This is a genomic window from Planktotalea sp. (genome assembly GCF_050633725.1).
Taxonomy (GTDB): Bacteria; Pseudomonadota; Alphaproteobacteria; order Rhodobacterales; family Rhodobacteraceae; genus Planktotalea.
The window spans coordinates 1-57671 of sequence record NZ_JBOEHB010000009.1; the positions used below are offsets into that span (position 1 = coordinate 1).

Sequence of the window (57671 nt, forward strand, 5' to 3'; positions counted from 1 at the left end):
AACAACTTTATCCCCGATTATGGCCGCATCACCGCTTATCGTTCGGCCACGGGCATGGGTATTCGTCTCGATGGTGGCACGGCCTATTCGGGCGGTGTGATCACGCGTTATTATGACAGTTTGTTGGTAAAAGTGACGGCACACGCGCAAACACCAGAAGCGGCGATTGCCCGTATGGACCGCGCCCTACGCGAGTTCCGTATTCGCGGTGTGTCGACCAACATCGCCTTTGTCGAGAACCTGCTAAAGCACCCGACGTTTCTGTCAAATGAATACACAACGACCTTTATCGACAAAACGCCGGGCCTGTTTGAGTTCAAGAAACGGCGTGATAGAGCAACTAAAATCCTGACATATATTGCGGATATCACCGTTAATGGGCATCCAGAGACAACAGGCCGCGCTGCACCTTCCGCCGAACTGAAAGCGCCGCGCCCACCAGCGGTGCGTGCAGACCACGCACCCTACGGCACCAAGACCATTCTGGACGAAAAAGGCCCCCAAGGCCTTGCCGATTGGATGGCCGCTCAGAAGCAGCTTTTGATAACCGATACAACAATGCGGGACGGGCATCAGTCATTGCTGGCAACCCGGATGCGCTCGATTGATATGATCAAAGTCGCGCCCGCCTATGCCAGCAACCTCTCTCAGCTTTTCTCGGTCGAATGCTGGGGCGGCGCTACTTTTGATGTTGCCTATCGTTTTTTGCAGGAATGCCCTTGGCAACGTTTGCGCGATCTGCGCGCAGCGATGCCAAATGTGATGACGCAAATGCTGCTGCGTGCGTCTAATGGTGTTGGTTACACGAATTACCCCGATAACGTTGTGCAAGAGTTTGTGCGCCAAGCTGCGAACACCGGCGTTGATGTTTTCCGTGTCTTTGATTCACTGAACTGGGTCGAAAACATGCGCGTCGCGATGGATGCCGTGATAGACGCAGATAAGGTTTGCGAAGGCACCATTTGCTACACGGGCGACATTCTGGACCCCTCGCGCGCGAAATATGATCTGAAATATTATGTCTCAATGGGCCAAGACTTGAAAGCTGCTGGCGCGCATGTTCTTGGGCTCAAGGATATGGCTGGGTTGCTCAAACCCGCAGCTGCGCGTGTCTTGGTGAAGGCGCTGAAGGAAGAGGTCGGTTTACCGATCCATTTCCACACCCATGACACCTCTGGCATAGCGGGCGCGACTATTTTGGCCGCTGCTGACGCAGGCGTTGATGCGGTTGATGCGGCGATGGACGCGTTCTCGGGCGGCACATCGCAAGCTTGTCTTGGCTCTGTCGTTGAGGCGCTACGCCATACCGAGCGCGATACTGGCCTTGATATCGAGGCTGTGCGCGAGATTTCTGACTATTGGGAACATGTGCGCGCGCAATATGTGGCGTTCGAGAGCGGCCTAGCGGCGCCTGCTTCAGAGGTGTATTTGCACGAGATGCCTGGCGGTCAGTTCACCAACTTGAAGGCGCAGGCACGCTCGCTTGGGCTTGAAGAGCGTTGGCCAGAGGTTGCGCGCACCTATGCGGACGTGAACCAGATGTTTGGCGACATTGTTAAAGTGACACCATCGTCCAAAGTTGTCGGAGACATGGCTTTGATGATGGTTTCCCAAGGACTTAGCCGCAGTGAGGTCGAGGACCCTGAAACCGATGTTGCCTTTCCTGATAGCGTTGTCGATATGATGCGCGGAAATCTGGGCCAACCCCCCGGCGGCTTTCCCGAGGGCATTGTTGGCAAAGTGCTAAAGGGCGATGCGCCAAACGTGGAGCGCCCCGGAAAATCTTTACCACCCGTCGATTTGGAAGCGGAACGCGCCAAGGTGGCCGAGCTTTTAGAGGGCCGCGCTGTCGATGATGAAGATCTGAATGGCTATCTGATGTATCCCAAGGTGTTCTTGGACTACATGGGGCGTCATCGCAGCTATGGCCCTGTGCGCACATTGCCAACACGTACTTTCTTTTACGGAATGGAATCGGGCGAAGAGATCACCGCAGAGATCGATCCAGGAAAAACCTTAGAAATCCGACTTCAAGCCGTTGGTGAAACGCTGGAAGATGGCGACGTTAAGGTCTTTTTTGAGCTGAATGGCCAGCCACGCGTCATCCGTGTGCCCAACAGATCGGTGAAAGCGGCAACCGCTGCGCGGCCAAAGGCCGATGCAGGCAATGAGACCCACATCGGCGCGCCGATGCCAGGTGTTGTGGCCTCGGTTGCGGCGGTTGCAGGCAGCAGCGTAAAAGAAGGCGATTTGCTTTTGACCATCGAAGCCATGAAGATGGAAACGGGCATTCACGCTGAACGCGATGGCGTGGTGAAGGCGGTGCATGTCACTGCTGGCGCGCAGATTGACGCTAAGGATCTGCTGGTGGAATTGGACTAGGATAAGCTTGCCCTACAATCAGTACGTGTTAACCTTCGTTAAGAGGGTACGATGCGACGTTTGGTTTCTGGTCTTGGTTATGTGTTTTTCGGGCTTTTCCTTGTGGGCTGGCTTGTCTCGGATGATGAGCCAACGAGCAAGGAATTTTCGAAAGCAAAGATTGATCAACCGCTTCTAGCCCTAAGCAATGACAAGGCTGGCCTGCTGACGGATGTTGCGCGGCCAGTTGCGCTAGGGCGCGCAGAGGACGACACGCTTCAACGCAGCGGCGCGCTGAAAGTGCCACAGTATCTTTATGTGACAGCCACTCGATTAAACGTACGCCGCGGGCCAGCGCAATCAAACGCGCGGATTGGCGTGTTGTCCCACGGCGCTAAGGTTGCGGTGATCGAACAACGCGGTGGCTGGACACGGATCAACGGCGCGAGAGATGGGACACAGCTATCTGGTTGGGTGTCGAGCAAATACGTTTCTGCGACAGCACCGCGCGCAGCCCCCAAAACCGAAAAGACGCGCGTGCGGGCTGTTGCTACGCCAAGCAACCGAGACATCACGCAAGCGCGCAAAGCAATCATTCGTCAGAGCATTGCCGCCTACCCCGGCAACTGCCCCTGCGATTACAACCGCGATCGCGCCGGGCATCGATGCGGCAAACGAAGCGCATGGTCGCGGCGAGGCGGTTATGCGCCGCTGTGCTACGAGAGCGATGTCACGCAGGCCCACTTACAGAGCTATTTTGCGCGTCAACGATGAGCAAACAGAACCGCCATTCTGAGCGCGCCAAGACAAACGCTTGATTTAGATTTTCGAACAGCTTTGCGCTCTCCTTCTTACCGCGAGGTTTGTCTGGAAAGATGCAAAGCGCCCTGTCATGCTCGGCAGCGCATTTGTGAATTGGAGGTCTTATGCTGAACGTGACGTCAATCTACGCGGCCCTTATCGCGCTTTTCTTTATGTGGCTGAGTGGCCGCGTCATTTTTTACAGGCGCAAGAATCGAATCTCGCTTGGGGATGCGGGTGACAAAAGTTTGCTTAAACGAATGCGCGCCCAAGCCAATTGCGCTGAATATGCGCCTATCGGCTTGATTTTGCTGGCCTTGATCGAAATGTCAGGTGCGCCAGCCTTTGCCGTCCACTTGCTTGGCCTAATGTTGCTGGCAGGTCGTGTATCCCATGGGGTTGGATTTTCTGCGTCTCCCCCGCGTATGGGCGCGCGGGTCTTTGGCACCGCGATAACGCTGACAATGATCCTTTTGAGTGCGCTGGGACTGCTCGTACATAGCTTGTTTTAAGGGAGTTTATGCCTTCTCAAAAAAAATCTCGAAATGAGTGAATTTTCCTCTTGCGGGCGCGACGCCACAAGCCTAAATACGCCCTACCAAACGGTGCGGGCGTAGCTCAGGGGTAGNNCGCCTCGCCCGCTCCAATTGGTTCTGCTAACCCAAGCAGAAATGACAAGGCCACCTTCGGGTGGCCTTTCGTCGTTTTAGGGCCTCTGTCTTGCGCATGATTTTGAGCACTCAAAGCGATTGCTTTCGAGCAAGGGGTTTTGAACATGCCTTTAGGCGCAGTGCCTTTCAGCACAACGCCATTTCAAAATTTAGATGTTCACTGTCAGTGGGTTAGTGCGTCCAAGGACCACGACGGTCTGTGGCGAAGTTGTCGGCGTACCCGCCGCTTCGAATATTCGCCTTACGCTTGTTCGGCTCGCGCACGATTGCGTCGATGCCATGGGCCTCTGCATAAGCAACGGCCGCTTCTTTGCTTTCAAAGCGCAGCTTCACTTGCGAATCCATGTCATCGCTCGAAGTCCAGCCCATCAGCGGATCAACCGCGCGCGCGGATGCGGGTGCATGTTCCAAAATCCAGATGTGGGTTTTTGCCGTGCCAGAGGACATTGCTGTTTTGGAAGGTTGGTAAATCCGTGCGCGCATGTCAGTCCTCAGTCTCAGATTCCAGTGTTCTTTGGGTTATGGGCAATTTGCGCCTGCCTCGCAAGCGGGCAATTTGACCATGTTTACTCATAGCATTTTATCAATTTCGTAAAGCTCGCAGCAGAGCTGGCCAATACCTCTGGCTCTAACCTTGGCGGTTCAAAACCAGCGAGCGCCGGTCGTACGTTGTTTTGGAACAAGAAAAGCTTGGCTATTTCTGCCCGTATCGCAAAGTTGACGTTTTGCGGTATGTCCAGCGCGCCATCATCCAAAACTCGCGCTTTGAGACGAGAGACAACAACGCCAACAACCGCCCCTGTTTTGTCAAGCACTGGACCGCCCGAATTACCCGGCTGCACGGGCGCAGATATCTGCATGCGTGTGCCATCGCCCCCTACTCCGATTTGTCCCGACACCGCCCCACGTGCCACGTTTAACCCGCCCAACACCGAATTGAGCGGATAGCCAACGACGGTAATGTCTGCGTTCAACCCTGCCGGCCCATTTGCAAAGCGCGCGACCTTGTCGTTTTCCCCCGCCTCAAACGATAGAAGCGCGAGATCAAATGCCGCGTTTTCAGCAACGCGCTCAGCGCGCTTGCCGTCGATTTCGATAATGCGGCATCCTTGCGTGACATGTTCATTGGTGAGAACCGCGCCGCTCGAAGACACCAAAAATCCAGAACCTGTCCCAACCAGTTTGGGCGCTTGGCTTACCCTTGCAGGCAGCGCGTTCGGGGTCACTTGCGCCCGCTCGAAATCTTTGGCGACGTCATTTTTTTTCTGCTCTTCAAGGACCGCAACCGTGGTCTCGATATTTGCCATCAGGTAGCCGTTGGTTTCAAAACTCAAATCCGCTGAATGACCCTTGGCAATGCTCGCAGTGACCGCGCGAAAGATATTGAGATCATACGAATTTGCCGACACGGTCACAGACGACCAGTATCCGTTGATAAAATGCGAGCGCACATAAAGCTGGCTCTTGTCGGATTTGGTAATCGCCGTGACCGCGTAGTTGGTTTTACGCACCGTATAAGCGGGTTCATACCCGCGATGGGCATCCAAAGCATACCGATGCAGCGTCGTGACTTTGGCGTCGCTCCCTCTGGACAATGACAATTTGAGCGAGCTTCTGGAATGCTCGAAGTTGGCAAAATCTTTAGATGGTGCGCCTTGGCGATAGGCCTCGTGCGGGAACAGGTAGGACATGCCTAACGCATCATTATAGGTCATCGCCCATCCGTCGCGCTCAAGCTGCGCATAAACTCGGGCTGCGAGGGTCGTCATGTGCAAATTAAGTGCGCGAGATTTGAATTCACGCGCCGCATAGGACGCCATCGCGCGATCGCTGAATTTGCCCCATGAGCCATCCAAGAGACCGACATAGTCCCCTTCAAAGGCCAGTGCGAGTTGTAAGAACCTCTTTTCCGCGCGGGTCAAAAGACCTGCATCAAGCGGTGACAACAGGCTTGCTTCGACATCAAAGGGCGCTTGCGGGGCGGCGCTGCGAGCGGCGGCAATGTGTATGGCTTTGCGGATGTAGGATTTTCCCTGAGAACATAGCGCATCTTTGGGGATTTGCCCCTGCGCTTTGAACCTATCCAATTTTTGGCGCGCTTTAGATGTGGACACGGCAATCCACGTTACAGCGTACCAGCCGTTGCGCGCCTCATAGATGGTTACACTTTTGTCGGAAAACCTTGTGCGCGCCTCTTGAATTGCGAGGCGTTCGTTGGGCTTAGAGGATAAAACAATTGCGCAAGTATTAGGCCCAAACAGAGACTGGGCGACCACCAAGCTTGGCATAAGAAAGGTAATTAGAAGAACAAAAATTCGAAATGTCATCACGTATCCAAACTGTGATTTGCGCTAACTAAAACACGCTGGCTTAGTGTTGCCTAGCTCCCCCTCTTGAACAAGAACAAAAAGCGATCAAATGTAGGGTTAACCTAGCAAAATCGAGTCGCGCATGTCTTTTGTTCACAATGATGGGTCTGATGCCCTGCTTAACGCCCCGAAACAGGCGGTGAAGGATCGCCTGAAACTTGAGGGTGGAATCGCGTTCGACCTTAAGTCAGAGTTTGAACCGGCAGGCGATCAACCGACGGCTATACAAGAGCTTTGCGAGGGCATTGATGCTGGCGAGCGCGATCAAGTCCTGCTTGGTGCGACGGGCACAGGCAAGACCTTTACCATGGCAAAGATGATCCAGCAGACGCAACGTCCTGCAATTATTCTTGCGCCCAACAAAACTTTGGCCGCGCAGCTGTTTGGTGAATTCAAAGGGTTCTTCCCTGACAACGCGGTCGAATATTTCGTCAGCTTTTATGATTACTACCAGCCCGAAGCCTATGTGGCCCGTTCGGATACGTTCATCGAGAAAGAAAGCCAGATCAACGAGCAGATTGACCGCATGCGTCACTCAGCAACCCGCGCGCTTTTGGAGCGGGACGATGTTATCATCATCGCGTCGGTGTCTTGCATTTACGGTATTGGCTCGGTTGAAACCTATGGCGCTATGACGCTCGATCTGGAGGTGGGGAAAAACTACGATCAGCGCAGCGTCATGGCCGATCTGGTTGCCCAGCAGTATAAACGCAACGATCAGGCTTTTGTGCGCGGATCGTTTCGTGTGCGCGGCGATAGCTTGGAAATTTTCCCTGCCCACTTAGAGGATCGCGCTTGGAAGCTGTCATTCTTTGGCGAAGAGTTAGAAAGCATTACAGAGTTCGATCCGCTCACGGGCGAGAAGAAAGACACGATGGAGCGGATACGTGTTTACGCGAATTCGCACTATGTGACCCCCAAGCCGACGATGCAGCAGGCGATTCAAAAGATCAAAGTCGAGCTTCGCACACGGCTCGATCAATTGGTTGCGGATGGCAAACTGCTAGAAGCGCAGCGCCTGGAGCAGCGCACGAATTTCGACCTCGAAATGCTGGAAGCCACAGGTGTGTGCAATGGGATTGAGAACTATTCACGCTATCTCACCGGCCGCGCGCCGGGCGAGCCGCCCCCCACCCTGTTCGAGTTCATCCCCGACAATGCGATTGTGTTTGCCGATGAGAGCCATGTTTCCGTGCCGCAGATTGGCGCGATGTATAAGGGCGATTTCCGCAGGAAAATGACGCTTGCCGAGCATGGATTCCGCTTACCGTCTTGCATGGACAACCGTCCTTTGAAATTTGAGGAATGGGATGCAATGCGTCCGCAATCGGTCTTTGTTTCCGCGACCCCGTCCAAATGGGAAATGGAGCAAACAGGCGGTGTTTTCACCGAGCAAATCATTCGACCAACGGGGCTTTTGGATCCCAAAGTGGAAATCCGTCCTGTCGACATGCAGGTTGATGATCTGTTGGATGAAGTGCGCCGGGTAACGGCGGACGGTTTCCGAACGCTGGTTACAACCTTGACCAAACGTATGTCGGAAGACTTGACCGAATATATGCACGAACAAGGCATAAAGGTGCGCTACATGCACAGCGATATTGATACGCTCGAGCGCATCGAAATCCTGCGCGATCTGCGTCTTGGCGCCTTTGATGTGCTGATTGGCATTAACCTTTTGCGCGAGGGCTTAGATATTCCTGAATGCGGATTGGTCGCCATTTTGGACGCCGACAAAGAGGGCTTCCTGCGCTCGGAGACCTCATTGATCCAAACGATTGGCCGCGCTGCACGAAATGCGGACGGGCGCGTGATCATGTATGCAGATCGCATAACAGGTTCGATGGAGCGCGCATTGAAAGAAACCGATCGGCGCCGAGACAAGCAAATTGCTTATAACGCTGAACACGGGATCACCCCTGCGACGGTTAAGAAAAACGTCGAGGATGTTTTGGCCGGCCTTTACAAAGGCGATGTGGATATGAACCGCGTCACCGCGAAAGTCGACAAGCCTTTGGCGGGCGCAAATCTGCAAGCGGTCTTGGATGGGCTTAGAACGGATATGCGCAAAGCAGCCGAGAACCTTGAGTTTGAAGAAGCCGCGCGACTTCGCGATGAAGTGAAGCGTTTGGAAGCGGTTGATCTAGCAGTGTCAGATGATCCGATGGCGCGGCAATCGGTGATTGAAGAGGCTGTGAGCGATGCGCAGCAAAAAGCGGGTCGCAGTACCGCTGGACGGCCGGGGCAACGTGGCGGCGTCAAGCCAAGGCGGAAACGAAGCTAGGGGGTGTGGGAACCACGCACCCTAGCTTGTTCGTCCCGCGTAAAGGTCGGCTAGATGGGTCTACCCACAGCGCAGGCCAGAAACGATACCATTGTCATCAACATCAATATTTAATCGCTCGGGTGCGTGATCCATGGTCACAACGTCCCCTGGATAAATAACGCGGTACGTCAGAGTTAAGGGCAATACCGCTGCATTCACGTCCGTTCCAATTATCCCGCTGAACTGAGATTTTGGGCACGTGTCCGGCGTGCTCGCCTCTTTTGCAGGCACACAAGCTGCCAACAACGCCACAGCGCTAAGGCTGGAAATCAATTTAAACATTTGGCTCTCCTTGTAGGCCAAGAACTTTTCGAAAACCCGTCCAATATGCGGGGAGTTTTGGCGGGGCCTTCATTTCTGGTATCGCCTCTTCCGCCCAACGCGGCATTGCGCGACGTGCAAAACCTTGCCCCCACTCCAAGAAAGCATCGCTGTCATTCGGGCGCAAGCGGCAGGCGCTACCCACAAGGCCGATCAACGTTTCAGGAGCAGAGTACCATTCATCTTGAATGCCCGTTACCTTCTTTTGCAATAATGGACCGACCCAACGCATCAAACGCTTGTCCGAAAACGTGAGCAACATCTTTCCCATCTCATCGCGCGAATAGTGAATGAGCGGCGGAAATGTATCAAAAAACAACGCTTTCCCGTCCAGATACGCGAAATTGCGGATTGAAGGGTGAAAGCCGACGCGCGCATCGACTCTGTCTGCATTGTTCCAGAACGTTGCGATCACTTGGCCAGCCGCTTCCATCATTTCAACGGCATTTTCGAGATCAGCCGCGATAATTTGAGGACGCATCATGCTATCCGCAGGCAGTGCTTCTTGCACGATGACAGGAATACGCGTTCCGTCGATGTCGAGCAGGTGAAATTCGGTTTGAGGCAGCTCCACCCCCGTCAAAGCAAGCGCATCGACATAGTCATCATGACATTTCGCGAGGCGTTCCAGCTCGGCCAGATTACGCAGACCGCGATATACTTTAATGATTTTGTCCGAAAGCGGACCATTCTTAGGGCGAAATGGCGCACAGAAATAGCCAAGGTTGCTAACGGCCTGCCCACGCTCTGCACTATCAGCTTTGATAAGCCGTTCAAGTTCTTGCAAATCTGTCATGTTACGCCCTTCTTTGGCCTCCCCAATATCGCGCAAGGCGGCTTAACACCAGAACTAGGCGACACATGCATTAACCAATTGTTCAAGAATTGCCGCATATCGTCTCTGCTGTGGAGTTGCTTATGCATTGGAGGACATTTTTTTCATTACTGAGCGCGTTGTTAATCGCGTGTCAGTCGTTACACGCAGGTGCCTGGCCACGCGGAAAGGGAAAGGTCTTTGCCTCTGCCTCTGGGATTTTTTCGTGGCCTCAAGGGCGCGCTATCGAGCTACCAGACATTTACGGGAGCGGATATGCCGAGTTTGGCCTTGGACAGCGCCTTACATTAGGGCTTGATCTTGGTAGCTCAGATGCAACGTTGGTCAGCAAACTCAAAGCCGTTGCTTTTGTGAGGTACTCCCTTAGCGACGCTGATGCGCGTCACCAATTCGCGCTTGATATTGGCGGCGGCCAATATCTTGGCAATCCAGTCCTGCGAATGGGGGGCTCTTATGGAACGGGCCTTCAGTTTGGGAAACTCTCAGGCTGGTATTCAATGGATGTGCATTCGTTGATCAATCCGAACACTCGCGCATCCACCCAAAATCTAGATGCCTCGCTCGGCGTAAACTTGAGCAAGAGCAAACTCATCGGATCATTCTCCGCGCATCGTTCGGACACAGGCAAGCGAACTTTTACGCTAACACCCTCTTATGCCTACCAAATCAACAAGAGCCAAACCATAGAAATGGGGATCGTGTTTGACTTGAAGCGCACGTCAGACCCCAAGTTAAAGCTTGGGGTCTGGCAAGAATTCTAGGTCTAATCGTCCATGCGCGCGGTAAGTGTGACAGTACCTGCCACCTCTTTTTCCCAAGCGAGTTCAACTACATCGCCATTGTTGCCCTGTTCCGGTGTGATCCAAGGAACCGTATATTGGTTTACGTTCGCAACAGACTTGATCTTGCTGCGATTGATCAATGACGTGACACGCAAAGCGCGCGCCGCGAACGGCAATCGCCCCGCGAAGGAAACAAACCAATTCTTCGAATGATTGCCCTGAGAGTAGTCCAAGGTCAGCGGGTTTTCTGTTCCCGTCACAACGTTCAAAAACATATTCCCTGACACGCTCACGTCGCGCACAGCTGAGAGGTTAAGCGTCGCAAACGTCGTGTTTATCCGCTCTACACGATCAATAGTACCTTTGGTCGAACGAAACATATTACCCGTCATTGTAAAGCCGCGCAGCGTGTGACCGGTCCCATAGGGTTTGATCACAACGAACGAAAACCAAGGCGCAACATCACTACACAGGAAAACATTATTCGTGATCGAAAGTGCGCTGAAGGAAAATCCACCTGAGTTATCAGGTGACGACGTCGATTCATTCGTCCACTCAACGTGACAATTGTCTACATAATTTGCGGTAAACGTATGGTTTACATTTGTACGGGTAAAGACAAATCCCGCCAAACGCGCACCATCTTTTTTACTGTCGCCTTGAAACACATGGTTGCCAGACATGACAAAATTCTGTCCGCCCAAAACTGCAAAATGTCGAAACTGACTTGCGCGGTTATCGCGAATTTTGAGATCGTTGCCGTTCGCGTTCATGCCAATAGAAGTGCGGTTTTGCGCGTCTTCACCGCCCTCGTTCGTAATGAACTGGCAGCCCTCAACAAACATACCTTGGCAACCACTACCGATCGAAGTGATGCCGCGATCCTTCGGTCGGGTAATAAAGCAATTCTTTATCGTATTCGCGACGCCAGAACGGGGGAGCATGATGCCCGATGCATATCCACGACACAGTATCTCCAGATCAAGCAGTACAAGCTGGCTAACCAAAGCAAATCCGCTGAAATCAAGAACATACTTAAAGCGTTGAAATCCGAACGTCTGACGACCCACAGCGTCATAAAGCGGACCAGACAAACGCAGCTCTTTTGCGGCGACATTTACTTCACGGACATAGACTTCGCGTCCGACGCCCGTCCCTTGTACGAGTGAGCCGACCTTAATGTTCGCAACATTTGTAACGTTGTACAGCCTGTCGTCATTCGAAGTGCTGTAACTTGCAGCGGATGTCGTCACATCGACGTTCCACTCGGGTCCGTCCGAAACATATAGCTGACCATTTCGAATGACGCGACGCTGAGCGAAACTATCGCGCGAGCCTTCAATAGCATGCATGTCCAATGGCTCGGTTATCGTGACCCGCCGCCCGCCAAGATCAAGCGTTTCATGATCTGCATTGTTGAAAAGCGCTTGAAAGGCTTTTCGAAACGCCAGTTCTTCATCGCCGCCAAAGGCCTCAATGTATTTTGGCAGATCGTAGTCTTTGACCAAGGACAGGATGTCGCCAGCATCCATCGTGATTTGGCCTTCAAATTCGATCTTTTCGTTTAAGGTCAGCGATGACCCAATGAAATAGGTGCCCGACGGCACGAAAATCTTGCGACCATCCGCAGCCTGATCCGCCGCGACAAACGCCGCGTGATCATCTGTTGTCCCATCACCAATCGCCCCAAAGTCTCTGACATCCACGATGTTCATCATATCGCGGTGGAACGCGCTGGTTATGTCTTCGACAATAATGTCATCAATGCGCACGACCCCACCATTCGGCCCCGTCAAATCGAGACCGAAATGTCCAAAGAGTGGCTCCCGACCCCAAACCATATCAACACCGGTTCGCTGGCCTGAACCAACAATCGCACTGATCTCTATGATTTCACCATAGCTCGTCAAGCTGACGGAGTTACCCGTCTCGTTCAGACCGCTGACGTGGGAGCCGCCAGAGCTTCCAGCCCACCCCGCAATTCTCACGGTGGGAAGTGGTCCGCTCATCGCCTTTATTCGGGCAGTAATTCTAAGATAACAGCCCGGCAACAACGGGGTTTCCCCCATATAACGCAACTTTTGAGTTGCATCCGTTTTTTGGATTTCCAAACACCCACTAAAGTCCAAATCCGAAGGAACATAGGCTGCTGTCGCAGTTCCAGCATAGGTATCCGACCCTGGTGTTCCGTCGCCGCGCGCCCAGACATTAAGACCCTGCGCAAATGCGGTAGGCATAAGAACCACGCCATCGGTGATCGCTTTGTTCATGGAATTTCCTCTTCCGCCGAGGGCCGCAAAGCGCGCCCGTTTCCAAAACGCCTGCAACGGCAAATGCCGCCAAACGTGGGCGTAAGAGTGCGAAAGAAGAGTTAAAACAATTTGAGAGCACCGTAACGGTGCTCTGCAAGGTCGCTCAAATCATGACGTTACGCAGAGAAATCAGAGGTCCCAAGAAATTGCACGCCATTGATTTTCCATCCATTTTCGCTCTTCATCATTTGATAGTCCAGAAAATGAATACGACCATTCAAGTCTTGAACCTGCACCTTTTGATAGAGCGCCCCGGCTATTTCGCGCAGATCAAGAAACCGGACATCTGCTGGCCGGTGAACCATGGGATATCCTTTGGCCACCATCTTGCCGAAGTTCTGTGGCGTGCCAAAAAGTTGCTTTATCGTTGGGCTGGCGTAATTGAAGGCCCGCTCGAAATCATCGAGCTTTAGTGCATCAAGTTGGTTTTGGATTGTATCCACGATGGCGGGCTTAGCGCTTTGCTCAGCTTTCACCCCGCTCGTAAAGCATAGCGAAACAACCAGTGTTAGTATTGTGAAAAATCGAATTGGCATTGCAGCTTTCCTCCCAATAACTGGAAGGAAAGCTATCCTAGATTGCGATTAAGTCAAATTAGACCAATTCACCCGCAAGCGCGCTGTCAATTAGTGCAATAGTTTCCTCAACGCCAAAAAGCGCAATAAACCCACCAAAACGCGGTCCCTGGCTTGCACCAAGCAGCACTTCATAAAGTGCCGTGAACCAGCCACGTAGCGGATCAAAACGTTCGCGCCCACAGGCGAAAACGAGGCTTTGCAACTCTTCCGCATCAAGCCCCTTGTCCCATGCCTTCAGGCCATCGCGAAGCTCAATCAAAGCATCTTTCTCCAGCTCGGTTGGTGCGCGGAACACTTTGGCAGGCTTCACAAAATCATTGTAATAGCGAACAGCAAAGCCGGCAGCTTGATCCATGTCCGGATTGGTTTGAGCGCTTGCTTCAGGCGCATAGCGTTGAATAAAGCCCCATAGTTGATCCTTATCCTCAGCTCCGGACACCGATGCGAGATTCAAAAGCATAGAGAACGGCACAACCATTTTGCTTTGCGGAACATCCCCACCATGAATATGCCAAACTGGATTGTTCAATCGCGCTTTCGCGTCTTGCCCCTCATAAGCGCGCAACTGCTGATGGTACTCATCTACGGCCTTCGGGATCACATCAAAGTGCATCCGCTTAGCAGTCTTTGGCTTTTGATACATAAAGTATGAAAGGCTCTCTGACGACGCATAGGTGAGCCACTGATCAATAGACACGCCGTTGCCAGAGGTTTTGGAAATTTTCTGTCCGTTTTCGTCCAAGAACAACTCATAAGTGAAGTGTTCGGGCGCGGGCATGCCTAGGATTCGACAAATCTTGTCGTAGATCGGCGTATTTGTTGAATGGTCCTTGCCATACATCTCAAAGTCTACGCCCAAAGCAGCCCAACGTGCGCCAAAATCTGGCTTCCACTGCAACTTCACGTTCCCGCCTGTAACAGGAACGGTCCATTCCCGTCCCTCTTCATCATCAAACGTAACCGTGTAGTCCGAGCGATTTACCGACTTCATCGGCACATATAAAACGCGCCCCGTCTCTGGATGAAACGGTAAGAAAATTGAGTATGTTTGGCGACGCTCTTCGCGCAAAGACGCCAGCATGACCTCCATAATAGCGTCATATTTATCGACCGCACGCTTCAGAACCTCATCAAACTGACCGGAGCCGTAAAATTCTGTCGCGCTGTAAAAATCATATTCGAAGCCAAAAGTATCGAGGAAACGGCGCAACATCGCGTTGTTATGGTGCCCAAAACTCTCGTATTCACCAAACGGGTCCGGCACAGAGGTCAACGGCTTTTGCAAATGCTCGGTCAAGCTCTCGGCGTTTGGCACGTTGCTCGGTACTTTGCGCATCCCATCCAGATCATCTGAAAAGCAAACGAGTTTCGTTGGCAGATCACTTATCTCCTGAAACGCTCGCATAATCATAGTGGTTCGCGAAACTTCCCCAAACGTGCCAATGTGTGGAAGACCAGACGGACCATAGCCAGTCTCAAACAACACATATCCCTTCTCTGGTGCGCCCTTTTTATAGCGTTTGAGCACGCGGCGCGCTTCTTCAAACGGCCAGGCTTTTGAGCTCATCGCAACTTCGCGCAGATCAGACATATCGGGTCTCCAAAAAAGAAACCTGCCCGAATGGGCAGGCGTATGCGCGCTACCTATTGAATGCAGGGGTTTTCGTCAATATTCTGCATATGCATCCTCAGGTGCCAATTAAGGAAAGCAGATCACACCGTGACCCAAGCCGCGCCCCACCCTCTCAGCCCGCAAGATTGCCTCGTAGCATTGATGATCGCCGTCTCTGCCTCTGATGAAGACATTCGAACTGTTGAACTCGTCAAAATTCAGTCGGCGGTGAACAATCTGCCGGTTTTCGCAGACTATGACATCGACCGTATGAACGTTATGGCGCAAACAGTTTTCGATCTGTTTGAACAGGAAGATGGCCTTGATGCGCTATTTGGTTTGATCAAAGATAACTTGCCCGAACGTTTGCACGAAACAGCATATGCGCTGGCCTGCGATGTTGCTGCAGCTGATGGCACCCTACAAGAAAGCGAATTGCGGATCTTGGAAGAAATCCGTTACGAGCTGAATATCGACCGCTTGCACGCTGCTGCGATCGAGCGCGGTGCCCGTGCGCGACATATAACATAAAGCGCCACTTCAAACGAAAATACGCAGCGCCTTTTGGCACTGCGTATTTCCGTGAGTGAGGCTAGCACTAAATAAACGCTACATTGCCTAAATTCAGCATATCAACATTTCCAATTTCCAGAAAGCCTTTATCTCATTTCTTTTGAGAGGAAACGGATATCTAGAATACCCATTCGTATAGGTTTTGTCGTTTTGCCTTAAAGAACCGTTACAGTTGTCCCAATTGGAACACGATCGTAAAGGTCAGTTACATGGCTGTTTATCATTCGGATACAACCATTCGACACGGAACGGCCGATTGACTTTGGCTGTGTCGTACCGTGAATACGGAAATAGGTGTCTTTACCGTTCTGGAATAGATACAGCGCACGTGCTCCCAATGGATTGCTGGGACCACCCGGCATCGCGTCCAGGTTCCCTTTGTACTTGCCATAGGCCTTTGGCTCGCGCTCGATCATTTCATCAGTCGGGCGCCAAGTAGGCCATTCTTTCTTAACGTCGATCGTTGCCGTGCCTGTGAACTCCAGTCCCGCTTTGCCAACGCCGACACCATAACGAACCGCTTTGTTCTTAGCCTCGACCCAATACAAGAAATGCGAGCGCGGCAGAATAAGCAGTTGTCCCGGAGCAATGTCACCCTTGATTCGGACGTATTGCGGCTTGAACTGCTCAGGCACTTGATACTCTTGCGCATGCGCGAACTGCGGAAGAAGCACGCCAGCCGCACTCGTTTGAATAAATGCCCGTCGCGAAAAGTTGTTCGAAATCATCAACACTCGTCCTTCAGTTTCCCAATTGGCAACAATCTGCCAGAAATCGAGCAGAAATCAATGCTTCGCTGATCACAGCCACGTAAGGTCATGCGAACTGCCCCCTCGACAGATCCGAGTTCGTTTCCTATCCAGCTCAAAAACCGCCAATGGTAAGATTGTCGATGTATCCGAGCCAAACCCTTTCCCACCGCCGCGCAGACATGGCTGTTCACGCCTTTGCACTGTTGTTCACTCTGATCGCTGGCGCAATTTTGCTCCGCACGTCTTTCCAAAGCCTTGCTCCACCTCTCATCGCATCCGTCTTCGTTTATGTTCTCTGCGCAGTGATATCGAACCAAGCCTCTTGTTTTTACCATTTCGCACCATGGCACGAGCGCCGCAAACTGCTGCGCCGCATTGATCACGCTGCGATCTACCTTAGCATCACTGGCACCTTTACACCGCTCTTGGTTCTAGCAGGAACAAGCCGCGCCCTGATCATCCTAACACTATGTTGGGCACTGAGCTTCCTTGCGATGTGGAACAAAATCACCAATCCCGAAGTCAAATCTAAATGGTCAACCGCCTCCTATCTCGCGCTTGGCGCAATTGGTCTGCTTGCCCTGCCCGATCTGCAAGACATCTCCGCCACCACAGCGTCGTGCATCCTTGCCGGCAGTGCATGCTATGCCATCGGCACGATCTTCTATGCGCGCAAAACATTGCCATTTCGTTACTCGATTTGGCACACATGGGTTACGTTCGGCGGCATGTTCATGTTCGCAGGCATCTGGATCGCGCTTTTCCCGTCTTGAAACCGCACACAACGTACATATCTAATTTTCAGAATATGTCTTAGGAGATCAAAATGGCTGGCAAAAAACTCACCTGCCTGAAATGCGCGCAGCTCAACCGCGTGCCGTATGACAAGCTGGGCGATGGCCCGAAATGCGGCTCTTGCGGCACTGCGCTGATGCCCGCCAAAGCCATAGAGATCACCCCCGCGATTTTCACCAAAGCCAGCGCGAGCGATGACGTGCCGTTGGTCGTGGATTTCTGGGCCCCGTGGTGCGGGCCGTGCAAAATGATGGGACCAGAGTTCGACAAAGCCGCCAAAGCCCTCACCGGCAAAGCGCGCCTTGTGAAGCTGAACACGGAAAGCCACCCTGCCCCGTCCCAGCGCCTCGGCATCCGCGGCATCCCAACGATGATCGCATGGCAGAACGGCCGCGAAGTCAAACGCCAGTCAGGTGCGATGAAGATGGGTCAGATTGTTGGATGGGTGCCGAAAGGGTAGAACTACAATTCTTTTAGCATTTTCGAAAGTACACTTAGATCAGCTTCCAAAATTAGGCTAGTGTTAGCCGTAATTTGCTTTTCAGAGTACGTCTTACCTTTGATTGTATCGTGATAAAAGAAGTTGGAGTTGGCCAGAGGCGAGTCTTTATAAGCCTCCCTCATCAGGTAACACGCAACAGCAGCATAACGTTGAGTGAGCTCCGGTTTTTGCGCAAGCCAAAAAGACAATGTTTGAATTGATCCACTTTTTTCAAATGACAGAAGTGGATCAACGGAAATTTCGACATCAAATTTTGGAAATTTCAGACTCGTTTTTGCTTCTAATGTCTCAATATTTTTTTGCTTCCCAAATTTGCTTTTTACTTTTTCAAAGGCAGCACGGTTATAATCCCGCTCTACCTTTTTAACTGGCGCATCAAGTACTTCGTTTATCTCTTCAATGTGTTCACCCGAAAAGCTAAGCTTCGTAGCCCGTTGAAAGCTATGGTAGAAATCGTACCCACTGCCCGGTTCCAACTTCTTTTGGATCTCGGAAATGCGTCCGCCAGTATCTAAAAGGCAAACTTTGATAAAGGTATTAAGGGAAAAGGTAATCATATTTACTCCAAACCGACGCTTACATCCTCCGACAACATCAACAGTTAAATCAAGAAATGCAAGCGTCGGTTGAGAAATCTATCTCGCGAACTTCTTATGCTTGATCCGCTTCGGCTCCAACGCATCCGCACCCAAACGGCGCTTTTTGTCTTCTTCGTAGTCCTCGAAGTTGCCCTCGAACCATTCCACATGCGCATCGCCCTCAAAGGCGAGCATGTGCGTGCAGATACGGTCGAGGAAGAAACGGTCGTGCGAAATCACCACGGCGCAGCCTGCAAAATCGACCAAAGCGTCTTCAAGCGCGCGCAGGGTTTCAACGTCCAGATCGTTGGTAGGCTCGTCGAGCAGCAGCACGTTGCCGCCCTCTTTGAGCAAACGCGCCATGTGGACACGGTTGCGCTCACCACCTGACAGCAGGTTCACCTTCTTTTGTTGATCGCCGCCCTTGAAGTTGAAAGACGAGCAATAGGCGCGGCTGTTCACTTCCGCATCGCCCAGCGCGATGATCTCGGAGCCGCCGGAAATCGCTTCCCACACGGTCTCATCATCGCTCAGATCGTCGCGGGATTGATCGACGTAAGAGAGCTGCACGGTATCGCCGTATTCAACCGTGCCTTCGTCAGGTTTTTCCTGCCCTGTCAGCATCTTAAAGAGCGTGGATTTACCCGCGCCGTTTGGGCCGATCACGCCGACAATGCCACCGGGGGGCAGATCAAAGGAGAGGTTCTCGATCAACAGCTTGTCGCCCATCGCTTTTTTCAGACCAGCGACCTCGATCACCTTGTTCCCAAGGCGTGGACCGTTCGGAATGACGATCTGCGCACGGCCGACCTTGTCACGCTCTGACTGGTTCGCGAGTTCGTTATAGGCGGTGATACGCGCCTTGGACTTCGCCTGACGTGCCTTCGCGCCCTGACGCATCCATTCGAGTTCGCGCTCAAGCGTCTTTTGCTTGGACTTGTCTTCGCGCGCTTCCTGCGCGAGGCGTTTCGCCTTTTGCTCAAGCCATGAGGAATAGTTGCCCTCGTATGGGATGCCCTTGCCGCGATCCAGCTCGAGGATCCAGCTGGTGATGTCATCGAGGAAATAACGGTCGTGCGTGACGCAGAGGATCGTGCCTTTGTAGTCGATCAGGTGCTTTTGCAGCCAAGCGATGGTTTCCGCGTCAAGGTGGTTGGTCGGCTCGTCGAGCAGCAGCATGTCGGGCTGTTCCAGCAGCAATTTGCAGAGCGCAACGCGGCGCGCCTCACCACCAGAGAGCGTCGTGACGTCGGCGTCATCTGGCGGGCAGCGCAGGGCCTCCATCGAGACGTCGATCTGGCTGTCCAAGTCCCAGAGGTTTTCCGCGTCGATCTTGTCCTGAAGCTCCGCCATCTCGTCGGCGGTCTCGTCAGAATAGTTCATCGCGAGTTCGTTATAGCGATCCAAAGTCGCCTTTTTATCGGCAACGCCCAGCATCACATTGCCGCGCACATCGAGCGTTTCATCGAGCTTTGGCTCTTGTGGCAAGTAGCCTACATGCGCGCCTTCGGCCTTCCATGCTTCGCCCTGAAAGTCCTTGTCCCAGCCTGCCATGATCTTCAACAGCGTGGATTTACCCGCGCCGTTGACACCAACGACACCGATCTTCACGCCGGGCAAAAAGTTCAAGTGAATGTTTTCAAAGCATTTCTTGCCGCCCGGATAGGTCTTAGACACGCCTTGCATGTGATACACATATTGATACGCCGCCATGGGGCTGCTCCTCACGCTGAATTCAGTTTGCATCCACATAGAGGGATGCGAGGATAGGCGCAATTGTATTGGAGGGTTTGATGCTGCGGATTGCTTTATTACTTGGCGTTCTAGCTATTCCGACGCTCGCTGCGGCGCAATCAAATGACGCTTTGCCGCGCGAGTTCGGCTGCCTTTCGCAGAGCGAGCTGCGCAACGATATGCACCCGTCCGAATTGGCGCGCATCGTGCGTGCCTGCGCAGATGAGCAGCGCTATGATGATGCAGTGCAGGTCTATTATACCTACTCGTCCTACGGGCTATACGATCAACAGCGCGTGCGCGATGAAAGCGCCCATGTAGTGCTCGGTGAACTCGCGCAATGGATGTTTGCCTTTCTGGATCGCACCACGATGACAGGTATCCGCGCCTCCATTGATAAGATGCGCGATCCGAGCAATCCGTTCTTTCGCGCCACCTGCATTGGCATTCAAACCCTTGGGCCACCTGATTATCGCCCCGGCTATATGATCCGCTATGGTCTCATGCCGCGCAAATCGGATGAGGATTGGAAGAACGCCGCTTTCAATAGCGCGGCAGCTTGGACAAAAGCCGTTGAAGAAATCAACGGTTGCCCCGCATCCATTTGATTGCGCGATCCCCCCCTGCCCGCTAAACGCAAATAATGACACCTACGGCGCATACAACTCGCGGCAGACGCATCGGTCTTTTGGGCGGCTCTTTTGACCCCGCGCACGCAGGTCACGTGCATATCACGCTAGAAGCGCTCAAACGGTTCGATCTGGATGAGATTTGGTGGCTTGTTTCCCCCGGGAACCCGCTCAAAAGCCACGGCCCCGCGCCTCTCGAACTGAGAATGGAGCAGGCTGCGAAAGTCATGCAGCATCCTCGCGTTCGCATTTTGGATTTAGAAAGCGAAATGCAAACCCGCTATACAGCGCAAACCCAGCGCGCATTGCGGCAACGATTTCCTTTCGCGCGGTTCACGTGGTTGATGGGCGCAGATAATCTCGGGCAGTTCCACCTTTGGAAGAACTGGGAAGCAATCATGACGTCGGTTCCAATCGGCGTGCTTGCGCGTCCCGGCGAGCGAATTGAGGGGCGAACTGCTCCAGCCGCTCAAATTTACCGCCATTCGCTCTTAAAGGGGCGCCGTGCTCGTTTGCTTGCTTCGTCTGAAGCACCTGCATGGGCGTTTGTGAATGTCCCGATGCGCGATATTTCCTCTAGCGAGCTACGTGCGCGCGGGGATTGGCCATCTTGATTGCAGAACCGCAACAGCGATACCTGCCGCCACAATCAACACCATTCCAGCGATTGCATAAAGATCCGGCAAATCCCCGAACACGACCCATCCAAGAATGACAGCACTAATGAGTTGAAAATACACAAAAGGTGCTAGCTTGGATGCTTCGTGCATTTTGTATGCAAATAACATCAAAACATTTCCGGCCATCGATCCAATTCCACTGAATACGGTCAACACGCCTATTTCAAAAGACATTTCTGGAAAGTTCCCGAACACAAATGGGGTTGTCAAAATCACAGCGCCGATCATTTGTGTCAACATCAAACCACCTAGCGCAACACTTCCCGCAAGCCATCTCGAAGCCGTTAAAAACGATCCGTAAAGGCAGCCTGCGAGAACCGCCCAACCCAGCCCCGCCGATACATCGAACCCGGGTCGAACAACCAAAAGCACGCCAGCAAAACCGATCATGATTAAGATCGCTTGAATAAATCGGGCTTGCTCTTTCAGCAACCACACCGAGAGCAGAAAACTAATCATCGGACCTATGAAGAACGCGCCGAATACATCCGCCAAAGCCGCATGTTTAAGGGCCTGTGTGATGCAGCTTATGCCTGCCGCAATCAGCGCTGCGCGAAACCAAACACGCCAATCTCGCCACACACCAAGCCCCGCGCGCCACGTGAAGGGCAGCAAGATCATTGCTCCAAGGGTAAAGCGTGTCCAAACTACATAGATCGGCGCAACGCCGAGTTGAGAGGTAAGGACTTTACTCGCCGCGTCGCCTGCTGGAATGCAACTCATTGCGACCAGCATTATCAATATCGCTTTTGTCATACTTGCGGGCTAACATGGGTCCAAGCGCGCCAACAGAGGGCGAAACAGGTTAAGTGCCATCACTTTGCCGTAAAAAGCCCAAGAGTTGCACCGCAATAGCCTTGTTTAGACCGCAACAATTTGCATTAACCATTGTATGACGAATTTTTTATCAAGACGCTTTTTTCTGACCGCTGCGGCATCGGCTTCAGTTGGTCACGTTGCATTTGCCAATGCCCCCCTGTCCTCGTTGCGACCTGTTGCGCGCAACGGCTCGGTGCGCACGAAACCAAAACCCAATACATCTTCTCCAGACGCCCTTATCAATGCTGCCCAACTTGGCGGCATGGTCGGCTTTGCCGTTGCTGATCTTAACACAGGCAAATTGCTTGAAACCAACAACGCGGCAAAGGGCTTGCCGCCCGCCAGCACCGCTAAATCAATTACGGCGCTCTATGCTCTGGATACCCTTGGTGCTGGATACCGCTTTGCGACCCACATCAGCACGAATGGCTCTATCGCAGGCGGTGTCGTCTCTGGCGATCTTTTCCTCATCGGTGGCGGCGATCCGACGCTCGATACAAACGCTTTGGCTAATATGGCGGCCAAGCTTAAGGCGCTAGGCATTCGCGAAGTGCGTGGCAATTTCTATTACGTCGAAAATACGCTTCCTAACCTTCGTGAAGTCGATAATTCCCAGCCAGACCACGTCAGTTACAATCCTGCGATTTCAGGGCTAAACCTGAATTTCAACCGTGTTCATTTTGAATGGCGTCGCGCAGGGAATGGCTACTCTGTCGAAATGGACGCTCGTTCGGACAAACATCGCCCAAAGGTCTATATCTCCAAGATGCAAATCGCTGCTCGCGATTTACCTGTCTATACTTACAAAGACGGTGGCAGATTTGATCAATGGAGCGTCGCCAGAGGTGCGCTTGGCAAAGGCGGTTCACGCTGGTTACCGGTGCGCAAGCCGGGTCTTTATGCGGCCGATGTCTTTCAGACCTTCGCGCGCTCACACGGGATTGTCTTGAAAACACCCCAGCGCAGCACCAAGCGGCCAAAATCGCGCGCGCTTGTCACCCACACCAGCGCGCAACTCAGCACAATTTTGCGCGATATGCTCAAGTATTCCACGAACCTGACCGCTGAGGTTGTCGGGCTTACAGCGACACGCAAGCGCGGTGGGCGCAGTAACTCGCTGAAAGCATCAGCAGGCGAGATGAGCCGCTGGGCCAATTCTACGCTCAAGATGGGCAACGCAAGCTTTGCAGATCATTCTGGCCTTAGCGATGCGAGCAAAGTCACAGCACAAGGCATGGTCAATGCCATGCTGGTTGCCCGCCGACGCGCGGGGTTTGCAGAGCTGTTAAAACCCTTTGCAATGCGCGATGCCAATCGCAAAATCATCAAGAACCATCCGATCAAGGTAAACGCCAAAACAGGCACGCTAAACTTCGTAAGCGCTTTGAGCGGCTATATGGTTGCGCCCGATGGTAAACAACTCGCGTTTTCAATGATTTGTGCAGACACCAATCGCAGACGCGGCATCAAGGACGCGGACAAAGAAGCCCCACGCGGCGGGCGCGATTGGAATAGACGCGCCAAAGCCTTGCAGCAAAAACTGATTGAACGTTGGGGCGCAGTTTACGGCTAACGCCCCTGTTCAGGATCTAGTTCTGAACAACGATCCGCGTATTTTTAAAGCCATGTTCCTTGACCAAAGAAAACAACTTGGCCGCGTTGGCCGTGTGCAGCCTGACGCAACCCGCAGACGCTGGTCGCCCCAAACGGCTTACCTGATTTGTCCCGTGCACAGCATAATTTCCACGAAAGAATATTGAGTAGGGCATCGGAGCGTTATTGTAGAGGCTAGACTTATGGTAGCGCGACAGGCTCTTTGGCGAATAGGTGCCGCGCGGGGTGACTTTGCCTTTTCTAGCGGTTGAAACGGGCCAACTATAGATCACCTCGCCATAGCGAATAACCGTCATCGTTTGACTTGAGACATCAACCTTAGCAACCAGTGACGCAGCCGAGACGGTAACCGGAAGGCCAAAAACTAAAACCAAGACCGCAATAAACGAACGCAGCATGTAGAAAACTCCCAAATAACTTTTCAATATGTTGTATTTTGAGAGCAAAAACTTCGTTGTGTCAAAATAAATTGACGTTCTAGGCTGCTTGAACCAATCGCAAATCAGAAATTGTAAGACCAGCTGCGCCTTCGATGCGTGCGATGATGTCGTCGCCTAAGAAAATTACAGCGTCTTCTTCGCGGTCCCGCACTTCAAATTCGGGCGCGACGCTTCCGTCGTACTCAATCGCGATCACGTCATCTTCCGAAATGAAGTCGCGCACGAATACAGTATTTTCATGCGCCATGTCCTCATTCAAGACAAACAGGTCCTCGCCTGATCCGCCACTTGCAGTGTCGCCCCCCGTTAGAATGAGAGTGTCATCGCCCGCTCCACCGTTTAGCTCACCGCCTTGTGTTTCCTCGGGTCTTTCATTCAAAAAGGAGACATCAACGCCATTTAAAGCACCTTCTGCTTCCAATGCGTCAAAATCAACATCTTCGATGGCACCTGCTTCGCTGGCGCGCAAAACCGCGAGCGCCGTTGCCGTCAAATCGCGCTCACTGTCATCCTCGGGTTCAACATTGCCGCTGATCAACAAATCGTCGCCCGGTCCGCCATTTAAACTATCTGCTCCGCCGCCGCCAATCAGAAGGTCGTCGCCGCCACGTCCTACCAACAGATCATCGCCGCTGTTGCCTAACAGCGCGTCGTCGCCAGCATCGCCATAGAGCTCATCAGCGCCGCTCCCACCGCCTAAAATGTCGTCCCCTTCGCCGCCAAACACGGTATCGTTGTTTGTTCCCGCTTCGATCAAATCATCGCCTGCCAAACCATAAACGACATCGGCTTGCCCCAAAGCAAACAGCACGTCGTCTTCAGGCGTTCCAATCAATTCGTCAGGAGTGTTGGTTCCAAATTCGACGTTTTTGTCATCATAGATAGACTCTTCGTCAGGGTTGAACCCGTCCAAACCATTCTCTTCGATTACACGTTCAACTTCGTCTTCAAGAACATTAGACAAAGCGAACACCAAGGCGAGCGGAATCAATATTAGTGCAATCATTACGGCCCCCCAGCCAGTTTCGATAAATATGAAGCCAAAAGAGATTAATGGTCAACAAGATAGGGCAACCCCTACTCTATTCGTGAACGAGCGAGCTGCTTTCTTAGTCAACATATCCAGTGTAAGGATCAGAAAAGCCTTGCAGCTAACGTTATTGGCGCGGTTTTTTCCACAACAAAACGTGTAAGCCGCCCGCGCAACAATGCACGAGCGGCTTACCAATAGCGTATGTCGATCTAGCGCTTTTTCTTTTTGGGCGGCATCAGGTCTGTGATCGTGCCCTCAAACATTTCTGCGGCAAAATTCACCGTCTCTGACAGTGTTGGATGCGCGTGGATTGTATGTCCAAGATCAACCGCATCCGCGCCCATTTCAATGGCAAGGCCAACTTCGGCAATCAAATCGCCCGCGTTAACGCCGACAATACAGCCGCCGATGACGCGCTGATCTTCGGGATCGAATAGGAGCTTGGTCATGCCTTCCGAGCGCCCATTCGAGAGCGCCTTGCCAGAAGCCGCCCAAGGGAACACGCCCTTCTCATACTTGATGCCCTTTGCCTTGGCTTCCGTTTCCGTCACGCCGCACCAAGCGACCTCTGGATCGGTATAGGCGACGGACGGGATCAGCTTCGCATCAAAGTGGCGCTTGTGTCCCGCGCAGACCTCTGCCGCGACTTTGCCCTCATGCACAGCTTTGTGGGCGAGCATAGGCTGGCCAACGAGATCACCAATCGCGAAGATATGGTTAACGCCCGTGCGCTGCTGGCCGTCCACGGCGATAAAGCCGCGCTCATCCACTGCAACGCCCGCCTTTTCTGCGTCGATCTTTTTGCCGTTGGGCGTGCGCCCCACTGCAACCAGAACCTTGTCGAAAGTATCAGTTGTGACTTCGCCCTTGGCATCCTCGAACGTGACTTTCAGCCCCTTCTTCTGGGCCTCCATCGCGGTGACTTTGGTCTTCAGAAGGATATTCTCGTAACGCCCTTTGATACGGCTGTGCAAAGGTTTCACGATATCCTTATCAGCGCCCGGAATGATCTGATCCATCAGCTCAACGATCGTCACCTTGCTGCCCAGCGCATCATAAACGCAGGCCATTTCCAGACCGATGATTCCGCCGCCAAGAACCAACATACGCTTGGGTATGTCCTTGAGTTCCAGCGCGCCGGTTGAATCGATCACGCGCTCGTCGTCATGGGGGAGGAACGGCAGATGCACAGGCTCAGAGCCAGCGGCGATGATGCATTGATCAAAGCTGACGGTCGTTACCTTGCCGTCCTCAACCACTTCGATCATGTTCGGGCCAGTGAACTTGCCCGTGCCTTTTACTGTCGTCACCTTGCGCGCCTTGGCGAGGCCCGTCAAACCGCCCGTGAGTTGCCCCACAACGCTGTCCTTAAAGCTGCGCAATTCGTCCAGATCAATCTTCGGCTTGGCAAAAGACACGCCATGCGCGCCCATGTCTTCGGCCTCTGTGATGACCTTGGCCACATGCAATAGTGCCTTCGATGGGATACAGCCCACATTCAGGCAAACGCCGCCAAGGGTCGGATTTTTCTCAATCAAAACAACCTTTTTGCCCAAATCCGCCGCGCGGAAGGCTGCCGTGTAACCGCCCGGGCCAGAGCCAAGAACAACCACCTCGCCGTGCACATCACCCGCACCGCTGGCTGTGCCCGTCGCTGCAACAGCCGCAGGCGGCGCTGCTGCTGGTGCCTCCGCGGGGGCTGCTTCTTCCGCGCCCGCGCCCTCAAACACCATAATGACAGTGCCCATGGAAACGGTGTCGCCTTCAGCGACCTTGATCTCCTTGATGACACCCGCTGCTGGGGAGGGAACTTCCATTGTGGCTTTGTCACTTTCCAGCTCGATCAGCGGGTCCTCTGCGGCGACGGTATCGCCAACAGAAACCAGAACAGAAACGACGGGAATGTCGGTGAAATCACCAATGTCGGGAACTTGAATATCCATATCTCTGCCCCCTACCACATCAACTTGCGCATATCGCCGAGCAGCGTCTTCAGCGTCACGGCAAAGCGTGCGGCCAAAGCGCCATCGACAGCGCGGTGGTCATAGGACAAGGACAAAGGCTGCATCAAACGCGGTACGAATTCCTCGCCGTTCCAGACAGGTGCCATCTTCGAGCGCGTCAATCCAAGGATCGCAACCTCAGGCGCGTTCACGATTGGCGTGAAGCTTGTTCCGCCAATGCCGCCCAGAGACGAAATCGTGAAGGTCGCGCCCTGCATGTCAGGTCCTTTGAGCTTGCCCTCACGCGCGGCCGCGGAGAGGCTCATCAGCTCTTTGGAAATCTCTACCAGACCCTTTTTGTCCGCGTCTTTAATCACAGGTACCATCAAGCCGTTCGGCGTGTCAGCTGCAAAGCCAATGTTATAGAAATCCTTCTTGATCAGCTTGTCACCGTCAGGGTGGATCGAGGAGTTGAATTCCCAATGCTCCTTGAGAGCCGAAACAGAGGCCTTGATCACGAAGGACAACAAAGTCACGCGATAGCCGTTCTCTTTGGCCATCGTATCCATCTCTTTGCGGTACTTATCGAGGTCGGTGATATCCGCTTCGTCATTATGCGTCACATGCGGGATGTTGAGCCATGAGCGGTGCAGCGCAGGGCCGGACAGCTTCTTGATGCGGGGCATTTCCACATCTTCAACAGGGCCGAACTTGGAGAAGTCCACAACTGGGATCGGTGGAATGCCCATGCCGCCCGCTGCGCCGCCGCCAGCAGCCACAGGGGCAGTGCTGGATTTGAAGAACTTGGTAATGTCTTCGCGCAGGATGCGACCCTTGCGACCCGTGCCATTCACCTTGGCAAGATCAACTTCAAGATTGCGCGCAAAGGCGCGTACAGACGGGCTTGCGTGTGCTTTGCCAAAACCTGCGTCTGTAACTGGCGCTGCGGCTGCAACTGGCGCTGGCGCGGCCGCAGGGGCTGGCGCTGCTGCCTTTGGCGCTTCGGCTGGGGCAGCTGCTGCGCCCTCGCCCTCAAGGATCAGGATCAGGCTGCCCATAGAGACGGTATCGCCTTCGGACACTTTGATTTCCTTGACCACGCCCGCCGCAGAAGACGGCACTTCCATCGTTGCTTTGTCCGACTCAAGTTCAACGATCGGGTCTTCGATCGCGATTGTATCACCCACGTTCACCAAAACCGTGACCACGGGAATGTCGGTGAAATCGCCGATGTCGGGGACTGTTACTTCAATAGCCATAATATGTTCTCCTTCCCCACTTAAACCAAACGGGGGTTCGGCTTAGCGCCGTCAATGTCGTATTTAGAAAGCGCGGATTTCAGATCTTTCTCGGAAATCGTGCCCTCTTTGAAAAGCTGCACCATCGCGGCGGCGGCAATGTGGTTGGCGTCCACTTCAAAGAAGCGGCGCAGGTTCACACGGCTGTCAGAGCGACCATAACCATCCGTTCCAAGCACCACATATTCTTGCGGTACAAAGGCGCGGATTTGCTCTGCGTAGTTCTTCATGTAATCGGTGGCGGCAATCACAGGACCTTTGGCCCCGCTCAAAGCTTGCGTCACATAAGGCACTTGCTCATCCGCGAGCGGGTTCAATCGGTTGTTGCGCTCTGCGTCCTGACCATCACGCGCCAGCTCGTTAAAGCTGGTGGCGGACCAGATATCAGAAGTCACGCCGAAGTCTTCCTTCAGCATTTCCGCCGCTTTCATTGCCTGCACGAGGATCGTGCCAGAGCCCATCAGGTTCACATGCTTCTTCGCAGGTTTCGCCGTTTTGCTAAGACGATAGAGACCTTTGATAATCCCCTCTTCCGCGCCCATCGGCATGTCGGGATGCTGATAATTCTCGTTCATCAGCGTGAGGTAGAAATACACATCCTCCTGATCCACATACATGCGCTGCAAACCGTGATGCACCAGAACCGCGACCTCATAAGAGAAAGTCGGATCGTAGCTGATACAGTTCGGGATCGTGCCCGCGAGGATATGGCTGTGGCCGTCCTCATGCTGCAAGCCTTCGCCGTTCAGCGTCGTGCGACCAGCCGTTCCACCGAGCATAAAGCCACGCGCACGGCTATCACCCGCCGCCCAGCACAGATCGCCAATGCGTTGGAAGCCGAACATGGAATAGTAGATAAAGAACGGCACCATCGGCACACCGTGGTTGGAATAAGACGTCGCCGCCGCAATCCAATCGGCCATCGCGCCCGCTTCGTTGATGCCTTCTTGCAGAACCTGACCGTCGGTCGATTCCTTATAATAGGACATCTGATCGCGGTCTTCCGGCGTGTAGTTCTGACCCTTCGGATTGTAGATACCGACGGAGCGGAACAACCCTTCCATACCAAATGTGCGGCTTTCGTCCGGCACAATCGGCACAACATTCTTTCCCATATTCTTGTCCCGCAAAAGCGTGGTCAGAATGCGCACAAAGGCCATTGTTGAGGAAATTTCTCGATCGCCGGTGCTCTTGAGTTGCGCTTCGAATTTTTCGAGCGGCGGGATTTCCAAGCTCGGCGCATCACGCCATTCGCGTTTGGGGAATTCACCACCAAGCTCTTTGCGGCGCTCGAGCAAATAGGCTTTTTGCTGATTGTTTAGCGAAACAAACGGCGCTTTTGGCAGGTCTTCGTCGCTAATCGGAATTTGAAAACGATCACGGAAAGCACGAAGCTGATCTTCCGCCATTTTCTTTTGCTGGTGCGTGGTGTTCTGGCCTTCGCCAGCAGTGCCCATGCCGTAACCCTTAACGGTCTTAACCAGCAAACAGGTCGGTTGACCTTTGGTTTCGGTCGCGCGCTTGAAGGCCGTGTAAACCTTCTTCGGCTCATGACCGCCGCGACGCAAGGACCAGATTTGCTCGTCCGTCCAATCCTCGACCAATGCCGCTGTTTCAGGGTATTTGCCGAAGAAATGCTTGCGAATGTATGCGCCGTCCTTGGATTTGAACGTCTGATAATCGCCATCAAGCGTTTCATCCATCAGCTGACGCAAACGGCCCGTCGTATCCTTTTCAAGCAGAGCATCCCAGCCCTTGCCCCAAAGCAGTTTGATCACGTTCCAGCCCGCGCCGCGGAAACCGCCCTCAAGCTCTTGCACGATCTTGGAGTTGCCGCGCACAGGCCCGTCGAGACGCTGCAAGTTGCAGTTCACAACAAAGATCAGGTTATCGAGACCTTCGCGCGCCGCCAGATCAATCGCGCCGCGGCTTTCAGGCTCGTCCATCTCGCCGTCGCCAAGGAAGACCCAAACCTTGCGGTCGCCCATGTCGATGTGACCACGGTTGTGCATGTATTTCATGAACCGCGCTTGATAGATCGCCATCAACGGGCCAAGACCCATGGAAACGGTTGGAAACTGCCAATAGTCGGGCATCAGCCATGGGTGCGGATAAGAGGACAATCCGCCACCATTCACCTCAGAACGGAAGTTCTCCATCTGCTCTTCCGTAAGGCGACCCTCCATAAAGCTGCGCGCATAAATGCCAGGGATCACATGACCTTGGAAAAACACCAGATCGCCGCCGTGGATCGCAGATTTGGAGCGCCAGAAATGGTTCAGCCCGACGTCATACATTACGGCAGAAGAAGCAAACGACGCAATGTGACCCCCATATTCGCTGCTCACCTTGTTCCGCCGGACGACTGTAGCCATTGCATTCCAACGATTGATCGTACGAATACGCCATTCCATCGCCTGATCGCCGGGAACGTCAACCTCGTCATCAACAGGGATCGTGTTCTGATAAGGGGTTGTCGCCGAGAACGGTAGCTGTGCGCCTGCCGCGCGCGCTTGCTGAACTGCTTTGTCCAACAAATAGTGCGCTCTGTTCGCGCCGTCCCGCTCGATCACGTCAGAAATAGCGTCTTGCCACTCCTGCGATTCAATTGGGTCAATATCTTGATTTTGTTCGTTCATTTTTCCCTCTTTCGCGCTTTCGCCGACGGGAGTGCGATAAAGTTTAACGTAAAACTATACCCCCTAATCGCACATCTCCCCCACTCCAAACGATTCAGGAAATTTAGGACTTCGACATCCTTGCCCCCCGTTCGTCGCTATAGGTCACGTACCACGCCAGAATTAGCATAGATAGGGCTTCAGACAAATAGCGTTATGCGCCTACTGCATAGCATTTAGTTTAACGCTATACTAAAATCCCCCAGCCGCATAACGAACGTCTCGCATCACCCTCCTTGGTTGGCTTTCAGGCATGGCTCCTATAGCGTAAGCAGCAAGCACCGTTCCTAAAGGCTGTGACATGAAACCGATTCAAAGTTCACTTTTTGACCCGATCGAACATGGCTCAGTCTCTGATGCCATTGTGAACCGCGTAGAGGAAATGATCACAAGCGGCGTCTTAAAAAGCGGTGCGCGCCTCCCGTCCGAGCGCAGCTTGGCCGAAGCACTACAAGTCTCAAGACCCAAAGTGCGTGAGGCTTTGCAAGAGCTAGAGCTTTCTGGCCTTATTCAGGTCCGCCACGGCGAAGGTTCTTTCGTAGCGCCCCTTGTTGGAGAGGCTATCTCGCCCGCTCTCGTGAATCTTTATGCACGTCAAAAGGGGGCCTTCGCGAATTATCTTGAGTTTCGTCATGAGCAGGAATGCTTTGCCGCGAGCCTTGCCGCACAACGCGCCACAGAGGATGATATAAGCATCATTCGCGCGATCGTGGAGCAAATGGAGCAAGCACATCTTAGCAACGACTCCGACGCCGCCCGCAAACTGGACGCGCAGTTTCACATCGCTATTGTAGATGCCAGCCACAATTTTCTGCTGATCCACACGATGGCATCTGTCTATGCGTTAATGCAGCAAGATGTTTTTTACAGCCGCACATTCCTGAGCGCGCTCGACGGAAGCAGCGAGGCGCTACTCACCCAGCACCGCGCCATTGCCGAGGCAATCTATGCACGCGCGCCAGATCGCGCAGCAGACGCAACAAGCGCGCACATTCAATTTGTTGCTCAGGCGTTCAACTTGAGCATCGCGCAAGGCGAAAGAGAGCGCAACGCTCGCCGACGCCGCGCCCTGATCGAGCTAACCCGCTAAATCACAGCACGTCTTGGATCGCTATTCCCAGTTTCCGGAAAATCCTTCAGGCACAAGCAGAACATCCTTGCTCAAATCGCTGACGCTGCGCTTTCCGCACAAGGCCATCGAAATATCGAGTTCTTTGTGAATGACCTCAAGCGCAGAGGTCACGCCCGCCTGCCCCATCGCGCCCAATCCGTAAATATACGCGCGCCCGATGTAGGTGCCTTTTGCTCCCAATGCCAAAGCCTTCAACACATCCTGTCCCGAGCGAATACCGCTGTCTAAATGAACTTCAATCTCGTCGCCTACCGCATCCATGATCGCTGGCAACATCTTGATTGAGCTGAGCGCACCATCAAGCTGGCGCCCACCATGGTTCGAGACGACAATCGCATCTGCCCCGACTTTCAACGCCATTTTGGCATCCTCGGCGTCAAGAATACCTTTCAAGATCACCTTGCCGCCCCACATCTCTTTGATCTTCGCGATCTTCGCCCAATCAAGGCTGAGGTCGAATTGCTCCGCAGTCCATGCCCCCAAATCGGCAGCATCGGAAACGCCCTCGACATGCCCAACGATGTTGCCAAACCCGCGATTTTTCGTTCCCAGCATTTGCAAACCCCAAGACCATTTGGTCATTAGGTTCGCGATCGTTTTTGCGGTGAGCTTGGGCGGAGCGGACAAGCCATTCTTAAGGTCTTTGTGCCGTTGCCCCAAAATCTGCAAATCAAGAGTGATCACAAGAGCCGAGCAATTTGCAGCTTTTGCGCGATCAATCAAACGACGCACATAGTCTTCATCGGTCATCGTGTAGAGCTGAAACCAGAAGGGCTTACTCACCTGTTCAGCCACCTTTTCGATTGAGCAAATCGACATCGTGGACAAGGTAAACGGAACGCCAAAGGCTTCTGCGGCCTTTGCCGCCTTTATCTCACCATCTGCACACTGCATCCCTGTCAATCCAACCGGTGCAAGCGCAACGGGCATAGAAACGTCCTGCCCAATCATCTGGCTCGCGGTCGATCGGCCAGACATGTCCACGGCAACGCGTTGGCGCAAACGCAATTGATCAAAGTCAGAGGTGTTTTCGCGAAAGGTTTGCTCGGTCCAACTGCCGCTTTCCGCATAGTCATAAAACATCTTTGGCACGCGCCGCTTATAGATACGCTTTAAATCGTTAATCTCGGTGATAACCGCCATGGGACTCGCTTTCGAAAAATTGGTAATATTTAGTTACCAAATCATCGAGTTTCACACAAGAAGCAAAGAAGCGCGCAGGTTTCCCCGCGCGCTTCATTACAAATTTTCAGAATTTTGAAGGCCCGTTAGGCGCTATGTGCGCCATCTGCCAGTGATTTAACGAAGGCGAGCACTTCCGCGACACTCTCACCCGCAGCGATCCGCTCCACAATCGCAGAGCCAACAACTGCACCATCGGACAAACCTGCGATCTCTCGTGATTTTTCGGGTGTTTTGATACCAAAACCAACAATCACGGGTAAATCTGTCTGCGATTTGATCCGAGCAACTTCAGGGCCAACATCCGCGCCCTCTGCATTCGCAGCGCCTGTAATGCCTGTGATCGACACGTAATAAACAAAACCAGAGGTATTTTGTAGCACCCGCGGCAAGCGCCCATCATCCGTCGTTGGCGTCGCTAGGCGAATAAAGTTCAACCCGGCAGCTTGCGCTGGAATGCACAGCTCAGCGTCTTCTTCTGGCGGCAAATCAACAACGATCAATCCATCAATCCCGGCCTCGCCAGCATCTTTCAAGAATGCCTCAACCCCGCGCGAGTAAATCGGATTGTAATAGCCCATCAATACGATCGGCGTCGTATCATCCGCCTGACGAAATGCGCGCGCCATATCCAGCGTTTTCTGCAAAGTCATACCGCCATCAAGTGCGCGTTGCCCGGCGAGCTGGATCGTCGCCCCATCTGCCATAGGGTCAGTAAAGGGCAAGCCAAGCTCGATGACGTCAACGCCCGCCGCTGGCAATCCCTTCATGATCTCAAGCGAGATCGCTTCGTCAGGATCACCTGCCATAATATAAGACACAAAAGCTTTCTTACCGCTTGCGCGCAGCTCTGCAAATTTAGCGTCAATCCGGGTCATAGGGGCATCCTTCGTAAAACTCACCTCGCATGTGCCGTGAAAGCGTGCCCTTTCGCAAGAGGCGCGGCACATATTCCCCTAAAAACCACGGATCATCGCTTCTTTGGTCCTAAAATATCTCGGGGGAGACTGCCAAAGGCAGACGGGGGCAGCGCCCCAAACGCGCGCGGCCTTCATGGCCGCGTCAAACCTGCGCGCGCGCAAAAGCGCGCTCAATCCCCTTGCGCGTATAGGAAAACCTGCCATATGGAGGCGCACCAATACAAAGGAGAGCGTCATGGGTTTCAAAATGGGTATCGTCGGACTTCCGAACGTTGGTAAATCCACGCTCTTTAATGCGCTTACGAAGACCGCAGCCGCGCAGGCCGCAAACTTCCCCTTCTGCACGATTGAGCCAAACGTCGGAGACGTTGGCGTTCCAGACGCACGCCTCGACAAACTCGCGGCAATCGCTGGCTCAAAACAAATTATCCCAACCCGCATGACTTTTGTGGACATCGCAGGCCTCGTCAAAGGTGCCTCCAAAGGCGAAGGCCTAGGAAACCAGTTCCTTGCCAACATCCGTGAAACGGATGCGATCGCCCATGTGCTACGCTGTTTTGAAGATGGCGACGTCACCCATGTCGATGGCCGCGTGAACCCTGTTGAAGACGCAGAAACCATCGAAACCGAATTGATGCTCGCCGATCTGGAAAGCGTCGAAAAACGCCGTCAGGGGCTCGTGCGTAAAATTAAAGGCAACGACAAAGAAGCGGTTCAACAGGACCGCCTTCTTGCCGCCGCGCAAGAGGCCCTTGAAAACGGCAAGCCCGCACGAACAGTTGACGTCGACGCAGAAGACAAAAAAGCATGGAAATTGCTGCAACTCTTGACGTCCAAACCTGTTCTCTATGTCTGCAACGTTGGCGAATCCGAGGCTTCGGAAGGCAATGAGCACTCTGCAGCTGTCGCAGAGATGGCCGCCGCTCAGGGTAATTCCCACGTCATTATCTCCGCGCAGATCGAAGAAGAAATCAGCCAACTCGACGCTGAAGAAGCGCAAATGTTCCTTGAAGAAATGGGCCTCGCAGAAGCCGGCCTCGATCGCCTTATCCGCGCAGGCTACGAGCTTTTGCACCTAGAGACTTACTTCACCGTTGGCCCCAAAGAGGCCCGCGCATGGACAATCCGCCAAGGCACAGCCGCGCCTCAAGCCGCCGGCGTCATTCACGGCGACTTCGAAAAAGGCTTCATCCGCGCCGAAACCATCGCTTACGCCGACTACATCGAACACAATGGCGAGCAAGGCAGCAAAGAAGCTGGCAAAATGCGCGCAGAAGGCAAAGCTTACATCGTCAAAGACGGCGACGTGCTGCACTTCTTGTTTAACACTTAGGCGGCTTCAGCAGCGTCGATTTTCGCAAGCAAGTCGTCGCAACGTTCGGTTTGATAGTCCGACCCGTCCACAAAGAACGCCCGCGCTTGGGTGACTCTTTCGCGCGCGTCTTTCAAATGGGCCGGATCAGGGTCCAACCGATACCGCGCAAGCGCAAGATCGGCTATATTCCATTGGAGCACGGCCCAACTGAACGGTGCTTCTTTTTGATAGCCCAATGCTTCACATGATGCATAGGTGTCGCGTGCAATCACGAGCACACTCAAATCGTCAGTTACATCTCCAAAATATCTTTGCGCGAGGCCCAAGTTGTTTTGTGCTGTCTTCCAATCGAGCGGCGCTTTAGTTTTGCTTACAAATGCCAAAGCCGTTTCCAAGCTTTCAACCGCTTCTCTCAAAGTTTGAGCATCTTTTGTCACCTCGCCCAGCTTGGCTAAGGCATTGCCCAAAGTTCCCCAGCCATTTCTTAAGACAACTGAATTATCCAACAGCACACCAACATCTACTACATCACGCAATGCGACGACTGCATTGCCCAAAATCGATGCATCACCATCCCGAATACCCATTTCCAACAAAACAGTTCCAATCATAACCATCGCTCTAGCCCAACTATTAGGTTCTTTCGATTTGCTGGTTCGTTTGATGGCGCCTTCAAGCGCATTTTGCGCTATCGTCAGATGCCGTTCATTTGAAGATCGCTGTGCGATGTAAAAATGACTTGCGCCAAGAGCATCCAACGCAAGGGCCTCCAAACCCCGCTTACCTTTCGCTTTTTCATAATTTGCCTTTGCCAGGTCCAGTGCAACACGCAGCTTGAACATGTCCCCTGACCTATAACCATCATTCATCCAATCAGTGCACAGCTGATTGGTTGCCCCAAACACCCCGCCCGGAGGTGCCTGTCGGTGCAAATCCGCGATCAACCGTTTCGCAGCTAAATCGGGCCGATTTCGAATGCGATCTTGTCCCAATTGATCTTGAAACAGCTTTTCCCGCGCCTGCTCGTTCCGCGCCATCGCGTCATCCAGCGCAAGTGCAGCGCCGTCCATATCCCCCAGCAAATTGAGCCGCGCCACCTCTGCCATCAGCCCTTGATACTGGCCGTCGGCATTGTCTGCGACCTCGCCTGCCGCTTGCATTCTCTCGAATATTTCCAGCGCTTTTTTCACAGCCACATAGGCGGTTTCCAAATCTCGGGTCTTCCCCTCCGCATAGGTAATTGCCAATTGAAACAGCAACTCATCGCTTTTGCCCGCAGTCAGGCCCTCTTTGGCCAATCGCGCAACGATGCGATCTGCGTCGCGTTCTGCTTTAGTCTCATCAGCCTCGTCAGTGGCTTCAACGTCAAGAAACTTGTCGATCCATTCTTCATCAAGGGAAAGCGCTTTGATAAACCGACCTACAGTGCGCGTATCCAGCGCCTCTTTGGTTCCGCCTTCAACCTTTGAGATGAATGATTTCCCCGCGGATGGTTCCATCGCTGCGCCCAACTCGTCGAGCGTCCATGGCTTGAGCGATCTGGCACGCTTTACCGCCTTGCCAAACGCTTTGCGGACATCTTCGGAAACTTTAGGCAACTAGATACTCCTTTAGCCAACACAAGGCATCTTTTCACGATTTCAGGGCAACTCTGTGTGACTGACCCATTCCGCCATTCGTGCGAATTTGTGCATGTCGACAACATCTTAACCCAAGGTGGGCCCGCCGCGAATATGAGGACTTTACCCCATGATGTGGCTTAAGCAACTTATCAGTGTCTGGATTTCAACTCTGGACATCATCAATCTGGCTTTCGCGCTTTTGTGCTATTTAGCGGCCTACGACATTCACCCGCGTATCTGCGCGTTGATCGCCTGCCTCATTCATATTGCTCTTTTGTGTCAGGGCTAGGACTGGTCAAACCACAGGAAGGGCGATAGCTTCGCCTTTTCCCATTCTAATGAGCGATTTCAATGCCTAAACAGGTCAAACTGATCATCGACACGGACCCCGGTATCGACGACGCCATGGCGATTTTCTATGCGGCGGCTGCGCCCGAAATCGAGCTGCTCGGCCTTACAACAATCTTTGGCAACGTCACCACGCAAATGGCGACGCGCAATGCACTGCGCTTGCTGGAATGGCTCGGCCACGAAAATGTGCCCGTCGCGCAAGGGCTGTCCCAACCGCGCGAACTCCCCCCCTTTCCCCCGACTGCGATTGTTCATGGCGAAGAGGGGTTTGGCGACATCCCTGCCGCTGAACCAAGGGGCGCAAAAATCAAAGAAACCGCGCCTGAATTTCTGGCTCGCATGGCCCGCGAGCTTAAGGGCGAGTTGGTGATTTGCCCCATCGGTCCGCTCACTAATATTGCCGCAGCTTTGGACCTGGATCCAGAGTTTGCAAAGAATGTTGGACGTATCGTCTTGATGGGCGGCTCGCTTGAAGAAGGTGGCAACATTACCCCCCATGCAGAGGCGAACATCTACCACGATCCTCATGCTGCCGAGTGTGTCTTTGCATCCGGCGCCAACATCACGATGGTAGGCCTGGACGTTACCCACCGCATCCTTTGCACCGCCTCATATTTCGACGCGATGGAAGCCGCCGCCCCCCGCCTTGGTGCTTTAATCAATAAAATGAGCCGCTTTTACTTACATTTCTACACGACAGTCGGCAAACATGACGGCTGCTCCCTGCACGATCCAGCAGCGATCATTGCCTGCACCCACCCAGAACTCTTCACCCCGCGCGCAGTTCCAGTCGCCGTTTCCTGCAATCCAGAAACGTCAGGCGCGACCCTACTCGCAAGTGACGCAAGGCCATCAACTGACGTGTTAATGACCGTCGACGCTATCGCGGTAAAACGGCAGTTTTTGAGCGTTATGTCCAACTTGGACTAACTCGTTCGCTTTTTTTCAGATCTAAGTAAATTCCGACTTGTATCCCCCACCCCAACAGGGCTATCCCCGTCAGCGGAGACGTGGCCGAGTGGTCGAAGGCGCTCCCCTGCTAAGGGAGTAGGCCCGGAAGGGTCTCGAGGGTTCGAATCCCTTCGTCTCCGCCACCCACCTTTTGGCAAGACGGAACTCCGCCTCTAAGGCGTTGTTTTTATTGATTGCATTCTCTATCCCTATGACCTGTGCCCCAAGTTCCCTCCAGCATTGCGCGGAGTTTTAGGGGCGCAGGTCAAAGTCAGTCGATATTAATTGGCACAGTTTAAAGGTCGAGCAGTGCACGATTCACCCAACCTTAATTCTGTGGATTTAGAAACTGGTAGGCCAAAAGACTTTGTTTCTCTTGGTGAACAACTAACCACGCCGCCGGAGCCAACACCTAGCCTCACTGCGCTAATGGAAAAGTTTCTTAGCAACGCCAACAAGCTGCGTACCGATAAAACAAAAATCGATCAGAGGGTACTTGGTGGTGATTTTCCAAGTCCTTGGCCACGACAAGCCAGTAAGTGATATCATCAAAGGAGACTGCGAACGAGTACGTGATCTGATCGCACGGCTTCCCCCCAATTTTTTTAAGCTTCCCGATGCAGAGAGATACACTCTAGAAGAATTGGCTGACGTAGCTGAACAAAAGAACTTGCCCAAGTTATCACCGACTGGTGTGAACAACTATCTCCGTTAATTGATGACATTCCTCGCTTGGTGCCACCGAAAGGGCTTGATGGATAGAATGCCCACGGCTTATTCAGAAATCAAAGTGGCCGATCCCGTGCGCAAACAGGACAAGCGGGAAGCGTTCACCAACGATCAGTTAAACCTCATTTTCCGTAGTCCCGTCGATGAGCAGCAGAAGCGGGATAGCAACCTCTTCTGGGTGTCGTTGATAGCACTTTGGAACGGGATGCGATCAAACGAGATTTGCCAATTGGATGTTTCTGAGGCTCTGTTACGCAAATCGGTGTTTGAGCGGACTTCCCCTTTCCCCGGACGGACTTATGCTACGGACTCAGTGACAGGTATGCCAAGAGCTGAGTAGCGGTTCAAGAGCGCGATGCGTACTTGGAGCTCCGCAGCTTGCCAGGCCATGAGGCCTTGGCCGAGGAGTTTGACGCAGTTCATTTTCGTCTCTGCGCATCTGCGGCGGCGATATCCGGTCAGCTTGCGCCACAAGGCGCGACCAAGATACTTGCAGGTTTTCACGGCTCCGTTTCGCGCGATGGCGCCCGCCGTCGTTGGCTTCCAAGGCTGCGCATTTTGCTTGGGGGGATGATGACGGCGGCTCCGCGAGCGGCAATCACATTGTGGCATCTGCGCGTGTTATAAGCCCCATCTGCGGTGACTGTGGCAATCTCCCGGTCGGGTGGGATCTGGTCCAGCAAGTCGGGCAACATTGGTGCGTCGCCTACGTTGTTTGTCGTGACGCCGACCGCGCGGATCTCCAGTGTTTCTTCATCCATGCCAAGGTGAAGCTTGCGCCACAGGTGTCTCTTTGGCCCGCCGTGTTTACGTGCACTCCACCCTCTTTCGCCTTCCACTTTGATCCCGGTCGCATCGATCAGCAGATTGAGCGGCCCCGATCCGCCACGATAAGGGATGGCGACGTTCATTACCTTCTGACGGCGACATAAGGTACTGAAGTCTGGCACTTTCCAGTCAAGCCCTGCCAGCCGCAGCAGACTTTCGACAAAGCCTGCCGTCTGTCGAAGAGGCATGCCGAACAGTACCTTCATTGTCAGGCAAACCTGGATCACCGCGTCGCTAAACTCGGGCTGACACCCCGCTTGCCTGTCGGCGGCGCGTGCCCCGACATTTCGGGATCAAACCAGATCGATAGCGAACCGCGCTGCTTCAGTGCCGCGTTGTACGAAGGCCAGTTCTTGGTCTTGTACTTCGTGGGGGACCAACTGCTCATCAGTGACAGCTACCAAGCAGGATTCATGAGATGAATCCCTTGCGCCATCTAAGCAACAATGCCGATAGACGGGCCAAAGCTATCGCATCTATTTGATAGTTCCTAAATACAAATGCGTTGACCATTCACGATCACACAGTTTTTCCCATGCCCTCCCGCGCCGTCTTCACCGCGGTCGATTTCAATTCTTGGGCACCCTGCTCCAGAGATTGGTGGCAAGCCAGTGTTTTGGCAAACACAGCGCGTTGCGCTTACTTTACGCATTCCGCGATAACGGCAAGCACATCCATCGCCATGTTGGATGGTTGAGCGCGCGTTGCACTGAGTGCGTGGCTTGTAGCAATCACCATTGCTATTCAGCTTGTAACCGCTCGGGCAGCTTTTTTGCACCGTGTAGCATTGACCTTTGCTATTGCGCCTTTGGCCTTCTGGGCACGCCTTGCGCGGTGTGTAGCATTGGCCTTTGCTATTTTTCACTTGCCCGCTTGGGCAATCAACCTCGGGCCAATAACAAACGCCGCGCGAGTTTTTCTTTTGCCCTGGTTTGCATTTCACGTCTGGCACAGGCATCGGAGGCAACTCAACGGAAATACAGAACGGCTTGGTGCCTTCGGTGGACGGAACCCCCAATGCCTCGAATGTTTCATCGTCAATCTCACCTGTTGGCTCCAGGCCGAGCTGCTCTTGAAGCGCGCGAACGCCTGCTCGTGTCTTACGGCCAGGCGCGCCATCAACAGGACCGCCATCAATGCCAAGTTTCAGCATAATGCTTTGCATGACTGACGCTCTAAGAAACTTGCTGTCGCCTATGCCGACTCCGACGCAGTTTTCGAAAGTACCGCCAGATGCGAGCCCGGGAATAACGACTTCCATCGCAACCTGAGAGGCCGCGCCTGGAGCAAGTTCCACCGCGCCGTTCAAACAGCTTGTGCCGAGTCCATCTGTGCGCAGGCACTCCCAGCCATCGCCATCGAGCATTTCGACCAATTTCGGCTTAGGTGCGCCAAACGTATCATCCAGAACCAGCGGACCAGAGTAGCCGCCATCTCCAACATTCTTAACACCGATCTCGAAAGCGCAGGTATAGGTCTGAGCCGCCTTGTTCACCTCGCACTCACCCTTTGCGGATTTGAATGCTTCTAGTAATGGCGTTGCAGGCGGCGGCGGTGTAGCTGCCGCAAAGGCAACGCAGCCAGCATCGCCAACAGCCGCTCCATCAATCGTCCCAGAAACGCAATTTTGCGGCTCTGTGCCTTCTAAGAATTCTTGAGAGACCTGAACATTCGCAAGCAACGTCGCAGTCCCGCCTTGTGAAATGAGCTCGTCCGTTGCAATCGAACACTCAGGCGCATTCGCTGCGGAATAAACAGGCTGCGTGCAAGTCCAACCAGCAGATTGCGCGGCAAAGACGCTGACAAGGCTTGGATGCTCCGACCCGCCGCTGAGCATATTTTCTGAAACCGTAAGAGTTTGACCCGGTGTCAGGTTTTCGGCGCTTATAGAAATTTTACAGAAGCGCCCACCAGGTGCGGTACTGCTTCCTAAGGCCTCGCAGGACTTGGTCAAAGCAAGCGTTGCTTCGGGCCCCACGGGGGGGCCGGTCACACAGCTTCCAGCATTCTCAACAAACCCGTCCGCGCATTCGGCACCGATGTTAACGCAGTGCTGCGCGCTTGGTGAAGATAGCGCACTATGCGGCGCCGCAAAGGTGCAATTGCTGAGATCCGCGACCAAACCGCCACCGTTATGGATTTGCGCCGTTACCGTCAGAACTGACGTCCCCCCCGCTGCGATAAGATCGTTTATCGGCAGATCACAGTGACCCGCAGAATACGGCGCAGAGCTTGAGGTATCGGTGCAGGACCAATTTTCGCTTGAGGTCACATTTGCATTCGCCATGAAGGTCGTCACAGGCTTTGCTTCTGTTCCATTTGCGCTGGCTTGCGAGCTCAACTCATCAAACACGCGCACACTGCCCGAACCAGCGGTCAAATTGGTGCCCGTTACAGTAATTTCGCAGGTCAATGTGCTGGGCGCACCCGGACTTACTTGCAAAGCATCGCACGTCTTGGTGGCCGCGATATCTGGCGTCGCTTGCGCAGCCGCGGCAATACAGGATTCGTTGTTGTCCAGATCGGTTTCTGCGACGTCCTGCCCGTTAGCCATTGCTCGGATTTTCGCGCAATTTTGCCACGCCGCGCCGACTGGAACGGACGTAGACAACGTTATCGGAGGAAGCGTTTGACCATTTGACGCGACAGTGAATTGGCACGTAACGCTTGTGTCGCAAACCCACCCCGATGCAGGCAAAACCTGAGCCAACCCCAAACCTTGCCCTTGTATTGGGTCCGAGATTTCAACAACCTGCCCCGCCATCAACGTTCCTGTAACGACCGTCGGCGTCAGCGTAAATTGAATATCCCCTGTTGGCGAAAGCTCCATGTCTGAAGTTTTCTCAATCGCAAGATCAAACTCATCGACCTGATCTTCGCGCGTAATACAGCTAGAATTGTTGCTCAGATTGGTATCGGTCTGACCCGAAATTGATACGTCAGCACAGTTTTTCTCCCAAGGCACAGCTAGGTGCTGTGCGCCGACTTCAATCGGACCCGGGGCCGCACCGTTGCTTGGAACTGTATAGCTGCAGGTCAGAATATCGTTTGTCTCAGAGCAGGTCCATCCGGGTGCCGTGCTATAGACATAGGTCATATTATACGCTGCGAGATCTTCACTAACGGTTATCACGGCCCCCGGCGTCAACGTGCCAGACGCAACGCTTGGCGTCAGCATAAACACAGGCAGTTCACCCGCTGGCAAATTCATATCGCTTGGAGCCGTCTTTGTCGTGATTTCTTTGTTCAGCGTCAGGTCAACTTCGCTCGGCTCGCGTGGCGGATCAAAGGGAATACAAATCGCATCGTCGTGAACTGGCACCCAAGAGCTCGCCCAAGGCGGCGCTGGGTTTGCACTTGGATCAAAACTACCCAGAGGTGCAGAGTTCGACACCAAGCCAACCGAAATACAGTTGTGGTTGTTATGGTGCGCAGCGTCGTCGCGCAAATAGCCTGAAATCGTTGCGCTCACATCCAATGTGAAGGTCTCATTCGCACCAAGCGCCACATCAACAACGCATCCCTCAAACGCGGAGGTCGGCGTACATGCAGGCGTTTGCGGCGGAGTTGACGTAATAGATGTCAGCGTTGCCCCCTGCCCGATCATTTGCTCAACCACTGCGAGGCGGCCCGTAAACGGTTGCCCTGTCGTCGAAATGTTGATGGAAAACGAGCAAGGTGCTGCGGGAGTGCAAGCGCCATTTGCGACTTTTTCGATCTCTAACTCTGGGGTGCCGATCTCAAATTCGGTGCACGCAAGTTGCCCGTTTTCCTCGCTCAACTCATCGAACTCACTGAGCGTGCTATCATCCAAGGAAACACAGTTTTCGCCAACAATCACATCGACGTTTTCAGGCAACGTCAAACCCGTTGGTGCCACATAGTCAACGATGTAGGTGATACTCGACCCAGCGGCGATATCCGCGTGACCTGTGCACCCACCTGCAAGTAAATCAGACGCATTCGTACATAGCGCAGGGCTGATCGCATTGATCGTGCCGCCCGATGGCGTCAGAGTTGTTTCAAGCAGCGTAATTGTATCGGAATAATCGCCCGAACCTACGTTAGTAACAGTGTATTCAAACTGACACGTCTGCCCCGGGGCGCACTGATCAAACGTCGCGGACTTGGCGATGATAAGATCACTGCCGCCTTCGGTATGACAATCTTCGGCCTGCAGGACGCTGCCATCGGCAAGAGTAATCTCGCCAGCTGCGCAATTCTTGTAAGGGCCATCCGTGTCCAAAAAGAACGTCAGCGTTGATTGAAAACTGGACCAGTCATGCGCAGCGCCTTGCGTCATGCCATCATAAATGTGGCACGAAGGCGGAATAGCAAATGGCGGCGTTCCCGTCGCGAGTCCACATTCCCAATAGTGGGCAGACCCCAATGGTTCCCATTGTGCCTGCACCTGTATGGGCGTTCCTGACACTTGGCTATCTGCAATGGTCAGCGGATTACTCGATGTCGGCGGTGGGCCTGAATAGGTGACATCGATGTGGCAAATCGTGTTGCTGATATCATTCTGCTCATTCGGCTCGCATGTCTTGGTCAGATCGAAATGCACCTCTGGCGGCTCACACACCAAGCCTTCTGGGATTTTCACTTCAAGCTCACCCATGCAGCACAGGTCAAGCCCTGGCTTGCTGCCTGCGCCATGTTCAATCGAGGCGAGCGACATGTTCACGGTGTCACCTGCCCCCGCCCCTGACAGAATGAGAGTCAGCGGATCATTAGGATTGCTTTGCGCTGTAACACCAGAGGTCAAAACAGTGACGTCAATGGACGTCGGGTCAAAGCTGCCCGTCAAAGAATTGGACAACACAACCTGATACCCACCTGCGTCATTGCACTCAACGGATGGTGTAAAGGCTTCGCATATCTTGGGCTCTAGAGGCAGATCGCCCGTGATTTCAATCTCGACACAAGACGAAAGCTCCCCGCCATCTGGCGCGGCGGCCATGCCCACAGTTTGCGCGCAGTTTTCCATCGCTTCGCCCAGCTCATCCAAGGTCAGTGTCACCTCCAGAACTGAACTACCTGATGTTGGGAAGTCGGTATTCGAAATAGTGCACGACAAACCACTGCATGCCCAGGGATCAGCAGACACAATTTCGCTTGTCGCGATCAAACCGCCGCTTAACGCATCGGAGATTTCGATCTGTTTGCTTGGGTTTGTGGCGGTGACTTCGATCTCGCATTGCAAAGTCCAAGGCGCGCCAGTGCTTGCGTCGATAGGCTCGCATTTTTTCAAGATCGAGAGATCTTCTTCGTTCGGGCAAGACACGCCGCGAACGCAGATGTTGTCGTAGCCAACCTCTTCATAAACATCGAGGACTGAATCGATCGGCAAAATGACCTGATCCACATTGGCAAAAAGCGCGTTCCATTCGGTTTCCGTGCCCGAAAACGTCCAGCTGCCATCGGATGAAACCGGCAATGGATCACCCGTCACGCGCTTGGAAACCGGCGCGCAAAACCGCGTCCAGCCTGATCCTGTTTCTTGGTTATCAACTAGACTGTTAGACCACGTAAACGTAGCAGATTTGCCCGCGCCTTTTACGATGAAATGGGGCTTGAAAGGGGAGGATTGGTTTGGACTTCCATCACCGTCTATGAACAGATTGATATCAACACAAAACTCGGTGCAGTCGCTTGTCGAGAACCAGTTCTCAAGCAAGACATTCGCGCTGGTCGAGCACAAACGCTGCCCGTGGGGTCCGCTAAACCCATAGAGAAACCCATCCGCTGGATCTTGCGCGCGGAATCTATGTTCGATGCGTCCTCTAGAGGGGTCAACGCCATAGTCTTGGCAAATCTCCCAATCGCCAGTTGAGCCATCAAAGGTTTCGCATTGCTCTTGCGCAAAGCTCGTCTGAGCGATGACGGCAAATAGTGCACTGAATGCAAAAGAGGTCCATTTCTTAACAAGCATCACTCTGCCTCCTTCACGCAAACATCGACCGGAAGCGACAGTGTCAAATCAACTTCGCAGCAATCATAGGGACCACCTGTCGCTTTCTGCGCGGCGTTGTATCCGCAGGCTCTGATCTGCGCGCCTTGGCCTTGCACCAATGAACCCAGCGAAATTTTCAAAATATCATCGACCGAAACATCGTTTGGAACAGACAGCGAGCCGCTGAGGTCTTTCAATTCAATTCGATCAATACCCGTGCCTTTGGCGTCAAACAAAGTGACCGCCTCATATGTGCCACTTGAGGCAATGCAGATGTTTTTCACAAAACTGTCTAAACATGCACTCTTGGGGGGTGGTGGATTGTCAAAACATCCTTCGGGCTTGTCGCATGGGCAGTCTTCACCAATGCAAACCGCGTTGCAGACCTCAACCGCTGGATCGCAATCCGCCCTTGGTGGCCCGCTCACATAATAGGTGTCGCCTGCGCCTTCGCCCAAGCAACCCAGCACTTCGACATCTCCGATATGACCGAATTGATCCTCTTTCGGATAAGCGCCGTCGTAGTCAAAATGAAAGCTCTGCCAAGGGGGCGATGCCGCCTCTTGGTCCTGCAAGAGCGGTTGGGCCTGAACCCCATCGACGTGAAAAGCACCGCCAACAGCTAACGCCGCGCTGAGATCCGCTTGGTCGCGCAATTGCTCGCCCGTTGCCCAAAGAGTGCCCGCGCAATTTGAAAAATCCCAATCGCCTTTACGATCATAAGACGGACCAACGGCAACGCCGCCAGTGGTGTTGTTTTCTTCGCCCGCAAAACCCACAGGCAAGACCTGCGGCGCTGAGACCCAATCAAATGGCGTATTCGGATCGTTAGGAACCTCCCTAACAAAACGCAGAACTTGCGCCTTTTGTGCGCGCGCAAAGGCAGCGAAACTTTGGTCAGCCTTTTGTTTTCCACGTTGCGCAAGGATCAAACCACCTTCTGAATCAAAGGCCATATCTGATATTTCATAATTCGGGTGCGGCGCATCTATGGTGAATTCAAGTCGAGCATCATCCAAGAAATTCCCGGTATCGCGATCAAGTCCGACGGACCAAATCGCAGGGCCATCCGCGACAGAATAAAAGAGCCGCCCGTCATGAACGGCCAGCCCCCAAACCAAACGACGATCATCGGTGTAACCCCATGTGTCGGGATCTTCCGCATCAAAATCGCGCCCCTTTATGTTGGCGATTTCATCTCGATCATATGGAACAGGCGCAACGCCTGCCCGCTTTAGGGCGTTGATCCCATGATCGAAGTGCCCCAAATCGTTGCCCATCAAGTCCAACCGATGGATCATACCCGTTTGGCGATCGGACACGAAAAGCTGACGACGCCCAGCATCAAAGGCAATGTTGCCCAAGGCCGCGCCAGTGTTGGCTTGACCATCCAGCGCAATGTTGGCGAACAAGGTCACTTGCCCTGTGCGTCCATCTACCTTCCAAACACTGCCCGGCCCTGCAGAAGGGGCAGTGCCCCATTGCCCCTTCATCCAAGTCGCATCTGCGTTGCCTGTGATCAATCTATCAGGAACACGGTCGTGATTTTCATCCTTACCAACAACGTGCAGGCCAAAAGCAGAACTCGCCGTTAGGTAAAGGTTGCGGTCGGTCTCTTGATCGATCGCCAGCCCAAAGACCAAGCCGATATCTCTGGCGAGAATCTTGTCATAGGCAGGCGTTTTAATTTCCGCGCCATTTGGAGCAAAGCCAATCGCGTCCGACCGCATCAACGTTGCTGATGCACCATTAAGATCAATCGTCAGATAAGCCTCATCAGATGCCGCTCGTTTGTTGCCATCCGGCCCTAAAAACGGCTTAACTTTTTGAACGCCAGGGAAACCTGAAACCACGACCGTCGCGTCCGAAAAAAGCGCACTTTCAGGCCGGTTCACAGGTAGGACAACAGTGCGCCCAGAGGCGCTGCGCACCATCGGGGGTTTAACAGGCGCACGCCAATTCATGATGCCAGAATTGCTCGCGACGGGCGGCTTCTTACTGGCTGCAGGGAGTTGCCATTGCTGGGCGGGTTTAGCGTTGTCTTGAGCGACACCAACACTCGCTATTGTTAACAATACACTGACACACGTGCCCTGTAGAAATCGGTACATAATGAAACTCGCTTATTAAAATAATTTGCAAAAACCGTACGATACGAAAAGTCCTTCGTATACTGTAGGTAACGACAGGTTTTGATGGTTTTTTTCAGGTTTTGGTCTCGATGATGAGCCTTGTGCCCTGCCCATTTCCTGAACGCACAGAAAGCTTCGCGCCGAGTGCCGCTGCACGCGCGCTAAGGGATGCAAGGCCCAACGATGCATTCGTGCCTGTCGGCTTAAAACCACATCCGTTGTCAGAAATATGAAACGTAAAACCCTTCTCGCTGCATCGGAAAAACACGTCGATAGCAGAGGCTTGAGAGTGCTTCAAAGCGTTCTGCACTGCCTCTTGAAAAATCTTGAATAACTCCCCCTGATGCGCTTGAGAAACATGATGTTCTTGATCGAAAAGCGCATCAACCTTGATCGAGACCGCAGCCCCGCGGCTCAGGTACTGAGCTTGCTTGTGCATGGCTTGAATAAAGCCGTCCGCTTGAATGAGACTCGGTGTCAGCTCGTGCGCAAGATTTCGCGTATCGGCAATTGCGTGATCAAGTTGGGTCACGAGTTCATTGATATCTTGATCGATGTCACCTTTGGTATTTGCACCTAAAAGTTGCGCATTCATTTTGGCAGATGACAACATTTGACCAATGCCGTCGTGCAGATCCTGCCCAAGGCGTTGTCGCTCGTTTGCCTTGGCCTGCGCTGCATCTTGGGTTGCCGCGACATAGGCCGCGTTTTTCATGCGATAGTCGATCATTGCAGCAACAAGAAAGAAGAACGGGAAAAGTCGCACCGCAAAAGCACGCAATTCAAAGCCGAAAAAGAGTATAAACTCGCGATCTAGCGCGTTGAAATCGTAAACATAAGCCCCGACCAAAACGGCGATTGCAGCGACAAGAGGAATAGCCCGAGGATCACCCGAAAGCACCGAACGACAGGAGGTGACGACAACAACGAGCAATAGCGCAAGTGTTGAAGGAAGCCACAGGGGGTCAGTTAGCCCTTTCAAGAAGATCGAAAGTTCGTTTCTAAAAGGCCATGATAAAAGAACCGGAGCAAGGACTCCAAACTGGAAAAGGCGCGTTGACCAACCAATGCGCAGCCCCAAAATTGCCGCCATAAATTGCGGGATCGCCGCTACGACTGCAAGATTGAACTTTACCGCGAGAACCTCCCAACCGTCGCTCACAGCGCCCTCAAACGCGCGAACATGGGGAGACAAGGGAATGGCGGTAATGCCATAGGTCAAAAAGGACACCGAGAGCCAAAATGTGGTCTTTGTTATCGGAAGCGCAATCAGCAAGACGACAAAGGCGAGAACCGAGATGATATCTACAAATAGCAAAATGCCCGAATAAATATCGTAGCGGGACTTCTTTTTTGAGATTTGCTCGACCGCGACACCGTAGTTCCCAATGCCAATTGGCCCGTCATAAATCGTGGCATTTTGAAGATAAAATCGCCCGTGCTTGATGTGAATGGTATTTGCGCCATCAAGCAATGCATCGCGCGGAAGCTGAACGAGGCGCGTTCCCACAAAAATATTCGTTGACGCCCATGTGTATCGACTTTGATCCAACGTTGCATAACTGGCAATCTTGATGCCGTTCAAATAGATGCTCTCGCCGCCAATGACCGAACCTATGAAGAAATATGGGTCATAGAGTTCGGCCCGCTGCTCTTGGCTGATCGTAAAATCGATGCGCCGCCAGTATTGGACTTGAGCAGAGTCCCCAATCTGATTTTTCCAACTCGCGCGGTTAGGTGCATCTATCGGCGTCCAGCTTTCAGCAGTCAGGTTTGGAACACCCAATTCATCGCCTGAAAGTGTCGTAATATAATGCTGCCCGGTGAGATCGATGTAGGTTTGTGCGGCCAGCGCCTTTGAGGCGAAAAGACACAAAACAACGCTTATACATTTGAAGATCATGGTTGCGAAATGGCACATCCCACGGGTCATTTTATAAAGCAACAAGCCCGAGCGCCAAAGCCTTTGCAACAGCTTCGGCGCGTCGTTTTGCTCCAAGTTTGCTACAGGTGTTTGACATATGAAACTGTACCGTTCGCTCCGTCAAACCAAGCTTTCGCGCGATGGCTTTGGACGTTGCGCCTGCGGCCGCGAGCTGCAAACACTCGATCTCTCGTTTCGTTAAACCTGCTTGATCTACGTCCCGTCCCTGCTCTCGCACTTCAATCATCGATGCGCAAATGTAGGTCCCGCCTGATGCGACTTCTCCGATCGCAATGTCCAACTCTTCAAAGGCATCATCTTTTAGCACATACCCTGCCGCCCCGAGCTTGAACAACGTTTCCAGCAATTCCAAATCACGGTGCATTGTAAGTAAGACAACAGGAACTGGCGGCTCCAAGGATTGCGCAAGTTCAACAAGACGGGAAATGCCCGGGCCCGGCATGGATACATCCAAAATAGCGACATCGGGCTGCTTCTGAACGAGCGCTTTTTCGACGTCGAAACCATCTTTGCAGATTGCACAAACGTCATAGTGACCAAGAGTGTCTGCCAACTTGACAAGACCTTGCAGAAAAATCGCATGGTCATCTGCAAAAAGCAACGAAATCGCCATAGCCTGCCCTTAAATCGTCAAGTACATCAATGGTTAAAGCCTAGATATCAATCCAGCAATCTTGCTGGAATTGCGCAAAATTTTACACGTTCTTAGTTGCCAAGCGGCAACAACATAAGCGAGCTGCTTAGCCAAAACCAGCGCAGCAAGAGCGGCGAAATTTCGGTGCCGCGCTTACCATTCCAAAGGGTTTTCACAGCTCAATCTGCGCGCGCGGCCCGATCAACCAGCGTACCACCATTCGGCATTCGCCCCTTTGAGATCGGTTAGCTATGAACAAGCAATTCGACGATTTTGCGAACGACAGGATCACCATCAGCTTTCGGCCCGACTTCTAAAAAGAGCTTTTCCTTACGCAGCACCCGTTCGGGAAACGGAGCGACCAGCTCGCCCCTTCTAAGGTGTTCTTCAACAAGAAAACGATGCCCCATAAGCACGCCCGCGCCATTTTTCGCCTCTTCCAACGCCAATCCGAAAAGCGAGAAAACAGGCCCCGATTTTCCAAGCTGAAGATCGCCGCCAGCGGCCGACGCCCATAGGGTCCAATCATCAATCCACGTTTCATCGTTCAAAAGCGTTTCCGACATCAGATCAGATGGTGCCTTTAATCGCATCGCTAATTCGGGTGCGCAGACTGGGAAAATCTCATCTTCAGCAAGACAAAAGCCGCGCCCGTCATCATGCGGCTCGGCAAGAAAAAGGCTAAATTCGAACGGCTCGCGCTGCAAATTCGGTGGCGTTAATCGCGTTGTGAGTGAAATTTCGAGGTTTGGGATGGCTTTTCGCAAAGCGCTCAATCGCGGTGAAAGCCAAAAATGGGCAATGCTGGGAAGGGTCGCTATCCGAATGCGCTCTGGGCTGGCCGCGCGCATGAGCGAAAACACAGAACCGATCATTTGATCAAACGCCCTTGTGAGGTCTGGCACTGCTTGGCGTCCAGCATCTGTTAGGCTCACGCCTTGGGCATGACGATCGAATAGGCTCAACCCCAACCAACTTTCCAGCGATTTCACCTGTTGAGAAATAGCTGCGGGCGTCACGCAAAGTTCATCAGCCGCGCTCGTAAAACTGCCAAGGCGAGCGACCGTTTCAAAGGCGCGTAGCGCATTCAAAGGAGGCAAATTGGAGCGGCGCGGTTTCCCAGTCATAGTAGGGATAGATAATCTAAGCCTAGAGAATAGTAAATCTCGTTTGCGCGCAATCTAGACACATGGTCAATTGTTAGAAACCAATCTGTCTAACCAGCGTAGAACAGCCGCCTACGCCCCTAACAAGTGAGCCTTTAGATGTCTGAATTCTTTGCGTCTGGCGTTGCCCAGACTGATCCGTTGATTGCGAATGCTTTGGACCAGGAATTGACCCGTCAGCAAAACCAGATCGAATTGATCGCCTCTGAAAATATTGTGAGCCGCGCCGTGCTTGATGCGCTTGGCCACGAAATGACAAATAAGACGCTTGAAGGGTATCCCGCGGCTCGTTTTCACGGCGGTGGACAGAATGTCGACATCGTCGAGCAAGCGGCAATTGATCGGGCATGCGATCTGTTCGATTGCGCATATGCAAATGTTCAGCCGCACTCTGGCAGTCAGGCTAATCTCGCCGTGTTCTTTGCCCTGCTGAAAACGGGCGACAAGGTGCTGAGTCTTGATTTGGCAGCTGGCGGCCACCTCAGTCATGGGCTTGGGGCAAATCTTTCGGGACGTTGGTTCGAGGCCCATCACTATGGGGTGCGCGAGGAAACGGGTGTCATTGATTATGACCATGTCGAATCCCGCGCGCAGGACGTTCAGCCCAAGCTACTTATTACGGGTGGCTCGGCCTACCCACGAGCATTAGACTTTGAAAGACTTGCAGCGATCGCTAAAAAAGTCGGAGCCTATTTCCTGGTAGACATGGCCCATATCGCGGGGTTGGTCGCAGGTGGCGTGCATGCTTCCCCGCTTCCACATGCCGACATTGTCACCTGCACAACGACCAAAACACTGCGCGGCCCCCGCGGAGGGCTCATCCTCTCCCGCGATGAAACTTGGCGCAAGAAATTGCAATCGGCCGTTTTTCCGGGCGTTCAAGGAAGCCTGCATACACAAGTCCTCGCAGCCAAAGCGGTGTGTCTGGGGGAAGCACTGCAACCCGAATTTCGTGCCTACGCGCAGCAAGTCGTCAACAATGCTAAAGCGTTAGCCAGCAGCTTACAGAAAGGGGGCGTCGATATCGTTTCGGGCGGAACCGACACGCATATTGCTCTTTTAAACTTGTCAAATCTAGGCATGCTTGGTCGGCAAGCAGAGGCACTGTTGGATCAGGCAAATATTACCTGCAACAAGAACCCAATCCCCTTTGATGCGTCGAACCCAAATGATTGGGTCGGAGTGCGGCTTGGCGTTGCTGCAGCAACAACGCGTGGCTTCAAGGAGACCGAGTTTATCGAACTTGGCCAGACCATCGCAGGGATTTTAACGGCAGATGAAAACGCTCGCGAGACGCAACTGGCTGACGCGCGCGCAGTCACTGCGCGCATGTGCGAGGCCCACCCGATCTATTGGCAAGGATAGCGGCGCTTTCATTTCACAGCAGGCGCTATTTATGGTTCAAAAAGAGCGTTTTCGCCGCCTTAATCCCCCAAAGCCAAACGATCCGACGTGGCGAGGGCTGACATTCCACCGTCAATTGTGATGTCGATGCCTTTGATCCAATGGCTTTCGGGGGAGAGTAAGAACATAATGACGTCAGCGACTTCTTCGGGCTGGCTAGGACGCCCAACGCGCGCGACATTCTTAGCCATGCGCTCACCAAAGGCAGTCGCGAAATCGTCCAAAATGCCTGTACTCACGGCGGCTGGACTTACCGAATTCACCCGCAAATCTTTAGCAATCAGGCGTTCTGTATTCGCCATCCCCCAAACGATCACCGCCTCTTTGGAGAGGTTATAGGCGCGTACATGGTTCAACTCGTGAGCGCCAATGAAATCATCAAGATCATCAACGCAGGAAAGCGCCATGAGCGCTTTAACCTGCTCGATATTATCTGCCCAAGCCGCGCCAGCGCGTGAGGCGGTGTTCACGATTTGCCCGCCTTTCTTGAGCTTGCCCTCTAACCCAAGAGTCAGTTGGACCAAGCCAAAATAATTCACGCTCAATACTGTCTTTGTCAGCCCTTCGCGTGGGGGCAGTCCAGCGTTGTTAATCAAGCTGTCATATTTGCCATCAATCTGTCCAAGCGCGGCATCTATCGCCGCAGGATCGGACATATCGAGCTTGATCCAAGTATCAACATTCGCTGGCTTTACGATATCAAATGCGGTGACTTCGTAGCCCTTCGCCTTAAGCTTTTTGACGGTCTCAGCCCCAATCCCCGTCGCAGCACCTGTTATGATCGCACGCATGTATGCCCCCCTTTAGCGCTTTGTTTGACGACGGCGAGATACAGCGCGCCCTTTGCATCTTACGCATCTTCTTATCGGTAAAGCTATTGCATCAAAAGCACCGGAAAAATGTGGTTCGGACCACGAAATTCACGGCCAGACCAATCATACCAAAGTGTCGCCTTCGCACGGTGAGACAAAGTTGATCGCGAGCTGGAAAACCTGCTTCACACGATTTTGGAGAAACAATTCGCTCGTGCAATGCAATTAGCGCTTGGCATCGTAAATTGGCTCAACTATATGCAGCGCACTTGCTGGTTTTGCGGTCGTGGCGGCATTGGTAGCCGCGCAGCGTTGAGGTCGCTGTGCGGTAACACANNCGTGGGGGTTCGAGTCCCCCCGACCGCACCAGCAAGTGAAATTCCCAAAAGTTGATTAGATCTTACAAAGCGCTCGCTTTGCGCGCCGTGTCAAATCGGGTCAATGCCAAACCCAGCGCATAAGATACGGCTTGGATACATGCCATAACGTTTGGTTTTTCTTGATTTATTGCGCCATCAAAGGTCTGATGGGCGAAGCTACACCAAATTTGTAGCTGCACGATTCCATTGTCTTTGGCCAACCAAAAGAAAAGGTTGAGCCCCCACTACAAAACTTTATCGCAAGGCATTCATCACTTGCCTTCTAATTTTTCTAGAGATTTCAGAAAGCAGGTCCAAGCATGCCAAATTTGGTTGAAACACAGGTCAATACATACGCAACAAGCAGCCAGCATGACCATCAGATTGCCACACTCAGCACTGGCGGATGGGTCGTAACCTGGAATTCCGAGGGCCAAGATGGAGACTTAGCAGGCATCTTTTCCCAAGCATTTAACGCTGATGGCACACCCTTGGGAAATGAAACGCAGGTCAACACCTATACAACGAGCCGACAAGAAAAGGCTCAAGTTGCCGGGCTTGATGACGGCGGCTGGGTGATCACTTGGGTATCTGTTGGTCAAAACGGTGAAACCAGTGCGATCTATGCCCAAACATTTAATGCCGATGGCTCGCAGCGCGGCGGAGAAACGCTGGTTAATACTAGCCTTGGCGGGATCCCATACTACCCAGAAATCACAGCCTTAAGCGATGATGGTTGGGTGGTGACTTGGCAAGCATCGCTTGATACTGGCGGAACTCTCGGGATCTTTGCGCAAGCATTTAATGCAAATGGCACAACGCGCGGCGTTGAAGCGCATGTCAACACATATGAGACCAGCACCCAGCAAGAACCTAAGATCGCTGGGCTTACTGATGGTGGCTGGGTCATCATTTGGGAATCAAATGGGCAAGACGGCGACAACTACGGAGTTTATCTTCAGGCGTACAACGCTGACGGCACCAAGCAAGGAAGTGAAACGCAGGTCAACACCTATACGACGAGCACGCAATACGACCCTACCGTCACTTCACTTAGCGACGGCGGATGGGTCGTCACTTGGGTATCCTATCTACAAGACGGCGGCTTTCAAGGTGTCTACCAGCAAGCATATAATTCCGATGGTTCTGCGCAAGGTAGCGAAACCTTGGTTAATACTTACACAAACAATGGCCAGGACACGCAACAAGTTGCGGCGCTGATCGACGGGGGCTGGGTCGTAACCTGGACATCGATCGGGCAAGATGGCGACAACTATGGCATCTATAGTCAAGCCTACAATGCCAACGGAACCACGCGCGGCGTAGAAACGCAGGTCAATACATTTACCGCTCTGCTGCAATACGGCTCGCAAATTACTGCGCTCACAGATGGCGGCTGGGTCATAACCTGGATGTCGTTTGGCCAAGATGGGGATGAAAGCGGGATATACTACCAAGCCTATCACGCTGACGGGTCTGCCAATGGCGTAGAAACACGCGTCAACACCGAAACAGAAGAAGGCCAAATCGAACCAAAAATCACGGCGCTCGATGGCGGTGGCTGGGTTATCGCTTGGCAATCCCTTCAACAAGACGGCGATGGTCACGGCCTATTCCAACAAGCTTACTATGCAAACGGTGCCACCATTGACGGCAGTTTCATTGCGACCGATGCCGTTGGCGCACAACAGCTTTATTCAGGTTCGGGCATTGTGACACAATCAGGCTCAGTAACCAGCGCCACTGGCGCAGCGATTGGTGCTGTTGGGCTTATTGATCTGGCAGTGAACGGAGATGTTATTGCGATAGATGGCGCAGGCGTTGATATGTCGGGATCCGACTTACTCCTGACAGTCGGAGCGACGGGCGGCATCATCTCAACAAGCGATAGTGCGGTTGCTGTTAATAGCTTAGGTGCTGCCGATATCAAGAATGCTGGCTCTATCTCGGGCAGCGAGCATGGCGTATATTTTGACGCCATTGGGCAAACCGCTCTCGTTCTGAACACAGGAACTATCGAGGGAAGCGAGACGGGCATCTTTAGCGAGCAAGCGACAAGCGGCACGCTTACCATTAAGAACAGCGGAACGATCATTGGTGGTGAGCAGGCAATTGTTGGATCAAAAGATGATGGGTCGGGCCTTTCGGGCGATGTGATCTATAACTCTGGCCTGATTATGGGCGATGTTGAAATGCGTTCGGGCGACGATCTGTTTGACGGGCGCGGTGGTCTGGTTTCAGGCGCGGTATACGGCGGAGACGGCGAAGACAGCCTATTTGGAAGCAGCAACGATGATGCGCTCTTTGGCGGCGACAACCAAGACGTATTGCGCGGACGTAAAGGCGAAGATGACTTAAACGGTGGAAAAGGCGCAGACACCCTCCGCGGCCAAGATGGTGACGATACAATTGAAGGCAATCAGGACAATGATCTGATCTTTGGCGGGCGCGGTGACGACGAAATCAAAGCAGGTTCAGGTGCTGACACGATAAAGGGCGGTGGCGGCGACGATTTGATGACAGGTGGCTCGGGCGCAGATGTGTTCATCTTCAAACTGGCGTCTGGTTTTGATGAGATTACTGATTTCAACAACAATACCGACAAGCTCGATCTTAGTGCGTTCAATGTCGCAAGCCGTGCTGACGTTTTCGATGCGGGCGCGATTGTTGCGAATGGTGCTGGCTCGATGATTGATCTACGCGCACTTGGTGGAGATGGCGTGATCTATGTAGAAGACATGAGCGTCGCCCAATGGAGCAATGCCGATTTCATCTTTTAGAAATTCCGTAGTCCCGCCTGCTTTGCAAAGGGAACTCTAGCCACACAACAAACGAAGGGGCACCCAATACACTTTGGATGCCCCTTTTCTGCTTCAGCGATAAATATCGCGGCTTAAAACGTTCAACGCGCCATTATAGAATGAAGTCGCTTTCGGTCATGCCAAGCGTGTCGCTTACAAAGATACGCATATCACCAGACCCGTCACCGTTTGTGTCAACATAGACCGTTGTATTGCCAGCGGCGCCCTCTTTGATACGCACTTCGTTATCCGTACCAGTGAATGCGCCCGTACCGATGAATTCCAGCGTGCCGCCAAAGACATTCTGCAAGTCGATCATATCGCCATCTTCGAAAAAGCGAATTTCGTCGCGGGCAGCATTGTTTGTACTTTCGCTAATGTTGTTGAACACGAAAA

Annotated in this window: 43 protein-coding genes, 2 tRNA genes and 1 pseudogene (1 of these 46 running past the window's edge); 19 read left to right on the forward strand and 27 right to left on the reverse strand. The window is 53.1% G+C overall.

The window, feature by feature from the left end:
* From pyc to ACRBCU_RS09110, 3 genes are all read left to right on the forward strand, one after another.
* Positions 1-2382: pyruvate carboxylase (gene pyc / locus ACRBCU_RS09100; RefSeq protein WP_431365069.1), on the forward strand; the 2382-nt coding region annotated here is incomplete at its 5' end.
* A 51-nt stretch (positions 2383-2433) separates the two neighbouring features.
* Complete coding sequence (locus tag ACRBCU_RS09105; RefSeq protein ID WP_431365070.1) at positions 2434-3135, forward strand: SH3 domain-containing protein; 702 nt, start codon at positions 2434-2436, stop codon at positions 3133-3135.
* Positions 3136-3287: 152 nt separating this feature from the next.
* On the forward strand, positions 3288-3674 hold the full coding sequence (locus tag ACRBCU_RS09110) for an MAPEG family protein (protein ID WP_431365071.1): 387 nt from the start codon (positions 3288-3290) through the stop codon (positions 3672-3674).
* A gap of 330 nt (positions 3675-4004) precedes the next feature.
* Here ACRBCU_RS09110 and ACRBCU_RS09115 read toward each other — a convergent pair whose 3' ends face one another.
* Positions 4005-4316, reverse strand: coding sequence for an ETC complex I subunit (locus tag ACRBCU_RS09115; protein WP_431365072.1), 312 nt, complete (start codon positions 4314-4316; stop codon positions 4005-4007).
* A gap of 83 nt (positions 4317-4399) precedes the next feature.
* Entirely contained in the window at positions 4400-6160 is a 1761-nt protein-coding gene (locus ACRBCU_RS09120) for a S1 family peptidase (protein ID WP_431365073.1), read from the reverse strand.
* A 124-nt stretch (positions 6161-6284) separates the two neighbouring features.
* Between ACRBCU_RS09120 and uvrB the strand changes: the two genes are divergently transcribed.
* Positions 6285-8486, forward strand: a complete 2202-nt coding sequence (uvrB, locus tag ACRBCU_RS09125; RefSeq protein ID WP_431365074.1) for an excinuclease ABC subunit UvrB — start codon at positions 6285-6287, stop codon at positions 8484-8486.
* 60 nt (positions 8487-8546) lie between these two features.
* Here uvrB and ACRBCU_RS09130 read toward each other — a convergent pair whose 3' ends face one another.
* Positions 8547-8810: an I78 family peptidase inhibitor gene (locus ACRBCU_RS09130; RefSeq protein ID WP_431365075.1), complete on the reverse strand. Its 264-nt coding sequence runs from the start codon at positions 8808-8810 to the stop codon at positions 8547-8549.
* Entirely contained in the window at positions 8803-9645 is an 843-nt protein-coding gene (locus tag ACRBCU_RS09135) for a DUF6206 family protein (RefSeq protein WP_431365076.1), read from the reverse strand. Before ACRBCU_RS09135 ends, ACRBCU_RS09130 begins: the two co-directional genes overlap by 8 nt.
* A gap of 122 nt (positions 9646-9767) precedes the next feature.
* Between ACRBCU_RS09135 and ACRBCU_RS09140 the strand changes: the two genes are divergently transcribed.
* Positions 9768-10445: a hypothetical protein gene (locus tag ACRBCU_RS09140; protein WP_431365077.1), complete on the forward strand. Its 678-nt coding sequence runs from the start codon at positions 9768-9770 to the stop codon at positions 10443-10445.
* Between the two features lie 2 nt (positions 10446-10447).
* Here the strand turns inward: ACRBCU_RS09140 and ACRBCU_RS09145 are convergent, their stop codons facing one another.
* The 3 genes from ACRBCU_RS09145 to ACRBCU_RS09155 form a co-directional block, all read right to left on the reverse strand.
* A complete protein-coding gene (locus ACRBCU_RS09145) occupies positions 10448-12736 on the reverse strand; it encodes a glycosyl hydrolase family 28-related protein (protein ID WP_431365078.1) in 2289 nt (762 codons plus the stop codon).
* A gap of 158 nt (positions 12737-12894) precedes the next feature.
* Positions 12895-13314 carry a DUF4864 domain-containing protein gene (locus ACRBCU_RS09150; RefSeq protein ID WP_431365079.1) on the reverse strand — a complete coding sequence of 140 codons (420 nt, stop codon included), beginning with the start codon at positions 13312-13314 and terminating at the stop codon, positions 12895-12897.
* Between the two features lie 58 nt (positions 13315-13372).
* Complete coding sequence (locus tag ACRBCU_RS09155) at positions 13373-14947, reverse strand: lysine--tRNA ligase (protein ID WP_431365080.1); 1575 nt, start codon at positions 14945-14947, stop codon at positions 13373-13375.
* Between the two features lie 129 nt (positions 14948-15076).
* On the opposite strand from ACRBCU_RS09155, the gene ACRBCU_RS09160 reads away from it, so the two are divergent.
* Complete coding sequence (locus ACRBCU_RS09160) at positions 15077-15499, forward strand: tellurite resistance TerB family protein (protein ID WP_431365081.1); 423 nt, start codon at positions 15077-15079, stop codon at positions 15497-15499.
* Positions 15500-15696: 197 nt separating this feature from the next.
* On the opposite strand, the gene ACRBCU_RS09165 is transcribed toward ACRBCU_RS09160, so the two are convergent.
* Positions 15697-16269 carry a L,D-transpeptidase gene (locus ACRBCU_RS09165; protein WP_431365082.1) on the reverse strand — a complete coding sequence of 191 codons (573 nt, stop codon included), beginning with the start codon at positions 16267-16269 and terminating at the stop codon, positions 15697-15699.
* A 164-nt stretch (positions 16270-16433) separates the two neighbouring features.
* Here ACRBCU_RS09165 and trhA point away from each other — a divergent pair, with 164 nt between their 5' ends.
* A complete protein-coding gene (gene trhA / locus ACRBCU_RS09170; RefSeq protein WP_431365083.1) occupies positions 16434-17066 on the forward strand; it encodes a PAQR family membrane homeostasis protein TrhA in 633 nt (210 codons plus the stop codon).
* A gap of 53 nt (positions 17067-17119) precedes the next feature.
* On the forward strand, positions 17120-17548 hold the full coding sequence (gene trxC / locus ACRBCU_RS09175; RefSeq protein ID WP_431365084.1) for a thioredoxin TrxC: 429 nt from the start codon (positions 17120-17122) through the stop codon (positions 17546-17548).
* A 2-nt stretch (positions 17549-17550) separates the two neighbouring features.
* Here the strand turns inward: trxC and ACRBCU_RS09180 are convergent, their stop codons facing one another.
* Both ACRBCU_RS09180 and ettA read right to left on the reverse strand, forming a co-directional pair.
* Positions 17551-18147, reverse strand: a complete 597-nt coding sequence (locus ACRBCU_RS09180) for a hypothetical protein (RefSeq protein WP_431365085.1) — start codon at positions 18145-18147, stop codon at positions 17551-17553.
* A 78-nt stretch (positions 18148-18225) separates the two neighbouring features.
* Positions 18226-19881, reverse strand: a complete 1656-nt coding sequence (ettA, locus tag ACRBCU_RS09185; protein WP_431365086.1) for an energy-dependent translational throttle protein EttA — start codon at positions 19879-19881, stop codon at positions 18226-18228.
* An 80-nt stretch (positions 19882-19961) separates the two neighbouring features.
* Here ettA and ACRBCU_RS09190 point away from each other — a divergent pair, with 80 nt between their 5' ends.
* Both ACRBCU_RS09190 and ACRBCU_RS09195 read left to right on the forward strand, forming a co-directional pair.
* A complete protein-coding gene (locus ACRBCU_RS09190) occupies positions 19962-20510 on the forward strand; it encodes a hypothetical protein (protein WP_431365087.1) in 549 nt (182 codons plus the stop codon).
* 35 nt (positions 20511-20545) lie between these two features.
* The gene (locus ACRBCU_RS09195; protein WP_431365088.1) at positions 20546-21145 is read left to right on the forward strand and encodes a nicotinate-nucleotide adenylyltransferase; all 600 of its coding nucleotides are present in this window, start codon (positions 20546-20548) and stop codon (positions 21143-21145) included.
* Here the strand turns inward: ACRBCU_RS09195 and ACRBCU_RS09200 are convergent.
* Positions 21116-21967, reverse strand: coding sequence for a DMT family transporter (locus tag ACRBCU_RS09200; RefSeq protein WP_431365089.1), 852 nt, complete (start codon positions 21965-21967; stop codon positions 21116-21118). The two genes, ACRBCU_RS09195 and ACRBCU_RS09200, sit on opposite strands and share 30 nt — an antisense overlap.
* Before the next feature lie 136 nt (positions 21968-22103).
* Here ACRBCU_RS09200 and dacB point away from each other — a divergent pair, with 136 nt between their 5' ends.
* A complete protein-coding gene (dacB, locus tag ACRBCU_RS09205; protein WP_431365090.1) occupies positions 22104-23603 on the forward strand; it encodes a D-alanyl-D-alanine carboxypeptidase/D-alanyl-D-alanine endopeptidase in 1500 nt (499 codons plus the stop codon).
* A gap of 16 nt (positions 23604-23619) precedes the next feature.
* On the opposite strand, the gene ACRBCU_RS09210 is transcribed toward dacB, so the two are convergent.
* From ACRBCU_RS09210 to aceE, 5 genes are all read right to left on the reverse strand, one after another.
* Complete coding sequence (locus tag ACRBCU_RS09210; RefSeq protein WP_431365091.1) at positions 23620-24042, reverse strand: L,D-transpeptidase; 423 nt, start codon at positions 24040-24042, stop codon at positions 23620-23622.
* A 79-nt stretch (positions 24043-24121) separates the two neighbouring features.
* On the reverse strand, positions 24122-25090 hold the full coding sequence (locus tag ACRBCU_RS09215) for a calcium-binding protein (protein WP_431365092.1): 969 nt from the start codon (positions 25088-25090) through the stop codon (positions 24122-24124).
* Positions 25091-25326: 236 nt separating this feature from the next.
* Positions 25327-27060: a dihydrolipoyl dehydrogenase gene (lpdA, locus tag ACRBCU_RS09220; RefSeq protein WP_431365093.1), complete on the reverse strand. Its 1734-nt coding sequence runs from the start codon at positions 27058-27060 to the stop codon at positions 25327-25329.
* Positions 27061-27071: 11 nt separating this feature from the next.
* Positions 27072-28319: a dihydrolipoyllysine-residue acetyltransferase gene (gene aceF, locus ACRBCU_RS09225; RefSeq protein ID WP_431365094.1), complete on the reverse strand. Its 1248-nt coding sequence runs from the start codon at positions 28317-28319 to the stop codon at positions 27072-27074.
* A 20-nt stretch (positions 28320-28339) separates the two neighbouring features.
* On the reverse strand, positions 28340-30997 hold the full coding sequence (aceE, locus tag ACRBCU_RS09230) for a pyruvate dehydrogenase (acetyl-transferring), homodimeric type (protein ID WP_431365095.1): 2658 nt from the start codon (positions 30995-30997) through the stop codon (positions 28340-28342).
* A 340-nt stretch (positions 30998-31337) separates the two neighbouring features.
* On the opposite strand from aceE, the gene ACRBCU_RS09235 reads away from it, so the two are divergent.
* The gene (locus tag ACRBCU_RS09235; protein WP_431365096.1) at positions 31338-32126 is read left to right on the forward strand and encodes a FadR/GntR family transcriptional regulator; all 789 of its coding nucleotides are present in this window, start codon (positions 31338-31340) and stop codon (positions 32124-32126) included.
* Between the two features lie 21 nt (positions 32127-32147).
* On the opposite strand, the gene ACRBCU_RS09240 is transcribed toward ACRBCU_RS09235, so the two are convergent.
* Both ACRBCU_RS09240 and trpA read right to left on the reverse strand, forming a co-directional pair.
* Positions 32148-33311 carry an alpha-hydroxy acid oxidase gene (locus tag ACRBCU_RS09240; RefSeq protein ID WP_431365097.1) on the reverse strand — a complete coding sequence of 388 codons (1164 nt, stop codon included), beginning with the start codon at positions 33309-33311 and terminating at the stop codon, positions 32148-32150.
* Positions 33312-33436: 125 nt separating this feature from the next.
* Positions 33437-34228, reverse strand: coding sequence for a tryptophan synthase subunit alpha (trpA, locus tag ACRBCU_RS09245; protein ID WP_431365098.1), 792 nt, complete (start codon positions 34226-34228; stop codon positions 33437-33439).
* Between the two features lie 277 nt (positions 34229-34505).
* On the opposite strand from trpA, the gene ychF reads away from it, so the two are divergent.
* A complete protein-coding gene (gene ychF, locus ACRBCU_RS09250; protein WP_431365099.1) occupies positions 34506-35603 on the forward strand; it encodes a redox-regulated ATPase YchF in 1098 nt (365 codons plus the stop codon).
* On the opposite strand, the gene ACRBCU_RS09255 is transcribed toward ychF, so the two are convergent.
* The gene (locus ACRBCU_RS09255; protein ID WP_431365100.1) at positions 35600-37183 is read right to left on the reverse strand and encodes a hypothetical protein; all 1584 of its coding nucleotides are present in this window, start codon (positions 37181-37183) and stop codon (positions 35600-35602) included. The genes ychF and ACRBCU_RS09255 overlap by 4 nt on opposite strands.
* A 151-nt stretch (positions 37184-37334) precedes the next feature.
* Between ACRBCU_RS09255 and ACRBCU_RS09260 the strand changes: the two genes are divergently transcribed.
* From ACRBCU_RS09260 to ACRBCU_RS09270, 3 genes are all read left to right on the forward strand, one after another.
* Complete coding sequence (locus tag ACRBCU_RS09260; protein ID WP_431365101.1) at positions 37335-37496, forward strand: hypothetical protein; 162 nt, start codon at positions 37335-37337, stop codon at positions 37494-37496.
* Positions 37497-37558: 62 nt separating this feature from the next.
* Positions 37559-38488, forward strand: a complete 930-nt coding sequence (locus ACRBCU_RS09265; protein ID WP_431365102.1) for a nucleoside hydrolase — start codon at positions 37559-37561, stop codon at positions 38486-38488.
* Between the two features lie 74 nt (positions 38489-38562).
* Positions 38563-38652 (forward strand) — tRNA-Ser (locus ACRBCU_RS09270).
* Between the two features lie 883 nt (positions 38653-39535).
* Here the strand turns inward: ACRBCU_RS09270 and ACRBCU_RS09275 are convergent.
* The 6 genes and pseudogenes from ACRBCU_RS09275 to ACRBCU_RS09300 all read right to left on the reverse strand — a co-directional run bounded on the left by ACRBCU_RS09275 (position 39536) and on the right by ACRBCU_RS09300 (position 51860).
* Positions 39536-40454: pseudogene (locus ACRBCU_RS09275) on the reverse strand (IS5 family transposase).
* Positions 40455-40556: 102 nt separating this feature from the next.
* The gene (locus tag ACRBCU_RS09280) at positions 40557-46001 is read right to left on the reverse strand and encodes a peptidoglycan-binding protein (protein ID WP_431365103.1); all 5445 of its coding nucleotides are present in this window, start codon (positions 45999-46001) and stop codon (positions 40557-40559) included.
* A complete protein-coding gene (locus ACRBCU_RS09285) occupies positions 46001-48133 on the reverse strand; it encodes a hypothetical protein (protein ID WP_431365104.1) in 2133 nt (710 codons plus the stop codon). The genes ACRBCU_RS09280 and ACRBCU_RS09285 overlap by 1 nt, the downstream gene beginning before the upstream one ends.
* Before the next feature lie 94 nt (positions 48134-48227).
* Positions 48228-50075 (reverse strand): sensor histidine kinase, encoded by a 1848-nt coding sequence (locus tag ACRBCU_RS09290; RefSeq protein WP_431365105.1) that lies wholly within the window; start codon positions 50073-50075, stop codon positions 48228-48230.
* 13 nt (positions 50076-50088) lie between these two features.
* Positions 50089-50712: a response regulator transcription factor gene (locus ACRBCU_RS09295; RefSeq protein ID WP_431365106.1), complete on the reverse strand. Its 624-nt coding sequence runs from the start codon at positions 50710-50712 to the stop codon at positions 50089-50091.
* Between the two features lie 266 nt (positions 50713-50978).
* Entirely contained in the window at positions 50979-51860 is an 882-nt protein-coding gene (locus ACRBCU_RS09300; protein ID WP_431365107.1) for a LysR family transcriptional regulator, read from the reverse strand.
* A 138-nt stretch (positions 51861-51998) separates the two neighbouring features.
* On the opposite strand from ACRBCU_RS09300, the gene glyA reads away from it, so the two are divergent.
* Complete coding sequence (gene glyA, locus ACRBCU_RS09305) at positions 51999-53264, forward strand: serine hydroxymethyltransferase (RefSeq protein ID WP_431365108.1); 1266 nt, start codon at positions 51999-52001, stop codon at positions 53262-53264.
* A 59-nt stretch (positions 53265-53323) separates the two neighbouring features.
* Here glyA and ACRBCU_RS09310 read toward each other — a convergent pair whose 3' ends face one another.
* The gene (locus ACRBCU_RS09310) at positions 53324-54094 is read right to left on the reverse strand and encodes an SDR family oxidoreductase (RefSeq protein WP_431365109.1); all 771 of its coding nucleotides are present in this window, start codon (positions 54092-54094) and stop codon (positions 53324-53326) included.
* 301 nt (positions 54095-54395) lie between these two features.
* Here ACRBCU_RS09310 and ACRBCU_RS09315 point away from each other — a divergent pair.
* Positions 54396-54484, forward strand: a tRNA-Leu gene (locus ACRBCU_RS09315).
* 310 nt (positions 54485-54794) lie between these two features.
* Positions 54795-57254 carry a hypothetical protein gene (locus ACRBCU_RS09320; protein ID WP_431365110.1) on the forward strand — a complete coding sequence of 820 codons (2460 nt, stop codon included), beginning with the start codon at positions 54795-54797 and terminating at the stop codon, positions 57252-57254.
* Between the two features lie 133 nt (positions 57255-57387).
* Here ACRBCU_RS09320 and ACRBCU_RS09325 read toward each other — a convergent pair whose 3' ends face one another.
* A protein-coding gene (locus tag ACRBCU_RS09325; protein WP_431365111.1) for a hypothetical protein crosses the window boundary here: on the reverse strand, positions 57388-57671 show its 3' end. 1597 nt of this gene lie beyond the right edge of the window; only the last 284 of its 1881 coding nucleotides appear in the window; the start codon falls outside the window, past its right edge; it ends in the stop codon at positions 57388-57390.

Bases quoted from the DNA above. Each gene is read 5' to 3' on its own strand.
- ACRBCU_RS09105 (WP_431365070.1), top strand. From the start codon at position 2,434: ATGCGACGTTTGGTTTCTGGTCTTGGTTATGTGTTTTTCGGGCTTTTC.
- ACRBCU_RS09110 (WP_431365071.1), top strand. From the start codon at position 3,288: ATGCTGAACGTGACGTCAATCTACGCGGCCCTTATCGCGCTTTTCTTT.
- ACRBCU_RS09115 (WP_431365072.1), bottom strand. From the start codon at position 4,316: ATGCGCGCACGGATTTACCAACCTTCCAAAACAGCAATGTCCTCTGGC.
- ACRBCU_RS09120 (WP_431365073.1), bottom strand. From the start codon at position 6,160: ATGACATTTCGAATTTTTGTTCTTCTAATTACCTTTCTTATGCCAAGC.
- uvrB (WP_431365074.1), top strand. From the start codon at position 6,285: ATGTCTTTTGTTCACAATGATGGGTCTGATGCCCTGCTTAACGCCCCG.
- ACRBCU_RS09130 (WP_431365075.1), bottom strand. From the start codon at position 8,810: ATGTTTAAATTGATTTCCAGCCTTAGCGCTGTGGCGTTGTTGGCAGCT.
- ACRBCU_RS09135 (WP_431365076.1), bottom strand. From the start codon at position 9,645: ATGACAGATTTGCAAGAACTTGAACGGCTTATCAAAGCTGATAGTGCA.
- ACRBCU_RS09140 (WP_431365077.1), top strand. From the start codon at position 9,768: ATGCATTGGAGGACATTTTTTTCATTACTGAGCGCGTTGTTAATCGCG.
- ACRBCU_RS09145 (WP_431365078.1), bottom strand. From the start codon at position 12,736: ATGAACAAAGCGATCACCGATGGCGTGGTTCTTATGCCTACCGCATTT.
- ACRBCU_RS09150 (WP_431365079.1), bottom strand. From the start codon at position 13,314: ATGCCAATTCGATTTTTCACAATACTAACACTGGTTGTTTCGCTATGC.
- ACRBCU_RS09155 (WP_431365080.1), bottom strand. From the start codon at position 14,947: ATGTCTGATCTGCGCGAAGTTGCGATGAGCTCAAAAGCCTGGCCGTTT.
- ACRBCU_RS09165 (WP_431365082.1), bottom strand. From the start codon at position 16,269: ATGATTTCGAACAACTTTTCGCGACGGGCATTTATTCAAACGAGTGCG.
- trhA (WP_431365083.1), top strand. From the start codon at position 16,434: ATGTATCCGAGCCAAACCCTTTCCCACCGCCGCGCAGACATGGCTGTT.
- trxC (WP_431365084.1), top strand. From the start codon at position 17,120: ATGGCTGGCAAAAAACTCACCTGCCTGAAATGCGCGCAGCTCAACCGC.
- ACRBCU_RS09180 (WP_431365085.1), bottom strand. From the start codon at position 18,147: ATGATTACCTTTTCCCTTAATACCTTTATCAAAGTTTGCCTTTTAGAT.
- ettA (WP_431365086.1), bottom strand. From the start codon at position 19,881: ATGGCGGCGTATCAATATGTGTATCACATGCAAGGCGTGTCTAAGACC.
- ACRBCU_RS09190 (WP_431365087.1), top strand. From the start codon at position 19,962: ATGCTGCGGATTGCTTTATTACTTGGCGTTCTAGCTATTCCGACGCTC.
- ACRBCU_RS09195 (WP_431365088.1), top strand. From the start codon at position 20,546: ATGACACCTACGGCGCATACAACTCGCGGCAGACGCATCGGTCTTTTG.
- ACRBCU_RS09200 (WP_431365089.1), bottom strand. From the start codon at position 21,967: ATGACAAAAGCGATATTGATAATGCTGGTCGCAATGAGTTGCATTCCA.
- dacB (WP_431365090.1), top strand. From the start codon at position 22,104: ATGACGAATTTTTTATCAAGACGCTTTTTTCTGACCGCTGCGGCATCG.
- ACRBCU_RS09210 (WP_431365091.1), bottom strand. From the start codon at position 24,042: ATGCTGCGTTCGTTTATTGCGGTCTTGGTTTTAGTTTTTGGCCTTCCG.
- ACRBCU_RS09215 (WP_431365092.1), bottom strand. From the start codon at position 25,090: ATGATTGCACTAATATTGATTCCGCTCGCCTTGGTGTTCGCTTTGTCT.
- lpdA (WP_431365093.1), bottom strand. From the start codon at position 27,060: ATGGATATTCAAGTTCCCGACATTGGTGATTTCACCGACATTCCCGTC.
- aceF (WP_431365094.1), bottom strand. From the start codon at position 28,319: ATGGCTATTGAAGTAACAGTCCCCGACATCGGCGATTTCACCGACATT.
- aceE (WP_431365095.1), bottom strand. From the start codon at position 30,997: ATGAACGAACAAAATCAAGATATTGACCCAATTGAATCGCAGGAGTGG.
- ACRBCU_RS09235 (WP_431365096.1), top strand. From the start codon at position 31,338: ATGAAACCGATTCAAAGTTCACTTTTTGACCCGATCGAACATGGCTCA.
- ACRBCU_RS09240 (WP_431365097.1), bottom strand. From the start codon at position 33,311: ATGGCGGTTATCACCGAGATTAACGATTTAAAGCGTATCTATAAGCGG.
- trpA (WP_431365098.1), bottom strand. From the start codon at position 34,228: ATGACCCGGATTGACGCTAAATTTGCAGAGCTGCGCGCAAGCGGTAAG.
- ychF (WP_431365099.1), top strand. From the start codon at position 34,506: ATGGGTTTCAAAATGGGTATCGTCGGACTTCCGAACGTTGGTAAATCC.
- ACRBCU_RS09260 (WP_431365101.1), top strand. From the start codon at position 37,335: ATGATGTGGCTTAAGCAACTTATCAGTGTCTGGATTTCAACTCTGGAC.
- ACRBCU_RS09265 (WP_431365102.1), top strand. From the start codon at position 37,559: ATGCCTAAACAGGTCAAACTGATCATCGACACGGACCCCGGTATCGAC.
- ACRBCU_RS09280 (WP_431365103.1), bottom strand. From the start codon at position 46,001: ATGCTTGTTAAGAAATGGACCTCTTTTGCATTCAGTGCACTATTTGCC.
- ACRBCU_RS09285 (WP_431365104.1), bottom strand. From the start codon at position 48,133: ATGTACCGATTTCTACAGGGCACGTGTGTCAGTGTATTGTTAACAATA.
- ACRBCU_RS09290 (WP_431365105.1), bottom strand. From the start codon at position 50,075: ATGTGCCATTTCGCAACCATGATCTTCAAATGTATAAGCGTTGTTTTG.
- ACRBCU_RS09295 (WP_431365106.1), bottom strand. From the start codon at position 50,712: ATGGCGATTTCGTTGCTTTTTGCAGATGACCATGCGATTTTTCTGCAA.
- ACRBCU_RS09300 (WP_431365107.1), bottom strand. From the start codon at position 51,860: ATGACTGGGAAACCGCGCCGCTCCAATTTGCCTCCTTTGAATGCGCTA.
- glyA (WP_431365108.1), top strand. From the start codon at position 51,999: ATGTCTGAATTCTTTGCGTCTGGCGTTGCCCAGACTGATCCGTTGATT.
- ACRBCU_RS09310 (WP_431365109.1), bottom strand. From the start codon at position 54,094: ATGCGTGCGATCATAACAGGTGCTGCGACGGGGATTGGGGCTGAGACC.
- ACRBCU_RS09320 (WP_431365110.1), top strand. From the start codon at position 54,795: ATGCCAAATTTGGTTGAAACACAGGTCAATACATACGCAACAAGCAGC.